The organism is Bacillus sp. 5w2 (assembly GCF_054353775.1).
On sequence record NZ_JBTIWT010000015.1, the window covers coordinates 57,672 to 115,342 of the forward strand.

Below are 57,671 nucleotides of genomic sequence, written 5' to 3' on the forward strand. Positions count from 1 at the left end.
TTATCGTTTCTTTAGAAATGATCATGATCCTATTAATTGTAGAGGATGGAATTAGTATTGTGAAAACAATTGCGATACCGATGATCCTTGTAAATAGTTTCGGGAGTTTTATTTTACTTTCTATGATACAAGCTATTTTGCGTCAGGAAGAAAACGCGAAAGCTCTGCAAACACATAAAGTATTACGAATTGCTGATAAGACATTGCCATATTTTCGCCAAGGATTAACAGAAGAGTCTTGTAAACATGTGGCACAAATTATTCACCGTTTTACGGGAACGGATGCGGTATCCTTAACAGATACAGAGAAAATATTAGCTCACGTTGGATTAGCATCAGATCATCATATTCCTTCACACAGTTTAATAACAGGTTTATCGAAAGAGGTTTTACATACAGGGAAAATAATGAAAGCGAAATCACGTGAGATTATTAATTGCCAACATGAAGGCTGCCCTCTGCAAGCAGCTATTGTTATTCCATTAACTTCACATGAAAATACGATAGGGACATTAAAACTGTATTTCAAGAACTCTAACCAGTTAAGTCGTGTTGAAGAGCAACTAGCAGAAGGATTAGCAAAAATATTTTCCACGCAGCTTGAATTAGGTGAAGCTGAGTTGCAAAGCAAATTATTACAAGATGCAGAGATAAAGGCATTACAAGCACAAATTAACCCGCACTTTTTATTTAATGCGATTAATACAGTATCAGCTTTATGCCGAACAGATGTAGAAAAAGCAAGGAAGTTATTATTACAGCTTAGCGTGTATTTTCGTTGTAATTTGCAAGGGGCACGTCAGTTGTTAATTCCGCTAGAACAGGAATTAAACCATGTACATGCATATTTATCATTAGAACAAGCGCGTTTCCCAAATAAGTATGAGGTGAAGATGTACATTGAGGAAGAGTTAAAGACGACTTTAGTTCCACCATTTGTACTTCAGCTATTAGTTGAAAATGCATTGCGCCATGCTTTTCCGAAGAAACAACCAGTATGCGAAGTGGAAGTGCATGTTTTTGAAAAAGAGGGCATGGTTCACTTTGAAGTAAAAGACAATGGACAAGGAATTGAGGAAGAACGTTTAGAACAATTAGGAAAGATGGTAGTTCCGTCAAAGAAAGGGACTGGAACCGCTTTATATAATATTAATGAACGTCTAATCGGGTTATTTGGGAAAGAAACGATGCTTCATATCGAAAGTGAATTAAATGAGGGGACAGAGATTACTTTTGTTATTCCAAAAAAGGTAGGGGAGGAAGAGCGGATTGTTAAAGGTATTAGTAGTTGACGACGAAATGTTAGCACGTGACGAACTAAAGTATTTATTAGAGAGAACGAAAGAAGTTGAGATAATTGGTGAGGCGGATTGCGTAGAGGACGCATTAGAAGAGCTAATGAAAAACAAACCAGATATTGTTTTTTTAGACATTCAGTTATCGGATGATAACGGATTTGAAATCGCAAATATATTAAAGAAGATGAAAAATCCACCTGCAATTGTGTTTGCTACTGCCTATGATCAATATGCATTGCAAGCATTTGAAGTAGATGCGTTAGACTACATTTTAAAGCCATTTGATGAAGAACGTATTGTACAGACATTAAAGAAATATAAAAAGCAAAAACAAATAAAATTAGAAACGAAACAAGAAGTAAAGAGTGTAGATGTAACGACCGAGATGCATAAATTAGCATTACCAATTGAAGAATCGATTGTACTTGTGAATATTGAAGACATTATATACGTAGGACTTGTGGACGGAAAAGTGACAGTAAAAACGACGAGAGAAACATATGTGACACATGATACACTTGTAATTTTGGAAAAGAAGTTGCCGCAAGCAAGTTTTATGCGTGTCCATCGCAGTTTTGTTGCAAATATTAATCATATTACAGAAATACAACCATGGTTCAATTCTACTTATAATTTAATTATGAAAGAAGGATCAAAAGTACCTGTTAGCCGTACATATGCAAAAGAACTCAAAAAGCTGCTTCGTATTTAAGAAGTAGCTTTTTGTATTTCATATGCCTATTTTTGTAACTAATTTTGTATATTTGACGTTCTGTTGTGTAAACGCTTACAGTTTTGTTTGTATCTTATACAATAAAGGTACCAAATCGAAAGAGGTGGCCAAAATGAGTACGAAAAAAGTATATAGTTTCTTATCACAAGCATTCATATTTTCAGCTATTATGTTAGTTTCTAATATTATTGCAACACATTTACCAATTCCGATGCCCTCATCGGTAATCGGATTAGTCATTTTATTTAGCTTATTATGTTTAAAAGTTATTAAATTGGAGCAAGTTGAATCACTCGGAACAGCTTTAACAGGTATTATCGGATTCCTTTTCGTTCCATCAGGTATTTCAGTTATTAATTCTCTTGGTGTGATGGGACAATATTTTGTACAAATTTTAACTGTAATTGTTGTCGCAACAATTATTTTACTAGCTGTAACAGGGTTATTTGCACAATTCATTTTAGGAAAAGATGACAAAGAAACAAAAGATACGAAAGAATTGAAAGTAGTAAATAAAGGACGCAAGCACGGAAAAGTTGCGTAACCAATTTAGTATATATTGTTAGGAGGTAATGAACATGGCAAGCACAATGACTCCATACTTCGGAATCGTCGTTTCATTAATCGCATACGGAATCGGAACATTATTATTTAAGCATTCAAAAGGATTTTTCTTATTCACACCATTATTCGTAGCGATGGTATTAGGGATTGTCTTTCTAAAAGTAGGTAACTTTACTTTTGAAGAATATAATACTGGCGGCAAAATGATTAGCTTCTTCTTAGAACCAGCAACAATCGCCTTTGCTATTCCATTATATAAACAAGTTGATAAGTTGAAAAAATATTGGTGGCAAATTTTATCGGCTATCGTAGTTGGATCTATTTGTTCAGTAATTGTCGTGTTCATTGTTGCAAAAGCAATTGGTTTAGATACAGCAGTAATGAATTCAATGTTACCACAAGCAGCAACAACAGCAATTGCGTTACCAATCTCTGAAAGTATTGGTGGCATTCCAGCAATTACATCGTTTGCAGTTATTTTTAACGCAGTTATCGTATACGCATTAGGAGCATTATTCTTAAAAACATTTAGAGTGAAGCATCCGATTGCGAAAGGTCTGGCACTTGGAACAGCAGGTCACGCATTAGGAGTGGCAGTAGGAATTGAAATGGGTGAGGTAGAGGCAGCTATGGCAAGTATTGCTGTAACAGTAGTTGGGGTTGTAACCGTAGTTGTCATACCGATGTTTATGCCATTTATTGGATAGTAAAACTTACTTAAAAAATGAGAAAAGCAAGCTATTTGTAGGACAGATTTCTACTGATAGCTTGCTTTTTATGTTACAGTAGTGGTAAGACCTATTTAAACAAAATGTAAGTTTCCTTAAATCTTCATTAATACTGTGTAGAATACATTTTGAATTAGGTCATTGTATTGTAAAATAAGAAGTAAGCTACTATAGACCTGCTAATGTAGGCGTATAATGAGCTTATAAAAATCTTAATATGAATGAATAATTAAAAGTAGAAAAGAGAGAAAAATCTACTTATTAACGTTTTACTTTATAGGACAGGAGAGAGTACTCGTCGATTATGCAAATAAAAAACCTGTTTCAAAGCAAAGGATTTCAGAGGTTACTCGTATTAGTAATACTTGCTCTCGTGTTATACGGGCTACAAAGTATGTTGAATTTAATATTAATTACGTTTATTCTCACGTATTTAATGGATCGATTCCAAAAGTTTATTTCCCGCAAATTAGACCACTTTATGCCCATTAATCGAAAGCTCATCATAGCATTTCTATATGTCATGTTAATTGGTGGAATTGCTATTACGCTATTTAAATATTTACCAGTATTAACGATACAAATTTCACAATTGATTTATCAATTTAACGTATTTTTAAGAAACCCACCAGATAGTGAATTAATTAAGTATGCAGTTAATGCTGTCAATCATATGGAACTTTCGAAGTATGTAGGACAAGGCGTTGACATTCTGTATAAATCGATTACGAATGTTGGGAAATTTGGCCTTCAAGTGTTACTTTCTTTAATTTTAAGTTTATTTTTCTTATTGGAAAAAGCTCGTATCGTTGCTTTTACTGCAAAATTTAAAGAAAGCCGACTTGCAATTTTCTATACTGAAATTGAGTACTTCGGTAAGAAATTTGCACGTTCATTCGGAAAAGTAATCGAAGCACAATTTTTAATCGCAGTTGTTAACTGTGTTTTATCCGTTATTGCACTATGGATATTAGGATTCCCACAATTACTAGGTTTAGCGTTAATGATTTTCTTACTTGGTTTAATTCCAGTAGCCGGGGTGATCATTTCGTTATTCCCACTTTGTATGATTGCTTACAATATCGGCGGTATTATGTACGTTGTTTATATTTTAATTATCGTAACAGTGATTCATGCGCTTGAAAGTTACGTATTAAATCCAAAGTTTATGTCGCAAAAAACAAATTTACCGATTTTCTATACGTTTATGGTATTAATTTTCTCAGAACACTTCTTAGGTGTATGGGGACTGATTATCGGTATTCCAATCTTCATCTTCTTATTAGATGTCTTAGATGTGACAAGTGATGAAATGGAGAAGGATGTTGGAACAAAATAAAGTGAAGTAAAGAAAAAGCATCGGTGTTCGATGCTTTTTCTTTTATAACATTATGTTTCTTATGCCATACTGTAAGGAGAATATAGAATAGGGGTGAAAGAATGGCTGTAAATGAAAAGGTAGAATTAGCTACATTTGCTGGAGGGTGCTTCTGGTGTATGGTTTCGCCATTTGAAGAGATGGAAGGGATTATAAAGGTTGTTTCTGGCTATACAGGTGGTCATAAAGAGAATCCAACGTATAAAGAAGTATGTTCGGAAACGACGGGACATTATGAGGTAGTACAAATTACATTTGACGCAAATAAAATGCCGTATGAAGAGTTATTAAATATATATTGGAGACAAATTGATCCGACTGATATAGGAGGACAATTCCACGACCGTGGACAGTCTTACGAAACGGTGATTTTCTATCATAATGAAGAACAACATAAGAAGGCAGAGGCTTCAAAAGAAGAGCTTGCAAAGAGTGGCCGCTTTTCAAAGCCAATTGCGACAAAAATATTGCCAGCTGCTACATTTTATCCAGCTGAAGAATATCATCAAGGATATCATAAGAAAAATACATTCCGCTATGAGTTATATCGTAAAGGTTCGGGACGAGATGTTTTTATCAAACAACATTGGCCGAAAGATAATGCTCATTTAAAAGAAAAACTAAATGAGATGCAATTTTATGTAACACAGGAAAATGGCACAGAACCACCATTTCGAAATGAGTATTGGAACCATCAACAGGAAGGTCTTTATGTAGACATCGTTTCAGGTGAACCGTTGTTTACTTCTATAGATAAATTTGATAGTGGATGTGGATGGCCTAGTTTTACAAAACCAGTTATGGCAGCAAGTTTGAAAGAAAAAATGGATGTGAGTCATAATATGACTCGTACAGAAGTGAGAAGTAAGGAAGGGGATTCACATCTTGGGCATGTATTTCCGGATGGTCCAGGACCAAATGGCCTTCGTTACTGTATTAATTCTGCAGCTCTTCGATTTATTCCAAAAGAGGAATTAGAAAAAGAAGGCTATGGTGATTTCCTAATCTTGTTTGGAAATAAAAAATAACCTCGCAGTTAGCGAGGTTATTTTTTTGTTATTTTGCTTTTTTCTTTTTAAATTTGCTTAATGCTTCATAAACGATTGGAACAATAAGAAGTGTTAATAACGTTGAACTTGTTAATCCACCGATTACTGTTACACCAAGTCCTTTAGAAATTAAGCCGCTACCTTCAAATCCTAATGCAAGCGGGATAAGGGCCCCGATTGTTGCGATTGCGGTCATTAAGATAGGACGCAGGCGTGTTGCACCAGCTTCTAATAAAGCTTCACGTGTTGATAGACCTTCATTTTCTTTATGAATAACGCGGTCGATAAGCACGATTGCGTTTGTTACAACGATACCGATTAACATAAGCGCACCAATCATTGCAGAGACACTTAACGTTTCGCCAGAGATTAGTAAGGCAACAAGAGCTCCGATAATTGTAAATGGTAGCGAGAATAAAATTGCGAATGGTGCAAGAGCACCGCCAAATGTAACGACAAGAACGAAGTATACAATGGCAATCGCAGCTAACATCGCTAAGCCAAGTTGCTTGAATGATTCTTCAATATCTTTTGAAACGCCGCCCATAGAAACATCCACGCCAGAAGGAAGATCCATTTTATCTACTTCTTTTTGGACTGCAGCAGATGCTTTTGAAACATCATCAGATGTTAGTTTTGCACTTACTTCCACATAAACACGGCCATCGCGGTGTTTCACTGTATTCGAAGTTTCTCCTTCTTTTACAGTCATCACATCTTTCACAGCCACTTCATTACCAAGTGGTGTTGTAATCTTTCGGTTTGTTAAGTCGTCGATTGTTTCATAATTTTGTTTTTCAGCTTCTACATATACATTGACATCTTTACCGTCTTTTTTAATTGTTGTTAGAACAGGGCGATCATGTTGATTAGAAAGTCCCATTCCAATTTGTGCAGCCGTTAGACCCATCTTACTTAGTTTTTCTTGATCTGCAACTAAAGTGTACTCTGCATACGTTTTTGCAATACTAGAGTCTACATCCTTTAAGTCTTTATTTTTCTTCATGATATTTTGAATATCTTTTACGACAGGCTTAATGTCTTCCGAGCTATCTCCGTAAACGTATAGTTTAATTTCGTTACTACCGCCACTCGCTCCGAAATCTTGGTTTTTCCATTCGCCTTTTCCAGACATCTTTTGTAAATCTTTTACGACTTGTTCTTTCTCTTTTTCGAAGTCTTTCGTGTCGTTATCATATTGCACGAAGAACATTGCTTGGTTTGATTGACCAGGACTCATTGGGTTTTCGCCACCTAATGAGAATTGAATTGTTTTGACATTTTTATTATCTTGGAAGTGCTTTTCAGCCTTCGTTGCAATTTTTTCAACGTCTTCTAACGTTTGACCTGGTTCAGGGTTGTACGTTGTAATAATCATTTTTTCTTCTTCAGATGGTAAGAAACTTACACCGATAATTGGTACAAGTGCAAGACTACCTACTAATAGAAGGACAGCGACACTGGATGTAATGATTTTATGATTTAAAGCCCATGCAAGTATGCGTTTATAAATGTTTGCTAATTTACTTGGTTTTTCTTCATGATGTACTTCTTTTTCCCTCATGCTTTCTCTCTTAAATAAGGAATGAGCTAGCATTGGTACAATTGTAACCGCTACTAGTAACGATGCTAATAAAGCAAAGACGATAGTTAAGGCGAATGGTAAGAACATTTCACCAATCATACCTTTTACTAGTCCAAGAGGTAAGAATACAGCAATTGTTACAATGGTAGAAGACATAATTGGGATAAACATTTCTTTCGTCGCTTCACGAATTAAATCTTTCCCGCGCAGTTTCTCTTCTGATAACGACATACGTCGGTAAATATTTTCAATAACAACAATGGAGTCATCGACGACGCGTCCAATAGCGACTGTCATTGCTCCGAGTGTCATAATGTTAAGCGTAATATCCATTTGTTTTATGACTAGTACAGCAATTAATAAAGAAAGAGGTATAGAAACGACAGAGATTAATGTTGTTCGGATATTTCGTAGGAACAGCATAATAATAACAATCGCAAAGATAGCACCAAAAATTGCTTTGCTCAGCATTGTTTCGACTGATTTCTCAATAGGTGCACCTTGGTCGAATGTTGAAATGATCTCTAAGTCTTTATATTTTTTCTCAAGGTCTTTTACTTTATCTTTCACTGCATTTACAACATCAACTGTATTCGCATCAGCAGCTTTCACAATTTGAATTCCAATTGCTTCTTTTCCATTTGTTCGAGAAATAGATTCTGCTTTTCCGACTTCTTTAATGTCAGCAATTTCTTCTAATGTAACTGTCGGAATCCCGTTCATAGCAGCTGGATTCATTTGTGGTGTTTGTGCACCAGCTCCAGCATTTTGACTACCTTGACCGCTCGGTGATGAAGGAATAGCTGGGATTTTTAGTTCTTTTAATGCTTTCATTGTTGTAATATTTCCATCTACAACAACTGATTTTTCCGTGTCTTTAAATGTATATAAGCCAAGTGGTAAAGATACGTCCGATCCTTTAATTACATTTTTTACAGTATCTTCACTTAAACCTAATTCTTTCATCTTATCTTTCTTGAAGACAAGTTGTACTTCATCTACTTGTTGACCTGAAATTTGGACAGATGCGACCCCATCAAGTCCTTTTAATCCTGGAACAACATTTTTTTCTACATTTTCAGTTAAGGCAGCTAAAGATTCATTTTTACTTGCTACGCTTAACGAAATAACTGGGAAGGCATTGAAGTTTACACGTGAAACTTTTGGATCCTTTACGCCTTCAGGCAGTTTCACATTTGCGAGAGCTTCTTTAATTTCTGTTTCAGCCTTTTCCATATTTTTATCAAAATCATATTCTACCTGAATAGAAGATGCGTTTTGAAAAGAGGATGAACTAACAACGTTTACACCACTTAAATTTTGCAGTTGCTCCTCCATCGGTTTGGAAACTTTGTCAGCTACTTCTTCTGGTGTAGCACCAGGGTAAACCGTAGTTACTGTTACAACCGGTGTTGTAATATCAGGAATTGTTTCCAGCTTCATATTCAGCCCAGAATAAATACCTGCAATGGTAACAATAATGGTTAGTAGCCAAACTGCGAACTTATTTTTTAATGAGAAATTAATGATTTTGTTCATGTTTGCGCTCCCTTTTTATCATATTGACCAACTGGTCAGTCTAATACATAATATAACTGACTGATTGGTCAGTCGTCAATGAAAAGAGATGGTATAATAAAGTGGAACTTTAATCAGTGGGGGTTATGTTCATCACCCACTGATTATTAGCCTTCACCAATCGGGCTTTTACGGGCAGTTAAGTTATCTCCCACCTATCTTTCTTGCATTTGCTGAATTTTGAGGTGGGAGTCTTACTGCCTAGCGAATAGTGGGATAAATTCATAATAAGATGCGAGATTGAATTTAGGAGAGACGATATGAAAGAAAAAGAGCGCTTAATTATAGAGATGGCTATGAAGTTATTTGCGACTAAGGGTGTAAATGCGACATCAGTGCAGGAAATTGTGACAGCATGTGGCATATCTAAGGGAGCTTTCTATTTATATTTTAAATCGAAAGATGAGCTTTTATTAGCAACACTTCGATATTACTATGACAAGATTCAAAATAAAATGATGGATATTGATAAAGAATCATTATTACCACGTGAAAAATTTGCAAAACAATTGTATTGCCAGTTTAACGATATACAAAAGCATAAGGAATTTATTATTATGCATGCGAGAGAAAATGCTATTCCTTTTAATAAAGAAGTGGAAGAGTTTATGATGCGGATGAAGTTAGAGTCTCACGCATTTTATAGGAATAGTTTACTGTCTATTTATGGTGATAAGGTTATGCCATATTTATTAGATTTTGTAATTATGGTAGAAGGCATATGCCGTGGATATTTAGAATTGATCATTTTACAAGCTCCAGAAATTGACTTATCTTATGTCTCTGCTTTTATTTTGAAAAGAGTGGACGATTTAGTAGACGGATTGGTAAAATCTTCGGAAGAACCCGTGTTACATGAAGAAAAGCTTGGAGAATTTCTTTGCAAATCAGAGCTTATTAAGGAGCAGGTTAAGGAACATTTTTTAAAAGAAATTATTGTGTTTAAGCGTACATTAGCTGATCAATTAGAAGATGAGGAATTGCTTGTTACATTAGATGTTTTGGAGGCAGAAATGAGATTGCAAAATCCAAGGATCCCGGTCATTCAAGGGATGCTATCTAATTTAGATATATATCCAAATTTAAAAGAATTTCGTTTGAGGCTTATGGGGTATTACAATATAAAAAGGTAACAATGATAGCTTTCATTGTTACCTTTTTTATTATGCATTCACTTTTTCTTTTGTTTGTGTAGTCTCTTCTTGCTCAATATTGATTGTCTCTTTTACGATATAAATTGGACGGTTTTTACTCTCGTCATAAATACGAGCAATATATTGGCCAACGATGCCAAGACCAAGTAACTGAATACCGCTAAAGAATGTAATAGCAACCATAATAGATGCCCAACCTGTTTGCGTACCAGTGCCAATGATTTTTACAGTAATTGTATATAGTAAGACAATTATTGAAACGAGAACTGATAATAATCCTAAAGTCATAACGATACGTAACGGTTTTGTTGAAAATGCAATAATGCCATCTGATGCAAATTTAATCATTTTCTTTAATGGATATTTTGTTTCACCAGCAAAGCGCTCATCACGTTCATATTCAACATACGTTTGGCGGAAGCCAACCCAAGACATCATACCACGGATGAAGCGATTTCGCTCAGTCATTTGATTGAAAACATCAGCTACTTTGCGATCGATGATTCGGAAATCACCAGTATCTTTTGGGATATCGATATCAGACATGTAGTTTAAGAATTTATAGAAATATTTAGCTGTTAAAAGTTTAAACCAAGTTTCACCTTTACGTTGTTTACGTTTTGCATAAACAACCTCATATCCTTCTTCCCATTTTGCAATAAGTTCAGGAATAACTTCAGGTGGATCTTGTAAGTCTGCATCTATAATTACAATAGCGTCACCTTTTGCAGCAGCAATACCAGCTGTAACTGCTACTTGGTGTCCAAAGTTACGTGCGAAATTAACGATTTTTGTACGGTAATCATTTGCTGCAATCTCAGATAAGATTTCCATTGTACGGTCTGTACTACCGTCGTTCACAAAGACAAATTCGTAATTAATATCATTTTGAAGCATAACGGACTTTAAACGGTTATAACATTCCTGTGCTACTTCTTCCTCGAAGTACATAGGAACTACAACCGAAATTAATTTTTGCATGTTGTATCCTCCGTAGTTTTAATAAGTTGTTCAAGTTTAATTAGTAGTCTTTTCAGTTTGGTTGAATGTCCAAATTTTATTAAGGACAAAATTTATAACCATTCCGACACCAATTGCGAAGATTTGTGCAATTAATGCATTAAAGGTAAGTTTATCTACTAATATAAATAAACATAATGTATTAAAAGCCAATACAATTAAATTTACAGTTAGAAATTTAAAGAACATTGACGTACTTTTATTATTAGGTTTAAACACCCAATTTTTGTTCCAATAGTAGCTATTGGCAACACCAATTAAATAGGCAATTGTATTCGCAATAAGGTAGTTCATCCCGAATTTTAATAATATCCAAAAGCTAATAATTGTAATGAGCGTATTAAAGATTCCTACTAAACCAAACTTTAAGAGTTTCTCCATAATAGTATCCTCATCTTTATAAAATATATAAACAAAATAGGAAATGTAGAAAGGTTATTCATACATAACAACTATCAATTATAGCATAGTTTATGCTAAGATGTTATATGTTTTGAGTGGATATCATTTTAGGATATAGAATAAATCTGTCAATAATAAAAAAGGTTACTTTAAATTGGTATAATGGGCAATATGAAAGCAAACATGGAAATCATGGTAATATTAATGTATAGTAGCTGGGAGTGTATTTTTTTTAGGAAATATAATGTTTTCCCGTATAAAGATTTTAAGGAGTGAGTTTTTTGGAACGTTTTTCTGGATTGTTTTCAACCTTTTCTACACGTGCCATATACGGCATTTATAGCTTTTTCGTTGCGATATTAATTTTTGATTATTTTTCGGATACTCAAAAATACAATTATGTAATGATAGTAGTTGGATTCTTACTTTTATGTACAATTGGAAACTTTATACTTAGTAGCGGATCGCTATATCTTGAAAGATTAAATGAAAAAATGTGCTTTTTTGCACTGTTAATTATTTGTCTAGCAGTGAAAACAGCGTGGATTCTTACATATAAGATTGATCCAATTGGTGATTATGAAGCCTTTTTTAATACAGCAAAAGCATTAGGTGACAACTTTGTTATTCATGATAGATACGTTGCATTATTTCCACATATTTTTGGTTATGCTTCATTCTTAAGTATCTTCCTAAAAATATTTGGGGCAAACTTTATGATTCCACCAATTATTAATGTTGTTTTAACTACAATTTCGATGGGATTAATATATTTTATAGCTAGAAGAATTGGTGGAGTGAGAACAGCGATAACAGCAAGTGTTTTATGGATTCTCTTGCCATCACAAACGATGTATAACATGTTTGCACTTTCAGAACCGTTGTATTGTACAATACTATTATTAGCCTGGGCAATTATGATAATTGTTTATGATAAACTTGAAAATATAACGATTGCAAAGGTTCTGATGTATTCAATTCTATTAGCTGCATTACTTGTATTAATAAATATGGCAAGACCAATTGCAGCAGTGCCAATTATAGCCTTAGCGATATGGATGTTTATCATAGATACAAAGCATATCGGAAATAAAAAGCTACTTATTAATAAGGTGGCATATGTAGGGGTTATCATTATTGGATATTTAATGATGTCTTCGGCGGTAAATCATTATGTAACATTACGTTTAGGTGAAGAGATAGCAACAGTGCCGGGATACAATATTCATGTAGGATTTAATAAGGGAGCCTCAGGAACATGGAATCCAGGAGATTCAGCATTACTATATCATTATAGTGGTCAACCAGGATGGAGTGCTCAGGACGTTCAAAAGCAAATGCTTGAAGAGGCGAAAAAGAGAATCAAAAATGATGATATAGATTTCGGGAAACTAATGTATGATAAATTTATTATCTTTTTAGGGAATGATGATCAAGCTGTTAAATATGCAGATCCAATTATGGACCATAAAGTACGCTATACTATAATTTCTAATGTTTTCTATTACTTTTTACTAGTTACTTCACTGTTCGGAGCGTTAGTAGCTATAAAAAATAAAAATAAATCTTCACTTTTAATTATTTGTTTATATGTGATTGGGCTAACAATGGCACAAATGATAGTAGAAGTAGCACCGAGATATCATTATTCGGCTACAATACCTATGATCTTTTTAGCTGCTTTTGGTATTAGTCACATTTACAATAGAAAAAGAGTATAAATAAAAAGGCATGAGCTCAGTATTGCACTGAGCTCATGCCTTTTTTATTTGGCCTTTCTTTTAGACACGAGACGATAAACTACATATAGTCCAGCACTTTGAATGATTGTAAAGCTAGGGATGATAAAGTATCGATATCTTGTTTGATATTCAATTAAGAAGTGAATCGTTATATAACCAATTATTAATAATAAAAATAGTGTGTAATGTGTGTTATTTTGCTTAGTTAATAAGAGATAAAAAGTTGCTAACGTACCAAATAACATAGTTGTAATATATATATATTTATCGTATATCTTAAGGTCTTCTTGTAAGGTAATCATATCATTCTCTGTGTTACTTAGTGTTGCCAGACTCCATACTGGAGCGGAATCATAATCTGCCCACATAATTGTGAATTTATCACCAAATAAAGATAAAACCTTTTGTGGATCAGCTAGTCGTTCTTGAATTAATTTCTTCTCAACGGCTTCTCGTTCTTTTCCAAGTTTAAAGGACATAACATAGTCTACATCTGCTGAAGAATATCCACCTCTTGTTTCGTGATTAAGTCCTACTGTGAATTTCCAGAGAGGATCCCTGTTAGATAGCGGATATTGGGTAATTCCGGCAGATATAAATGAAGAACTTATAATGTAATGAACAAGGTAAAAAATGATGAAAATCCCAGACAATTTTTTTATAGAAGTTAAAATATCCTGTTTTGATTTTCCTAATATACCTTGTAAAAAGACATAAAGGGCTACTGCAATCAAAACTAAAGCGCCAAGTGGACGCATAATATCTCCTAAAGCTAGGCAGATCCCTATAAAAATCCACATATATTTATGGGTTAGGCCTTTTGTAATTAATAAATAAAACCCAAGATAAAATAGAAATGTGGCAATGTGTTGATTCGTTAGTAATGAGCTTAATACAATGCTTGGGATATATAATGCATATAGCAATCCAGCCATTCTTCCAGACCACTCATTAAAAACATATGAAGTTATTTTGTAAATTAGCCATGTTGTTCCTGTGCAATACATTATATTTAAAAGTTTTAGAAGGAAAGGGCCTTCACCGAATAACTTAATAATGAGTGCTTGGTACATTGTAAATCCAAGTTGATAAACCCATGAAGTATAATAGTCATCTTGTGCAAAACTAAAATCGCCTTTAGTGGCTTGAATAGCACTATTGTACATCACTGAAAAATCTGATTCGATAGGAGTAGGAACGTTGAGAACCCAAATTAATCGAACAGAAAAAGCTAAAATAATAAGTGAAACGGTAAATGTAAATGTAGACATATACGTATTAAAAATATACCCAATAAGTAAAAATAGAAGACCTATTATAATAATAATTGGGATTATAATAAAGGACTGTGTGTCGGTTTTTTCTTGGATTACCACTATCGATTGCCACGTTATAGCAGCAGAAATAATTAGACATAGTACTAATAAGCACTTTACAAAAAATGTATTAAGTTTTAGGGGGATTGTGCGTTGCATCACTAAAAACTCCTTATCAAATTGCATGGTTATTTTAAAACGAAATCCCTTTACACATTAAATATTAGTGTAAAGGGATGTTGTTAGGGGATTAAGAATTTTCTTGGGCCCATTTTTCTACATCCCAAGTTTTTGTTATCCAATCTTCATAAAAGTCTGGTTCGTGGCATACAAGAAGAATTGTCCCTTTGTATGCTTTCATCGCTTTCTTCAACTCTTCTTTTGCTGTAACATCAAGGTGGTTTGTTGGCTCATCAAAGAGTAGCCAGTTACTTTCTTCACCCATTAGTTTACATAAACGAACTTTTGCTTGTTCGCCACCGCTTAATTGATTCAGTGGACGAGAGATATGTTCGTTTTTTAAACCGCATTTTGCTAACATTGCACGTACTTGATGTTGGTCTAAGCTAGGGAATGTATTCCAAACATCATCAATTGGTGTTATATTATCAGCTTTTACTTCTTGCTCGAAGTATGATGGGTTTAAGAAGTCACCAAGACTTGTTTTTCCGCTTAATGGTTTAATTTTACCTAAAATCGTTTTTAATAGCGTTGATTTACCGACACCATTACATCCAACAATTGCAATTTTTTCACCACGTTCAATTGTCATTGTTAATTTCGGTAATAATGGATGTGTATATCCGATCTCTACATTTTCCCCTTCGAAGACAAAGCGACTACTTGCACGGCTTTCTTTAAAGGAGAACTCAGGCTTAATAGCTGTTTCAGGACGATCGATACGCTCCATGCGATCAAGTTGTTTTTGACGGCTCTTTGCACGGCCTGTCGTTGAGTAACGGGCTTTATTTTTTGCAATAAAATCTTCTTGCTTTTTAATAAACTCACGTTGCTTTTCATAAGCGTTAATATGTTGGTTTTTATTGATTTCTGCCAGCTCTAGGAATTTCTCATATGTTGCTGTATAACGCGTCATTTTTGTGAATTCTAGATGGAAAATAACATCGACACATTTATTCATAAATTCCGTATCATGGGAAATTAATAGGAATGCATGTGGATATTCTTTTAAATAATTTGTTAACCAATGAATATGTTCAACGTCTAAATAGTTGGTAGGCTCATCTAATAGTAATACTTCTGGTTGCTCAAGTAGTAACTTTGCAAGTAATACTTTTGTACGTTGTCCACCACTTAATGCCGCAACATCACGATCTAGACCAATTGCATCAATTCCAAGGCCGCGTGCTGCTTCTTCAATTTTAATATCTAATAAATAGAACCCACCTGCTTCAAGGGCATCTTGAATTTCTGCCATTTGTTCAAGAAGTTCCTCTAATTCTTCCGGTGTAGCGGTTCCCATTTTTTCTGCAACTTCATTTAAAGCTTTTTCTTTTTCAAATAAAGGTAAAAACGCATCTGCTAATACGTCACGAATCGTGCGACCAGGTGTTAAAATGGTATGTTGGTCTAAGTAACCATAATTTGTACCAGGTGTCCATTCTACACGGCCTTCGTCATGGATAAGCTGACCAGTAATTATATTCATAAATGTTGATTTACCAACACCGTTTGCTCCAACTAATCCAACATGTTCTCCTGCGAGTAAGCGCATGGATACATCTCTAAATAATGTACGATCACCAAATGTATGGCCTAATTTTTCAACAGTTAATAAGCTCATAATATCCTCCGTTCGTTTCTAAATAGTGTCTTGAATCATGATACTAAATTCTTGGATATAATGCTATCATTTCAAAAATATATAATGTAATTGATCAGCAGGGGGGATGCGATTATAAAAGAATGATGGGTTACTTTGTAAGAAATAAGCGATGCAGGAGAAATAAAAAACAAGGTGTAACCATTTAATAAAAGTAGTTACACCTTGCTTTTTATTTTAAATATCCACGAACAATTCCGCGTAAGCGATTTGCGTGGAATTTGCGCTTATCATTAGAAATATTTTGTGTCATACGGAATGTTGCCGCAGCGACAGCACGTAAGAAATAAGGGAATCCATAGTGTAAGCGAATAACTCTACCAAAACCACCAGCATAAGAAACGGCACGTTTTAATGATTGCTCATTAATAATTTCTTCTTTTACAGGATGGTATACGAACAGATCTTTTCTAAATAAACCAGTATAATTTTGTTTCATACCACGTAGTACAAAGTCAGTTTCTTCACCAGCTCCATAAATCGTGCCAGAACCAACACCTAAATCTTCATCAAATGTACCTACATCTTGTACAAATTGTTTTGTGAAGAATAGTGTGAAAGAAGGTCCCATGAATCCATATTTATTATTTAAAATAATGTCTGAATTCGGTGCGTGTATTAAAGAACCTGTGCCTTCCACATTTGTAGTGTTTGTTGAGATGAAATGAACATCTTTATTAGAGTTGAAAGTTTCTAATATACTCTCTAAAACATTTGTTTCATAAATACAATCATCATCTGGAAAAGCGATGAAATCACCATCTGCTACTTTTAAGCCTGCATTTCGAGCTCTCGATAGTCCTTTAATAGGTGTATAAATGTAATGAATAGAAAATTTTTCTTTATATTCATCAAATAAATCAGAGATTGGCGTATCATTTTGATCTACTACGATAAGTTCAAAGTTTTTGTAAGTTTGTTGTTCAAGTGATTTTAGTAAGTCAAGAATATCATCACGTCTGCCACAAGTAGCCATGATTAAAGAAAATTTCAAGTTTAACAGCTCCTTTTAGAGATTGCGTTTAAGCCTTTTTGAATCGTCCTAATATCTTTTCAAGTAGTGAAAAGAGAATTTCATCCTTTGTTATAAAGAGGATAAGGGCATATGTTAATCCACACGTTATTATTACTAGGATAACTTGTAGTATTTGTCCAGATACGAGCATATCAATAACGAATGCTATCGGGACAAATGTTAGTGAATAAAATAGATATTTAAGTTTTTGTATATCGAATAAAGTATAGTTCACTTTTAATTTCTTTTTCACATAAATATATTCAAATGTGATTAAGAAACAATTCGCAATTGTTGTTGTGAAAATTGCGGTTGTTGGTGTAAGTACATGGAAGTATATTAGTGCAATATTGGATGCTAAGTTGATAAATCCGCAAATGAATAAAAATCGCACTAAAATGCTTTCTTTCTTTTTCACATAAATAATTTGATTCGATAAAATGGACTCAATACCGACTGTAATCATATAGAAAGCGAAAACAATTAATGTATTACCAGCCTCAGCAAATTGTTGTCCACCGTAAATAACAACAGCTCCATGAGCAATGAGCATTAAACCAATTGAGGCAGGGAATAGGGTAATGAAATATACTTTTGAAATTTTGTTTAATAATGATTCGTATTCCATTTCAGATGCGTTCCCTGATAAGTAAGACAGTCTTGGAACGGTTACTTGTACAACACTTAACATAAGTGTATTAATAATCATCATAATTTGAAAAGCCATTACGTAATATGCAACTTCTTCTTTTCCAACATATACTCCTAAAACCAGACGATCTAATTGAGTATATAAAATATTAGCATTTGAAAAAATCAAGACTAATAGTAACGGTTTTAAATGAGGAATAATCGTTAAGTCGGAAAAATCAAATTTCACTTGGCGTTTCACATATATAAAGCTAATAGAGTGGTTTAAAAATGTCGATAAGACTAATAAACCAGCAAATGTTTTGTAATCGTCGACCCCATGAATGAAAGAGAAAAGAAGTACGACATAGATTAATCGAACGATAACTGTTTTTTTAGTGATGAAGTCATAATTTTCATATGCTTCATTGAACCATTCCACATAAAACATATTAGATATAAAGTTAAAACCGAAAATAAGAAGAACAGGAAATAGACTTTCATGTCCGAATCCAATATAACTAAAGAGCACAAAGGCTGATAAAGCTAAAATACTAGTTGTGAAGTTAATTACATAGAGACTTGTAAATAACTTAGAAACTTTCTTTTTATCGTTTTTAATTAAGCTAATTTCACGTAAACCATATTGATATACACCAAATACGGCGAACACGAAGAAGTAATTGAAAAAAGTTTCAGCAAGGTTAACGGTTCCAATTGAATTTGCTCCTAATGTTCGATATGCGTAAGGACCAACTAAAATTGGAAGTATAATATTAAACGTGTTGAGCAGTATTTTATAAAAAATATTTGAAGCAATTGATTTCTGCATAATTTCACCTTTCCATTAAAATAATCCAGTTTCATTAAAATACTTGCTATGTCATAGTAAGTTTTTTTGCTAGAGTTAATTTTCTCAATATAATGAAGTGTAAGGTGTTTTCTACACTGTTTACAAATCCTTAAATTGTTTTGTTGACCACCCGTATAAGTGTACCCTACATAAACTTTGTAAAGCAACTGTTGATGGGATAGAAGCGTATTATAAAGTGAAACTTTAATCAGTGGGGTTTTGTTCATCCCGCGTTGATTATCAGCCCTCACCAATCGGGCATTTACGGGCAGCGGGGCTCCTGCCTAACGTCTTTGCTCCAGCCGAATTTTAAGATGGGAGTTTACAGCCCGAAAATAGCGGGATAAATGAGATTTTATCAATTAGAAAAAGTTAATAGCGAGCGGGTATGTATAAAAATATTACATAATATGTGTGAAAAGGAGTAATGGTTGTATGAAGGTATGGAATTGTTTATAAAAAATGAGCGAATATGTGATAGCTATTCGCTCAGAAGATGTTTTAATGGTGGAGGTCTATATACTCCAAGGTTTACTTAAAGTTAAAACTTCAGCCATTTCCTTGCTTTTTACACGCCCTTTTTTTCTACTTTCTGCACGCTCAGAACCAGTTGTGTGTAGCCAATGTTCTTCTTCAGTTTCCGGTAGTACTTGTGGAACAGATGAAGGTTTTCCATCTTTTAATGCAACGAATGTAATGAAACATGTTGCAGCTATTCTACGTTCGCCTGCTAATAAATTCTCCGCAATTACTTTTACGAACACTTCCATCGAAGATTTTCCTGTATAACATACGAATGCTTCGTAACAAACAGAATCTGCTTGGTGAATGGGAGTTAAAAAATCAACAGAATCGATAGATGCTGTTACGCAATGTTTACGGCTATGTCTTGCAGCTGCAATTGAAGCAATACTATCAATTTCTGCTAATAATTTTCCTCCGAAAAGTGTTTGATGATTATTTAAATCATTCGGAAAAACACGTGTTGTTTTAATTGCTTTGGATTCTCGCATGAATTTCTTTTCCATATGGTCAGCCCCTATTTTCTGTTTTCAATCAGAATGACATGTATTGTAAGTGGAGTACAAAAATATTAAAAATCAATAGATATTTAATGAAGTAAAGAATTCCAGAAGAGGGTTAGTAAAACTTCTGTATTTGTATTCATGTAACTGAAAGAAAATTTATCACTATATAAAGTGTAGTGTAAAAGAGGATTCGCTTACATTGCAAGTGAAAAAATTCGGACCCTGTATTTGTCATAGAAATTCCCTATCAGCTGTGTACCTATTCATGATAGAATCGTTTTGTTATGAATGGAAATAGAGGTGCAATGGACATATGAATCATATACAAACAAATTTTTCGTCTTTTTTCAGTAAAATAATGATTGGTGCGATGCTCGCATTTTTTGTTTATAGTTGTTGGTCTGCGTTTGAAACAAGTAAACAATTTTTTGGCGACAGTACAACAAGTGTAACAATCGTATTGGTTATTTTTGTTATTCTCATGCTGTTAATGGCATCGATTTTACAGTATCGTTTTACAGATAAACAATTTCTTGTTTTTCTTATTAGTACATCTATAGTTGTGAGACTTAGTATGGTTTTATTTGTAGATGTTCCGATTATCGGTGATATGAACGCGATGTTTGAGTCTGCAAAGCAGATTGCAATTGGTAATAGCGTAGAGAATGTAGCGCAGTTACCTTTTATTATTTATGAATCAATTATTATTCGTGTATTTGGCGATACAGTATTCGCATTGCAGTTATTTAATGTTTTATTTTGCACAGGGACTGCATTTTTCATTTATCGTATTGCAGCAATGGTTTTTGGAGAAGAGTGCGGGCGTATTGCGTCTGTATTTTACGCTTTATATATTCCAAATATATTTATGAGTTCCTTATTAACATCAGAATCGCTCGCAATATTTTTATTTTATTTGGCTTGTTACATACTTTTATATAAAGGTTTAGATCATCCTTATATGTGGGTGCTTTCAGCAATTTTATTTGCATGTAGTAATATGATGTTTCCAATGGGGGTATTTCTTCCTATTTTTATTGCTGTATATGTGTTGTTAATTGAACTCTTTCAATCAGCAATGAAGAAAAAAGTACTATTAAAGATGATAGGGATACTGATTTTATTTTATAGTGCTCATTTTGGTGTGAGTTATGGAATTCAGACAATGGGAATGTCACAATATACGATTTCAAATGAGACGTATGTTCAATCTGTTTTAATTGGAAAAGAGAAAAATGAGGAAAAAACAACTAAGAATCAAAGCGTAACAGAGCATATTGATCAAAAGCTAAAAGAGATTGAAGAAGAAAGATTTAAACTTTTAAAGCCAGTAATTAATCAATTCTCAGATGAGGGAATACATTCTATTCTATTTAAATGTGAAAAACTTATATATATAGCGGTAACATTGTTTATGTCTATTGCTTTATTACACTTTCTTATTAAACAACAACAAAATGAAGGGTATATGTTGTTCTTATTGTTAATTAGCGGATACGTATTGTTAAGACTCTTCCAAGTAAATATGGCATATTACAATCTTATTGTGCCAGCATTGTTTATTTTGCAAAGCTTTGGTGTTTATATGAGCTATGTGTATTGTCAAAAAATATTCTTCAGAAAATAAAAAGAATCCACTTTGGATTCTTTTTTTATTGATGGATGGTGAGGATTAGCCGTCAGCAGAGATAAAGAATCTCTACTGACATAAGCTTCACTCTATCGGTTCAGTTCCAGTTGTAAACTATCAGCTGTTAGAGCCATTTTTGAGGAATCGTCTTGAATTCCTTTCATTACTTGTGAAATGGTTTCTAACTCATTCTCAATTTTTTTATTCTGTTCTTTCGAGTTAGACATGTCTTTCACAATTTCTTGGAAGTATTGATCTGTTGCAGACATACTATCCGTTCCTTCAGATACGAGGGAGCTAATTTGTTTCACAGAAGAAGAGACACGAATAATTTGTTCATTTGTTTTTTCAACGAGCTTTGTAACGTTGAATATAGATTCTTTCGTTTGCTCGGATAACTTTCGAATTTCTCCAGCTACAACAGAAAAGCCTTTGCCAAATTCCCCAGCACGTGCAGATTCAATCGCAGCATTTAGTGCGAGTAAATTTGTTTGCTCTGCAATGGATTTTACAATATCTATAATTTCGTTAATTTTGTTAGAAATATCGAGAAGTTCATGAGTATCTGTAATGATCGTTTCCATGTTCGTTTGAATGTATTCCATTCGTTTATTTTGCTGATTTAATTGTTCTTTCCCTTTATTCGCTTTTTCTTCTGATGTTGTAGCTAATGATGTACCTGTTTTGGCAATTTCTACAATAGTTTCAGATTTAGCGGTTAATTGTTGAATAGAAGAACTCGTTTTTTCAGATACAGATGCTAGTTCTGTTGCAATATGCGTAATGGTCATAGCTGTTATTTCTTTTTCTTTTTCAAGTTCTTTTTGCATTCTTTCATATTCAGATTCATAAGCTGCAAGAACGAGTTCTTGCTCAAGAGTGAATAATTTGTTTATAACATTTATGGAATAAGAAAAATCATCAATTGTTGTAATTTTCGTTTTTAAAATCTTCATGATAGAGCGGAATAATTCTTGATAAGCAGCTGTATACCACTTTCTATGTAACCCAATTTGTACATGCCTTTTTGCAATTCTAACGCGTTGGTCAATAAAATCTTCATGCATATCTCCGCTGAATAATTCTTTTATATGCGTTTTTAAAGTTTGCTTTAGTTTTGGAATAGAGCTATAACGTTCAATAACAGTAATTAAATTAGGCTGTTTTGTAATATTGGCATAGAATTTTTCCGTAATCCAATCAATTTCTTCATAAATAAAGGGCTGCAGTACCTTTACGGTTTGTAAATCTTCTTTTGAAATATGTAGCATGTCCATTTGAATTTTCAGTTCAGAATTAGTAGGCACGTTAAAAGTGATTTGTTGCTCCTTACTTAATTCAAGTATACTGGCGTTTGTTTTATTTGTATGTTTTTTAAAAACCCCGAGCATCGTTCTTCCCCCTGTGTATAAAGCGTTTTCATTTTTGTTTCTTATATAATTATATATTTTTATATACAATTACTCTACATTAGTGTGTAGAATAGTATATAAATTAAGAGAATTCTATGTAGAATTCTCTTAATGGCCTTTATTAATTTTAGCATGTGTTTTAAAGAAAACTGGGAAATGTACATTATATATTACAGTGACAACACGAATAATGAATGTTACTAATAAACAAACATAGAAAGCTAATACGTGTGCCCCCATTGCATATGTGATTAGGAAACTAATTGCTCCTAAGATAGAAGCGATTGCGTAAATCTCTTTTCGGAATACGTAGGGGATATCTTGAGCGCAAATGTCACGCAAAATACCGCCTCCAATACCTGTAATGACTCCCATTGAAACAACTAAAAATGAGGCGTCAACATGATGTGACATTGCCGCATTTGCACCAATAGCCGTAAAAACACCTAAGCCAACAGCATCAGAAAGCATGATAACGACTTGTAGTTTATTGATACGCTCAAAAAACATACAAGTAAATAATGCTGATAATACACTTACGAAAAAGTAAATGGGTTTAACAAATGCGACAGGAGGCAGGTTACCGATCATAATATCACGAATAATACCGCCGCCGAGAGCTGTAGCTACAGCTAAACAAAGGACACCGAATAAATCTAAATCTTTTTTTAAACCAACTAATGTACCAGAAATAGCAGCGGCGATAATGCCAAGAAACGTAAATATGTCGATTAATAACATTGCTGTAATCCCTTCCTCCTAAAGATGTTCCAGAGAAAAAATATACACTAAAGTTATGTAAATAACAATGCATTTTCGTTACATGTAGAAAAAAAGAAAGAATGAGGAAAGAAAGCGCTTGAAAATGCAAATATGCTTTTTTCTATAAGGTAAGATTGGGGAGAAATGTGAGACGTTTAATTAAAAAATATATGTTATAATAAATATTTGAGATAAGAAAAAAATATTAACTGTATAGATTGAAATTAGGTAATAGTTATGGAGGTTCTAGATGTTAAGCGAAAATAGTAAAAGTAATAAATTTGAAAATTTTCTACTAATCTTTATTTTGTTGCAACCGATTTTAGATTTACTTACAGCGTTCTGTATCATGGTTTTAAAAATTGATACGACCATTGGAGTTATTACACGCTTATTCGTTATGTTCCTAAGCGGGATATATATTTTAATTCAAACGAAGAAACAAGGAAATATAAAATATATATTGTATATAATATTAGTAGGAATAGTCTTCACCATCGGATTGGTAAATAACAAGCTTACAAAAAACCCTATGGTACTTACAGAAGAAATTAAGTTTATAGCAAAAGCTTTATATCCATTTGTTATGCTTACTTGTTATGTGTTTGTGTTTAAGTCTTTAAAAGAAAAAAGCCATTCAAAAATGCGCGACTATATTACGTATGCATCGTTAATTATAGGAGTAGTCATGGTAGCTTCGATTACTACTGGTACAGATTATAATAGTTATGAATGGGTAAAGTTAGGGTCACGCGGTTGGTTTTATGCAGGTAACGAACTAGGATCTATTTTAGCCATCATGTGTCCAATTGTTATTTTGTACTCAATTGAAAAAACAAAAAGTATAGGTAAAGCATACTATTGGATTCCTTCAATTTTAGTTGTTTACTCATTATTTGCAATTGGGACAAAGGTTGGCGTAGGAGCAATCTTTGGATCAATGGCTATAGCAGTTGTTATGTGCTTTATTCAAGCATTTACACAGCGTAAAGACGGGAAGAAACATGCCTATTTATTAAATGGTTTTCTTGCAATAACTGTATTTGTAGGCATATTGGCATATACACCTTTTTCACCATTTATGAAAAATATGGGATTCCATTTCCAATTGATTGAACAAGAACAGAGTGCGAAAAAGGAAGAGAAAAAGAAGGAGGAAGCTAAAGAGCACAAACCTCCTGTGACAGAGCAAGAAAAAGAGAAAGAGAAAGCAAAAGAGAAAGTAGCTGAGAAAAAAGAAGAAACGCAAGCACTTATCTTTAGTGGGCGTCAATTATTTGAACAGATGTATAAAGATTTCTATAATGAAGCCCCAATGTCTCAAAAATTATTAGGAATGGGTTATGCTGGTAACTATAAAGAACAGCCGAAATTAATTGAACGTGACTTCCATGATTGGTTCTATTCTTTCGGAATCATAGGGTTCATTTTACTTGTAATTCCATTCTTATACTTTGGTATTAAATTTATTGCATGTATATTTACTAAATTTAAACAAGTATTCACAGTGAAATATGCAATGGTGATTGCAGCGATACTTCTCGGATTAGGTATCTCATTCATGGCTGGTCATATTTTAATTGCACCAGGAGTGAGTTTCTACTTAGTATTACTCATGGCATATTTAATAGTTGACTTGGAAATTGAATGATAGAAAAATAAAAGCTAGCATATGTTAGCTTTTATTTTGTTATAGTAAATAAAAAGAAAAAATGGGGGATGTAAGAAATGAAAGTGTTGCATATGAATGCTGGTGCAGAAGAAGGTGGGGGGAAAACACATATTATTTCACTTTTATCTCAATTTTCAAAGGAAGAAGTGGAATTAATGGTATTTGAAGAAGGTGCGATTGCTAGAGAGGCGAGAAACCTTGGTATTCAAGTGCATGTTTTTACCCAATCATCTCGGTACGACCTATCAATTCTTTCAAAAATAAAAGCATTTATTAATGAAAATCAATTTGACATTGTGCATACACATGGCGCACGAGCAAATTTCTATCTCTCCCTCTTGAAAAAAGGTATAAAAGCGAAATGGATAATGACTGTCCACAGTGATCCAACTTTGGATTTTATGAAGAGGGGATTAAAAGGATGGGTATTTACGAAGTTAAATTTACGTTCTTTCAGGAAGGTAGATTTGTTCTTTGCAATTACGGAGAACTTTAAGAGAAACATAATAAAACTAGGTGTACCAGAAGAGAAAATCTGTACGGTTTATAATGGAATTGAGTATGATAATACTCCGGCAAAACCGTATGATAAGAGTGAATTTGGCATCGATGAAGGAGTATTTACAGCCATTCAAGTAGCGCGTCTTCATCCTGTTAAAGGTCATGATATTTTATTTGAAGCGTTACAAAAAATTAAAATTCCAAATATAAAGGTGCTCTTGCTTGGTGATGGGCCCATAGAAGCAGAATTAAAAGAGATGGTAAAACAAAAGGGCTTAGAGGATAAGGTGATGTTTCTAGGTTTTCGTACAGATTCCAAAGAATTATATGCATCTGCACACATTAATTTGTTAACCTCTTATAGCGAAAGTTTCCCTCTCGTTTTATTGGAAGCGGCTAATCAACGCTTAACATCTATTGCAACAAATGTAGGTGATATGAAAAAGTTAATAGTTGATGATACGTATGGATGGATTGTACCAATTGGTGATGCAGACTCGTTAGCAAGCGCATTAGAGAATGCTTACGAAAAATGGTTGAATGGTGAATTAGAAGCGATGGGAAATCGTTTATATAATCATGCATCTACTCAGTTCTCGCTAAAAAATTTGTATGAAGATACTTATAATGCATATAAAAAACTTTTACTGAAATAGAGAGGATAGTTAATCATGGAAGTAAAAACGGTTGATATTCTAGGTGTTCCTTTTTCTACAATGACAATGGATGAAACAGTCCAATATTTGAAGGGGCAACTAGAATTGGAGCGAACGCATACTTTTCAGGTAGTAACAGCGAATCCTGAAATTGTTATGTGTGCAAAAAAGGATGAAGCATTCCATCAAACATTATTAAATACAGATTTAATTACACCTGATGGTATTGGAGTTGTAAAAGCAAGTGGTATGTTAGGTACACCTGTAAAGGAACGTGTAGCAGGTTTTGATTTAATGTGTAATTTATTTGCGAAGCTATCACAAGAGAATAAACCGGTATCTGTTTTCTTACTTGGTGCAAAACCACATGTTGTACAAGCTGCAGCAGATCATTTAACGAAGACGTATTCAGCGGTATCTATTGTGGGTATACAAGATGGGTATTTTAAACAAGAGGACGAAGAAAATATCATTTCTCGTATTCAAGAAGCAAAACCAGATCTATTACTTGTCGCACTTGGTTTCCCGAGACAAGAGAACTTTATCCAAACTAATAAGCATCGTTTAGAAACGAAAATGGCTGTTGGAGTAGGTGGAAGTTTAGACGTATGGGCTGGAGAGGTAAAACGTGCACCAAAATGGATTCAATCGATTCATTTAGAGTGGTTTTATAGATTGTGTAGCAATCCAACGCGCTGGCGTCGTCAGTTAGTATTAGCGGAATTTTTAAAAGAAGTTATGCGTTCGAAAAAGTAGCGGAATATCGCTACTTTTTTATTTGGCCATTTTTGATAAAATGCAACTTTAATCAGTGAGGTTTTGTTCATCTCCTACTGATTGTTAGTCTTCACCAATCGGACATTTACTGGCAGTTGATCTTCAATCTAACTCTTTTGCTCCAGGTGAATTTTGAGGCGGGATAAGTATTTTATTTTTTGGGAATGATGAAGGAGAATTTTTTAAACAAAAGTATTTTACTTATGCAATTCACACATGTAAAATGATGTGTAAAGACAGCTGTGTAAGGAGGACTTCTTGTGGGCAAGGTGAAGGGAATTTCGAAGCGAAAGCTACTTGGTATAGCAGGGCTTGGGTGGCTATTTGATGCAATGGATGTTGGTATGCTTTCATTTGTAATGGTAGCACTGCAAAAAGATTGGGGATTAAGTACGCAAGAAATGGGCTGGATAGGCAGCATTAATTCAATTGGTATGGCAGTCGGAGCGCTCGTTTTTGGAATACTATCAGATAAAATAGGGCGGAAATCAGTCTTTATTATTACATTATTACTATTTTCTATCGGTAGTGGTTTAACTGCTTTAACGACGACACTTGCGATGTTCCTTGTTTTACGATTTTTAATTGGTATGGGACTTGGCGGAGAGCTTCCAGTTGCTTCTACATTAGTATCAGAGAGCGTTGAAGCACATGAACGTGGCAAAATAGTTGTGCTATTAGAAAGTTTTTGGGCAGGTGGATGGCTAATTGCAGCTCTTATCTCGTATTTTGTTATTCCGAAATATGGTTGGGAAGTTGCAATGGTATTGAGTGCGGTTCCAGCACTATATGCTTTATATTTAAGATGGAATTTACCGGATTCTCCGAGATTCCAAAAGGTTGAAAAAAGACCGTCCGTTATCGAAAATATAAAGTCAGTTTGGTCTGGGGAATATCGTAAGGCAACAATTATGTTATGGATTCTATGGTTTTGTGTTGTCTTTTCCTATTATGGGATGTTCCTTTGGTTACCTAGCGTAATGGTATTAAAAGGATTTAGTTTAATAAAAAGTTTCCAATACGTACTTATTATGACGTTAGCTCAATTGCCAGGGTATTTCACAGCTGCTTGGTTTATTGAACGTCTTGGTCGTAAGTTTGTTTTAGTTACGTATTTAATCGGTACAGCGTGCAGCGCTTACTTGTTTGGAGTGGCGGAGTCGTTAACAGTATTAATCGTAGCAGGCATGTTACTATCCTTCTTTAATTTAGGGGCTTGGGGTGCATTATACGCCTATACACCTGAACAGTATCCAACAGTTATTCGTGGTACAGGTGCAGGTATGGCAGCGGCATTCGGTCGTATTGGTGGTATTCTTGGGCCGCTATTAGTAGGATATTTAGTTGCTTCACAGGCTTCACTATCATTAATATTTACGATTTTCTGTGGATCAATTTTAATTGGCGTGGTTGCTGTAATTGTACTTGGGCAAGAAACGAAGCAACGAGAATTAGTATAAGGTGAAACTTTAATCAGTGAGGGATCTATCCATTGCTAATTATTGGCCCGTACCAATTGTATTTTTGGGGGAACCGTGGTGGTTCCCTTTTTTCTGTTTTTTTAGATAAATAATGGTATAGTAAGAAAAAGGGAATGTTCCTTATAAAAGCGAATGTATACAACAGGACATACGGACAAAAGAATTAGGTGGTTGAAGAAATGAAAATTTTACTGATCATGGAAGAAGCAGAAGAGCGAAGAAGTTTAGCTGAAAAATTTACTGAAAATATAAGGAATGTAGAATGTTTTGAAGCGAATACGGGAACAGAATCATTATTTATTATGAAAAAGCATACTCCAGATTTTGTTTTTTTAAATTCAAAATTACTAGATGGAACTGGCTTTGAATATGCGAGTTTATTACGGGAAGTAAATTGTTATACGAAATTTATTTTTATGGGTGAAGATATAGAAGAGTCCATTACGGCATTTCGTTTTCAAGCATTATATTATTTACTACGCCCATTTCGCGAAGAAGATTTGCAATTCCTTTTATATAGAATGGGTAAAGAGCAAGGCGAGAAAGCAAAGAGCTATTTGCGAAAACTACCGATAGAAGGTCAAGAGGGGATTAGATATATTTTTCCTGAAGATATTGTATATGTAAGCAAAAATAAGGAAAACAAAACGGTTTCCATTTATACAACGAATAATCAGTATATTTCAACATATACACTTCAGGAGCTAGAGAATAAGCTAAATATATATGATTTTTTACGCGTGCATAAAAGTTATTTAATTAATATGTCATATGTACAAGAACTAAAACCTTATTATAATGGCACATATAATCTGTATTTAGATAAATATGATGAGCAACCGATTCCAGTTAGTCGTAATTATGTGAAACGACTTCGAAATAAAATTGAATTATAGCAGATAATGCGAATTTTTTAACATGATAAACTAAAAATCCTTCATGATAAGGAGGATTCAAATTAAATATTCAGAAAATTTAGTACAATCCCACTAAGCAATAGTATTGGGGGGATTGTATGTGAAAACATTGAAGTCGATTTTACTATGGGGAGTTATTGCAGCAGTAGGAGCAGGTGCTTTTGGTGTAATAGCTTTATCACAAGGTGAAACTATTAATGCCGTGTGGCTCCTAGTAGCTGCGGTATGTGTGTATGCAGTGGCTTATCGCTTTTATAGTAGATTTATAGCGAGAAAGGTATTCGGTTTAGATAATAATCGGCAAACGCCAGCCCATACATTAAACGATGGAAAAGATTATGTTCCGACAAATAAGTGGGTATTATTTGGGCACCATTTTGCAGCAATTGCTGGGGCAGGGCCTTTAGTAGGACCAATTTTGGCGGCACAAATGGGATATTTACCAGGGACAATATGGATTATTGTTGGGGTAGTTGTCGCTGGAGCTGTGCAAGATTTTGTCATTTTATTTGCTTCGATGAGACGGAATGGTAAATCTTTAGGAGAAATGATTAAAGATGAGATTGGTCCTGTTACAGGGCTTATTGCAATGATAGGTATTTTAGGCATTATGATTATTTTATTAGCGGTATTAGCATTAGTAGTAGTAAAGGCACTTGTCGGAAGTCCGTGGGGAATGTTTACGATAGCAGCAACGATTCCTATTGCTATTTTAATGGGAGTGTACATGCGCTACATTAGGCCTGGACGGGTTGGGGAAGGGTCAGTAATCGGAATTGTTCTACTTATACTGTCTCTTATTGGAGGACAGTATGTGGCGGAAAATCCAACGCTTGCAAATATGTTCACGTTTAGCGGTGAAACGATTGCTATTATGCTGATTGTATATGGATTTATCGCATCGGCATTACCAGTTTGGATGCTTTTAGCACCACGTGATTATTTAAGTACATTTTTAAAAGTCGGAACAATTGTTGGATTAGCAATCGGTATTTTAATTGTAGCACCAGATTTACAAATGCCAGCAGTTTCGAAATTTATCGATGGAACAGGTCCTGTTTTCTCTGGAAACTTATTCCCGTTCTTATTTATTACAATTGCTTGTGGTGCGGTGTCTGGCTTCCATGCTCTCGTTTCATCAGGTACGACGCCAAAAATGATTGAACAAGAGGGACACGCACAGCCGATCGGTTATGGAGCAATGTTAATGGAGTCATTTGTAGCGGCGATGGCGATGATTGCAGCTTGTGTATTAACGCCGGGAACTTATTTTGCGATTAATAGTCCCGCAGCACTTATTGGTACGGATGTCTCGCAGGCAGCTCAAGTTATTTCTTCATGGGGATTTGCTATTACACCAAATGAACTAAAAGATCTTGCTGTAAACGTTGGGGAGCAAACAATTTTATCACGTACAGGTGGTGCGCCAACGTTAGCGATAGGTATGGCATATATTTTCTCACAAGTAATAGGTGGAACGGCCATGATGGCATTTTGGTATCATTTTGCGATTCTCTTTGAAGCGCTATTCATCTTAACAACGATTGATGCTGGAACGCGTGTAGGCCGATTTATGATTCAAGATATTTTAGGGCATGTATATAAGCCATTTGCGAAAACGGATTCTACATTAGCGAATGTAATAGCTACAACGTTATGTGTATTAGGATGGGGTTATTTCTTATATCAAGGGGTAGTAGATCCGCTTGGTGGAATTAATACATTATGGCCACTGTTCGGTATTGCAAATCAAATGTTAGCAGGTATTGCATTATTACTTGGAACAACAATTTTGTTCAAAATGGGGAAAAAGGCATATGTTTGGGTGACGCTTATTCCAACTGTCGGATTGCTTATTGTAACGATGACGGCGGGTTATCAAAAGCTATTTCATGAAAATCCTAAAATAGGATTTCTATCCCACGCAAAGGTGTTTCAGGGAGCACTAGATGAGGGGAAAGTGTTAGCGCCAGCTAAAAATGTCGCTCAAATGAAACAAATTATTTTCAATGATTATATTGATGCGGCACTTTGCGGGATTTTTATGATAGTTGTAATCGCTGTATTAATTTCTGCAATTCGAATTTGGATTCAAGTATTAAGAAATAAGCCGATGCCGCTAAAAGAGGCACCATATATCCCTAGAGATGAAAGTGAGTCGAGGAACTATGCTTAAAAAATTGCGGCAAGTATGGGGACAAAGGAAACACTTTATTAGTTTACTTGTTGGGGTACCAAGCTATGAAACATATGTAGAGCACATGAAAAAGCATCATCCAGAAGAAGAAGTTGTATGTCAAAAACAATTTTTTGCAGAAGCGCAAGAAGCTAGATTTAATGCAAAGGGCGGAAAAATATCACGTTGTTGTTAATAAAAAAGGGACGAAATTTCGTCCCTTTTTTATTTTTTCTGTTTCACGTGGAACAGAAAAAATAAAAAGCTTTGGGAATTATAGGGATTTCGTATACAATAAAATAAGGAAAGGTATAGACGAAAAAGTAGGGAGATTATTTTATGTTAAGGGATTTATTTGTAAACACAACAATTATTCTTTCCTTTATTTTTATGGGAGGTCAGCTTTTAAGAGATAAGCCGTTAAAAGAAGGATTCTCTTTTTGGAGGAAATGTGTAATAGGTGTTTTTACTGGAATATTAGGTATATTACTAATGTATTTCGGTGTTCATATTGGTAATATCCTATTGGATTTACGCTACTTAGCTGTCATTCTAGCCGTTATAATTGGAGGACCAATAGCCAGTACTATAACAGTAGGTATGATTTTAGTAACTAGGCTATTATTTATGGATTATTCCTTAGCTTCTCAAGTGGCTTTTTATACACTCATTGCGATAGGGATAGGTAGTATCTTTATTTCACACATGAAGATTTCCTTAGGAGAAAAGTGGGTATGGTTACATACATATATTTTATCTATTCTAATCCCCTCGCTATATATATGGTTAATTAAAGATACTCACATAGTGGGATTATATTTATTTTCTAGTATTGTTACAGGCTATATCACATTTTTAAGTGCAAAATATGTATTGCAATCTAATGAATTATTCCAAACGATGAAACAGTATGCAACGATAGATGCTTTAACAGGACTCGGAAATGTAAGACATTTTGATTTAGAGATGAATCGTCATATTGGTAATAAGAACATGAAAAATGATTCACTTTGTTTATTACTTATAGATATTGACTACTTTAAGCATGTAAATGATACGTATGGGCATCCTGCAGGAGATGAAGTGTTAAAACAAGTAGGGCGTATTTTACGGGAAATTTCAACATTTCCAGATTTGGTTTTTCGAAAGGGCGGAGAGGAGTTTGCACTTTTGATACCAAAGAAGGGATTAGCTTATGGAATTCGTATGGGCGAACAAATTCGTACAGCTGTTGAAAAACATTCATTTCAATTGTTAGATGGAACGAAAATAAAGATTACAGTTTCGGTAGGGGTTTCAGAATACGAAGAATCACCGGAGCAATTTATTCAAGCGGCGGATGATGCGTTATATTACTCGAAACGAAATGGTAGAAATCAGGTAAGCTCTGCATCGTAAAGATAAGATGACCGGAAGATATAAAGGTTATTAAAAAACACCCACAGAGGGAATATATTCCCTCTGTGGGTGTTTTCATTTATATGTTAGACAAGTTCTTTCGATGCAACGAATTTATGATATGCACCGTGATGTGTTGGGCCTACGTATTCGTTGATCTTGAATGAATAACGGATAGCAGCTGTGATAAATTCTTTAGCTGTTTTTACTGCTTCTTTCACAGATTTTCCTTTTGCAAGTTCTGCTGTGATTGCAGCAGAATATGTACAACCTGCGCCATGTGTATTTGTCGTATCGATTTTTTCTGATTCTAGAAGATCAAATGTTTCTCCATCATATAGGACGTCGATTGCAGTTTCCGTACCAAGTTTGCTACCACCTTTAATTAGGACGTATTTCGCACCTAAAGCGTGGATTTTCTTCGCTGCTTCTTTCATGTCCTCAAGAGAATTAATCTTTACGCCACTTAATTGGTAAGCTTCAAATAAGTTTGGTGTTACAACTAATGCTTTTGGAACAAGAACGTCACGTAAGCAATCATTCGTTTCAGGATGTAATGCTTCATCTGCACCTTTACATACCATAACAGGGTCAACCACTACATTTTTGAAATTATGTTTTTCGATTGTTTCTGCAACCATTTCAATAATTTCTACTGATCCAAGCATGCCTGTTTTTAAAGCATCTACTCCAACACCTTCAATTGTTGTTTCTAATTGTGGTTTTAATGTAGAAGCTGGGATTGGGAATACGTTATGTGCCCAACCTTTATGTGGATCCATCGTTACAATTGTCGTAAGAGATGTCATTCCGTATACACCAAGTTCTTGGAATGTTTTTAAATCTGCTTGTATACCAGCACCGCCACTTGTATCAGAACCAGCGATAGTAAGTGCTTTATTTAATGTCATTATGAAAGCCCCCTCAAGTGATATAATGAAAACTATGTTTTCACCATTATATCAATGTTACGAATAAGTACAAAGTGAAAAGTAGATGATTTACTTGAGAGGCGATTTAAAATCTTGTATGTGGGAGACTGAGGATGTTTCGAGATAACCGTACAAATGAATTAGTTATATTAAAAGAAATTGCAGAAACGCTAAATACATCAAATGATACATATCATGTATTGCAAGCAGTGTTAGAAAAATTGCTCAATGTAACAGGTTTAACGACAGGATGGATTTTTCTTGCGGATGAAAACGGGAAGTATACAAAGTTGATTGATTACCAGTTACCAGAGGCACTTACATATGAAAACAAACGCCCGATGTGTGAAGGTGAATGTTGGTGTTTACGTGGTTTTGTAGATGGAAAATTAGAGCGAGCAGTTAATATTATTGAATGTAAAAGAATTAATAATGCAATTGAATACAATTGGGGAGATACAGAGGGGATTCTTCATCATGCTACGGTACCTTTAAAAGCTGGAGGAGAAAAATTTGGTGTTTTAAATGTAGCAAGCCCAGGTAAAACACATTTTTCAGAAGAAGAATTAGTATTGCTCCAATCGGTTGCCTTCCAAATTGGGACGGCTTTAAAGCGAACAAAATTATATGAAAACGAAAAGCGAAGAGCACATTATTATGTGAAATTGGAGCGTTTTATTCAAGCTTTAAAAACGATTCATAAGTTTAATGTATTACCTGAAAAGGTGGTAAATTACGTAGGTGAAGTATTTCAATGGAATCAAGTGGCATTTTTTATTAGGGAAGAAAAAGAATTATCTTTGCGAGCTTCTTATGGTCAGGGAGAGTTACAAGAGGGTGTAAAAGAAGCGGCAAAGAAGGCGTTAGAACAAGATGAGCCAGTTCTAGTAAAACATCTAAATGGAGCTGTTATTACTACGCCAATACATATTCAAAATCATATGTTTGGTGTTTTATGTGTTAGTTTAAATAATGGAGAATTTGATGTTAATACAATAGATGTAATTCAAGCATTATCGAACCACGTTTCATTAATAATAGAGAATTTAAGGTTAAACGAACAGCGCCGTGAACTCGTACGAATGGAAGAAAGAAACCGATTAGCGAGAGATTTACATGATTCTGTTTCGCAAAAATTATTTTCATTAACCTTTATGACAAAAGGTGCTGAAGCAGTTTTAAAAGGTCAAAATGAAAAGGTAGATCAATCTTTGCATGAGATGCGTGAACTAGCGCAAGGAGCTTTAAAGGAAATGAGAACATTAATTTGGCAGCTTCGTCCGGCAGGATTAGAAAAAGGCTTATTACCAGCTTTAAAGCAGTACGGTGAAAACTTGGGACTGAAAATTAGGGAACAAGTTACGGGTGTTCGTGATTTACCACGTGTAGTAGAAGAATCATTATGGCGCATTGGACAAGAAGCGCTAAACAATGTAAGTAAGCATGCGGGTGTAAAAGAAGCGACAGTTTACGTTAAAATAACTGAGAAAAATGTATCATTAGAAATAGTAGATCACGGTAATGGGTTTATAGAAAAGGACATACAAAAGAAGAAATCACTCGGCATGACTACGATGCGGGAAAGAGTAGAATTAGTTGGTGGAACAATTAAAATTGTAAGTGATAAGAAAAGAACAAGTGTAAAAGTAAACGTACCATTATGATGTGAAAATGAGGGAAGTTTGTGAAAATAAAAGTATTGTTAGTTGATGATCATACAGTCGTTTTAAAAGGATTAGCATTTTTCTTAAGTACACAGGAAGATTTAGAATTAGTTGGAGAAGCAAATAATGGGAAAGAAGCATTAGTGAAAGTAGGGGAGACAAATCCTGATGTTGTACTAATGGATTTATATATGCCCGAAATGGATGGTGTTGAGGCGACAGCGTGTATCAAAAAAGAATATCCGGATGTGAAAGTAATTGTATTAACTAGTTTTTCTGATCAGGCGCATGTTTTACCAGCGTTAAGGGCGGGAGCGAGCGGCTATATTTTAAAAGATGTAGAACCGGATCAGCTTGTTGAAGCTATTCGAAGCGCATATAAAGGTAATATTCAATTACATCCGGATATAGCAAATGCCCTTCTCTCTCAAACATTACCTGTGGAAGAAAAAGAAGAAGAACCTTCTATTCAAGTGGATGTGCTAACAGCGAGAGAAAATGAAGTGTTGCAGCTATTAGCGAAAGGAATGAGTAATAAAGAAATAGCTTCTGTTTTAGTTATTACAGAAAAAACGGTAAAAGCGCATGTAAGTAGTATTTTGAGTAAATTAAACTTATCCGATCGCACGCAAGCAGCATTATATGCAGTGAGAAATGGGGTTGTATAAGACGAAAGTCGTAAGACCTAGTTCGCCTTTAGAAGGTGGACTTTTTTTATGGAAAAATACGTCTATGTGAGGACGAAATCGTCTTGATATAAAGATAAAATATGTTTGTAAGCAACAAAACAACAATTACAAGGGATACCTTTTTGAAAGCATATAACAACAAAAGAGTGAGTACTAGGAGGAAAAACAATGGCAACAGTTTTATTTGTAAAAGCAAACAACCGCCCAGCGGAACAAGCAGTTAGTGTGAAATTATATGAGGCATTTTTAGCAAATTACAAAGAAGCACATCCAAATGATACAGTAGTAGAACTTGATTTATATAAAGAAGAATTACCATACGTAGGCGTAGACATGATTAATGGTACATTCAAAGCAGGTAAAGGATTTGATTTAACAGAAGAAGAAGCAAAAGCAGTAGCAGTTGCTGATAAGTACTTAAATCAATTCCTAGAAGCTGATAAAGTTGTTTTCGGTTTCCCATTATGGAACTTAACGATTCCAGCAGTACTACACACATATATCGATTATTTAAACCGTGCTGGTAAAACGTTTAAATATACGCCAGAAGGTCCAGTTGGTCTAATTGGAGATAAGAAGATTGCATTATTAAACGCGCGCGGTGGTGTATATTCTGAAGGCCCAGCAGCTGCAGTAGAAATGGCTGTTAAATATGTAGCAAGCATGATGGGCTTCTTCGGTGCAACAAATATGGAAACAGTAGTTATTGAAGGGCATAATCAATTCCCGGATAAAGCAGAAGAGATTATTACAGCTGGTCTTGAAGAAGCAGCTAAAGTAGCAAGCAAATTTTAATTAAAAATAGAATCGTCACTCGAAAAAAGTAGCATTAACATGTAAACGTTAATGCTACTTTTTTTATATTTTAAGTTCGTCAGCCAGTGTTTCTAATTGAATTCGATCTTGTATGTAATAGATTCTTCCATCCTTTTTTAAATAATTTTGCTGGCAAAACTGGTTTAACACATATAAAAGATGACGGTAGCTGACATTTAAGTATTCTGAAGCCTCGGTATGTTTTTCGGTATAACTGTTACTTTGTTCTGTTAATAGAATAAAGGCTGCTAACCGGTTTTCGAACGGATAACTATTGTTTTTGGCGTAACTTTCTGTTCGGGTAATTGTTTTTTCGCCGATAAATTTGCATAGTTTCTGTAGAAAGATAGCATCTTGCAATAAAAGATGCTGGCAATCTTTAAGAGGAAGCGCTAAGCATATACAATCTTCAATTACTTCTACCGTTTTCGTAACGGATTCTACGCCAATTAGCCCTAATTCTCCAATGAACGAAGGTGCTTGAATAAAGTTAATTAAGGAGACCCTTCCGTTTTTGTGACTCATATATATTTTTGCCTTCCCGGAAATTAAGTAATAAAGATAAGGAACATCAACCCCTTCAGTACATATCTTTTCTTTCTTTTGAAAGGAATGTAGTTCAGCATACGGTAAGACATCAAAAGAAAAAAGAGTGTGGAAGTTGTAATTTTGTATGGAATGAGAGATTTCTTTGCTATTTTTGCTGACTTTCATATTTTCACCTCATGTTTAGTATGAGATATCTCCTATTATTTTTACAAGAAAGAATGATACGATTTATGTAAATTTGTTTTTGTAGAAAAGAGAGTGTGAGGGGCCTATGAAAAAATATAAAACACTATTATTTGATGTAGATGATACATTGTTAGATTTTCAGAAGGCAGAGAAAATGGCGTTACGTATGCTTTTTGAAGAGAAAGGGATTCCTCTAACTAGCGAGGTTGAAGTGCAGTATAAAACAATTAATAAAAGTCTTTGGGATGCTTTTGAAGAAGGTAAAATGAACCGTGATGAAGTTGTAAATACACGGTTTTCGATTTTGTTTAAAGAATACGGGGAAGAAGTAGATGGGATATTATTCGAAAATAATTATCGCAGTTACTTAGAAGAAGGGAATCAACTTATACAAGGCGCGTTTGAATTTATAAGTCAAATTCAAAGTGAGTACGATTTATATATAGTGACAAATGGTATTTCTAAGACGCAAGATAAACGTTTACGTAATGCAGGATTACATACCTTGTTTCAAGATGTTTTCGTTTCCGAAGATACAGGATTCCAAAAGCCGATGAAAGAGTATTTTGATTATGTTTTTGAACGAATTCCTAATTTTGCTCCTGAAGAAGGGCTCATTATTGGGGATTCGTTAAGCGCTGATATTAAAGGTGGATATGTAGCGGGAATTGACACTTGTTGGTTTAATCCAGAAAAGAAATCAAATAATAGCGAGATTGTGCCAACATATGAAGTACAAAATTTTGAAGAGTTATATGCAATATTGAAGCAGCGTGTGTAATGAAAATAGGCAGTGGAACTTTTGTCCCTACTGCCTATTTGTATTAGCTTGTAGTTTCGTTGTTTTTAGGAAGTGGAAATGCATTACCAATCGCTGCCGCTCCAAGCATCGGGAATAGTAAGTTGAGCGGGAAAAACATGAGCAATAGTAATGTTATAGCAATTGGTTTTCTTAATGCATAGCTTGAAATTGCTGTTGTTACGATGGCTACCGAAGCGATTGGATCTATAGGGATAATGGAAGCTATAGCATATCCGATACTAGATCCAGCAAATATAATCGGGAAAATATGCCCGCCACGCCAACCTGTATTTAAACAAACAGCAGTAATACATAATTTTAAAATCCCTGAAAGAAGTAGTACCCAGAAGGATAAATGGCTCCATTCAACGACTAAATCTTTTAATTGATGTTCTCCGGAGAATAACGTGTACGGGAGAAAAGTTCCTGTAATTCCTAATAAAATACCACCGATAATTCCAAGTGATAGTTTATATTCTTTTAAGGGATGGATTAATTTCTCTAATGTGAATTCTAATTTGAAATAAAAGAATCCAACTATAGCACCAATACTAGCAAGTGGTAGAAAGGCAATCCATTCATTAAGAGATAGGGAACCCTCCCCAAAATCAACGATAAAGGATCCACGATTATCAAATTTACTAAGTAATAAATAAACGGAAAAACCAGCGAAAGTGGTAGCTAAATATACAATTGCTTTTTTTCCTTTAGAAAATTCGTTAATTTGCTCACCCTCATTTTCATTTGGAGCTAAATAACCGAATAATGGCGCGTTAAAAATTACACTTAAAGTAGCACCGATTCCAACCTCTGTTAGTTCATTCATTCCTTTTAAGGCGAATGTAAAGCGATCGCCTACCCATGTACAAAGTCCACCGATAATTCCAACAAGTGCTGCTTCGGGACCTAAGCTAGCTCCAAATATTAAAACGATAATCGCAGTTAAAGTAGCTTTATGTACAAAACGGTATTCAATTCTACCTGTTTTTTTATATTCACCCATTACTTCCGGCATAAGACGTGGATATGTGCCGAAGTATTTTTGGGTTAAACCAACGAGAATCCCACCGATAGTTGTTACACAAATAGTGTAATAAGCGGGAGAAGAGAAAATAGTAGGTAAGTATCCCCAAATAAAGTGAATGCCGATATTTATTGTAACTAAAAATAACCAGACTGTTGCTCCTACTATAGAGCCTAAAAGAATGCCGTATAGGACGAGCATATAGTGCATGTCTTTTGTATTTGTCATGTGATACCTCCGTTATGTAAGTTTTAATGTCGAAAGGATTAAATATACTACTGCGAAATGAGATGAATATGTATAGTATCTTTTTGAGAGGTTGGCTTATTCAATATATTGAGGTCTCGTGAGAATTTGGAATGTATACAGTTAAACTACGTATTTAATTCTATATATTAATCGGGGGTTTTAAAAGGTCTTTTTCAAATGAATATGGAATATATTTCTTTTGTTATGCATGTAAACTTATTTGTAATTAATTTTGAACATTCAGAAAAACCAATTGACATTAGGAAATTATTGCTATAAAATCAACGGTAATTGCATAGTCTTATCAAGAAAAGGTGGAGGGACAGGCCCGATGAAACCTTGGCAACAGCCGTATAACGGAATTGTGCCAAATCCTGCAGGTAATAATCCTGAAAGATAAGAAAGAGCCTTTAGAGCGTGTTTTCAAACTGCTCCTTTCTTGTTTTCAGGAAAGGAGCAGTTTTTTTATTTTGTATAAAAGAAAGGAGAATGAGAGATGGGAGAATCATGGGGAAAAGGAACAATTTGTGTGCAAGGTGGCTATACACCAAAGAATGGTGAACCGCGTGTTTTACCGCTTTATCAAAGTACAACGTATAAATACGATACTTCGGATGATTTAGCGGCGCTATTTAATTTAGAGGCAGAAGGATATATCTACACGCGTATTGGAAATCCTACTTTAGCTGCATTTGAGCAAAAGTTAGCGGATTTAGAGGGTGGTGTAGGAGCTGTTGCAACGGCTTCTGGGCAGGCTGCTATTATGCTTGCCGTTTTAAATATTTGTAGTAGCGGAGACCACTTGCTTTGTTCTTCAACAGTTTATGGCGGAACGTTTAATTTATTTGGAGTGAGTTTGCGTAAGCTTGGTATTGATGTTACGTTCTTTAATCCGAATTTAACTGCTGATGAAATTGTGGCCCTTGCTAATGATAAGACGAAACTTGTTTATGCAGAATCGTTAGGAAATCCAGCGATGAATGTTCTAAATTTCAAAGAATTTTCAGATGCAGCGAAAGAGTTGGAAGTACCTTTTATCGTGGATAATACATTAGCAACTCCTTATTTATGCCAAGCATTTGAACATGGAGCAAATATTATCGTTCATTCTACGACGAAATATATTGATGGTCATGCAAGTTCTTTAGGTGGCATTGTTATTGACGGAGGGAACTTCGATTGGACAAATGGGAAATATCCTGAACTTGTTGAACCGGATCCAAGTTATCACGGCGTAAGTTACGTTCAAAATTTTGGTGCAGCAGCTTATATTGTGAAGGCACGTGTTCAATTATTAAGAGACTACGGAAACTGTATGAGCCCATTCAATGCGTATATTAGCAATATCGGCTTAGAAACGCTGCATTTAAGAATGGAGCGTCATAGTGAAAATGCTCTCGCAGTTGCTAAGTGGCTTGCTAACCATGAACGTATTGAATGGGTGAATTATCCGGGATTAGATAGTAATGAAAATTACTCGTTAGCACAAACGTATTTGAAGAAAGGTGCTAGTGGTGTTTTAACATTCGGCATTAAAGGGGGATTAGAAGCAGCGAAAGAATTTATCGCAAATGTAAAACTAGCAACTCTCGTAACGCATGTAGCTGATGCGCGAACTTGCGTCATACATCCTGCTAGCACAACGCATAGACAATTAAGTGCTGAGGATCAGCGTTTAGCTGGCGTCACATCAGATTTAATTCGTTTATCGGTCGGTATAGAAGATGTTTCTGATATTATTGCAGATTTAGAAGCAGCGCTAGTCGGAGGCAAAGAACATGCCGATCATAATTGATAAAGATTTACCAGCTCGCAAAGTGTTGCAGAAGGAAAATATTTTTGTAATGACGAAGGAGCGAGCAGAAACACAAGATATCCGGGCATTGAAAATTGCTATATTAAATTTAATGCCTACAAAGCAAGAAACAGAGGCGCAATTACTTCGTTTAATTGGCAACACACCGTTGCAATTAGATGTTCATTTGCTTCATATGGAATCGCATTTGTCCCGTAATGTAGCACAGGAACATTTAACGAGTTTCTATAAAACATTTCGTGATATTGAGAATGAGAAATTTGATGGACTTATTATTACGGGAGCACCAGTTGAAACTCTTTCTTTTGAAGAAGTAGATTATTGGGAAGAGCTTAAACGTATTATGGAGTATTCAAAAGAGAATGTAACATCTACGCTTCATATTTGCTGGGGGGCACAGGCTGGTTTATATCATCATTACGGCGTTCCAAAGTATCCTCTTAAGGAAAAAATGTTCGGTGTATTTGAACATGAAGTCCGTGAGCAACATGTGAAATTGTTACAAGGGTTTGATGAATTGTTTTTCGCCCCGCATTCTCGTCATACAGAAGTACGAGAGAGTGATATTAGAGAGGTGAAAGAATTAACATTATTAGCAAACTCTGAGGAAGCGGGTGTGCACCTTGTTATTGGGCAAGAAGGAAGACAAGTGTTTGCGCTCGGGCATAGTGAATATAGTTGTGATACGTTAAAGCAAGAATATGAACGGGACCGCCAAAAAGGGTTAAATATTGATGTGCCGAAAAATTATTTTAAGCATAATAATCCAAATGAGAAACCACTTGTAAGGTGGAGGAGCCATGGGAATCTATTATTCTCTAATTGGCTGAATTATTACGTGTATCAAGAAACCCCTTATGTACTATAAAAAGATTGTGTAACACGTGGTAACGTTTTCTTTGTAAAGATCAGCTTATATTTTTCCGAATGTTCAAAAAACATTGTTTTTCAGATTTTTTACTCATATAATTTCATCTAAACACAATTTTTGAGGGGTGGACAGTATTATGAAAGAAATTCAAGTTGGTTTATTAGGTCTTGGGACAGTTGGTAGTGGTGTAGTTCGTATCATTACAGATCATCAAGAGCGACTTATACACCAAGTAGGTTGTCCTGTAAAAGTAACGAAAGTACTAGTACAAAATATTGAAAAAGAGAGAGAGGTAGAGGTACCTTCTACTCTATTAACACAAGATGCAAATGAAATTTTAGATAATCCAAATATTGACGTTGTCATTGAAGTGATGGGTGGCATTGATGATGCAAAAGTATATATTTTGCAAGCTTTACAAAGTGGGAAGCATGTTGTGACTGCCAATAAAGATTTAATGGCGTTACATGGTGCGGAACTCTTAGCGGTAGCAAAAGATAATAAAGCTGATTTGTTTTATGAAGCAAGTGTAGCTGGAGGGATTCCGATTTTACGAAGTATCGTAGAAGGACTTTCTTCCGATCTTATTACGAAAGTAATGGGAATTGTAAATGGAACGACAAATTTTATTTTGACGAAAATGTCAGATGAAGGGAGAGCATATAACGACGTGTTAAAAGAAGCTCAGCAACTTGGATTTGCAGAAGCAGATCCAACATCAGATGTGGAAGGTTTAGATGCGGCAAGAAAAATGACAATTTTGGCTACCCTTGGTTTCTCTACAAATGTAGAGCTTGGAGATGTGAAGGTAAAAGGGATTACTTCTATTACAGAGGAAGATATTGAATACAGTAAGAGTTTAGGATACACGATTAAATTAATCGGTCTTGCGAAGCGGGATGGTGAAAAATTAGAGGTTACAGTTGAACCGACGCTACTTCCAAATACACATCCTCTTGCGGCCGTGCAAAATGAATATAACGCTGTATATGTGTACGGTGAAGCGGTCGGGGAAACGATGTTTTATGGACCAGGTGCAGGAAGTTTACCAACAGCAACAGCTGTTGTTTCAGATTTAGTAGCTGTAATGCAAAATATTCGATTAGGTGTAAACGGAAATAGTGCGGTATCCCCGCAGTATAAAAAGGTATTAAAAGAGCCAGACGAAATTGTTGTGAAGAAGTTTTTAAGACTTCATGTAAAAGATGAAATTGGTGTATTTGCAAAAATTACTTCATTGTTCTCTGAGCGTGGTGTTAGTTTTGAAAAGATAATTCAAATGCCGCTTGAAGAGAAAGGAAAAGCTGAAATTGTAATTGTAACGCATCGTGCGTCTCTTGCTGATTACGAGTACATTCTACATACATTGCAAGGGTATGAAGAAATAGATTGTTTGAAAGCAAACTATCGAATTGAAGGGGATGCTAAGTAGTATCTCCTCTAATAAAAAACCTATTAAGCAGCTTGCTTAATAGGTTTTTTTCTATTTAAAATCTGCGTGCCAATTTGAATAAATGCTTGGATAATCCAGCCTGTTGTAAAGGATAAGATGATTGTTCCAAAATAGATAGGTCCATCCAATAAAAAGCTTAATGTTAAAAATAAAAACGCTAATGAAATTTCTGTTCTTCTAAACGTCCACTTCTTTTTCTCAGCAACGGTTAAAACGAAAGCTTCTTGAGGCGCCGCGCAAAGGTTTGTAGAGACGTAAAGACCGATTCCAGCTCCAACAAATAGATTTCCACAAATAAGTGTTATATATTTTGGAAGAGAGCGGATAGCGTCCATAATAGTTGTAATGGAACCAATCCAATCAACAAAAAGCGAAATAAGAACCATCGTCACAATTGTACCAATTGTTATTTGTTTTTTATTCCAAAAGAGTACGATAAGTGTAAATGCAAAATTAATCATGAAAATCCAAAAACCGATACTTATCCCAAAATTTTGATATAGTGCAATAAAGAAGGAATCATAAGGGCTAAGTCCAAAGGAAGTAATTGTCGTCATCATATTAATACCGATGGCGAGAATAAGTAGACCACCAATGAAAAATATATATTCTAATTTGAATCGAAGCATAGTTGTATATCCTTTCAAAATGTATTTGCTAGGAAAGGATATATTGTGGAAAGCTTACCAGGTCAAGGGAGAATTTTTGCGAGAAGGGGAAAATGAGATGACGAATATAAGAAAGATTGCTGAACTTGCTGGGGTATCTGTTTCAACTGTTTCACGTGTACTGAATAATCATCCATATGTGAATGAACAGAAACGAAAAGAAATTTTAGCAATTATAGAAGAATTAAATTATACGCAAAATGTGAATGCAATTCATTTAGTGAAAGGAAAAACGAATGTCATTGGCGTTTTATTACCGCACGTAAATGATCAATATTATAGCGCTATTATCGAGGGAATATCAAAGGAAACAGCAAAAAATAATTATAATATGATGCTTTGTCAGACGAATTATAGTGAGGAAAGAGAATTAGAAATTTTGAATATGTTAAAAATGAAAAAGCTTGATGGGGTTATTATATGTTCCCGGGCAAATAGTAAGGAAAAGCTTGAAGAATATACGAAATTTGGTCCAATTGTTATGTGTGAAGAAATAGAATCGAATTTCATTTCGAGTGTGCATATTGATTACTATAAAGTCTTTTCGCGCGGGATGAAGAGCTTAATAGATGCTGGCCATACAAGTATTGGGTATTGTATTGGAAGAAATAATAGTATTAATAGTCAGAGAAGAAAACAAGCATATGAGGATTCGCTTCAACAGGTTGCTATAACACCGATAGAGGCCTGGAAGTTTAAGGGCTGTTTTACGGTGGAAGATGGGCGTAATGTAGTCAGAGAATGGGCTCGTATGTCTGTAAAACCGACGGCGTTTCTTGTATCTTGCAACCATATTGCAGCGGGTATGGTAACAGAGGCGAAAAAACAAGGAATTCGTATTCCAGAAGATATTACGATTATCGGCTGTGATGATCAAGATGTGGCAGATATTTTAGGCATTACGACGATTTCACATTCTAGTAAAAATGTAGGCGTGAAGGCATTTGAATTATTATATGAAAAGATTAATGATGAGAAAATAGATGTAAAGCACGTAGAGTTATTGCCAGAATTAGTACATAGGGAAACAACATAATAGATAAGGTGTGAAAATCGCTTTTCAAAATTGCGTTTGGTATAATTATGGACAATCTATAAGGGCTAAAAGGGGTTTTGATATGAGATCAAAAGTAGTAAAAGTAATTCTATTCATTACAATTGCATCTTTCTGTTTATTTGCATATGGCTTTGTTTCAGGTGTAAATGATGTATTAAATCCGAAAGCTTCAAATTTAATTAAAAAGACCGATGTAGTGGCAAAAGAGAAAAAGAAAACGGGAACGTTACAAATCGTTAGTTTAGGTGATTCATTAACACGTGGTGTTGGTGATAAAGAAGGAATTGGCTATATTGGACGGGTGAAAGAAGATTTACAAAAAGATTATAAGCAAAAGGTTGCCTTAACGAACTTAGCTGTTAGTGGTGCGAAAATGCCTGATTTATTAAAACAAATGGAGAGTAGTGGCGCTCAATATTCAATTAAGCAAGCAGATGTAATCGTTTTAACGATTGGAGGAAATGATTTATTTCCAGGTTGGGAATCGCTTGGAAAGATAGATTTAGAAACATACCGTCCTGATACAGAAACATTCCAGAATGAAGCGAAGAAAATTATAGAAGAAATTCGTAAGTTAAATACAGATAGCTCTATTTTTTGGCTAGGTTTATATAATCCTTTTGAAGATGTAGAAGATTTAAAAGGGTCTTCAAACATTGTTGTAGATTGGAATGCATCTTTAGAAAAATTGGCGATAAATAATAAAAATGTGTATATTACACCGACATTTGATTTATTCCAAAACCGAGGGAAAGATTTATTATACTCCGATCATTTCCATCCGAATGAAGTAGGGTATACATATATGGCGGACCGATTAGTTCAAAATGTTACGAGTAAATTAAAACTAGAACAAGGAGGGGTAAAATGACGACGATACTTTCCGTACGAGACGTGAAGAAGGTAATTGGAAAGAAGACAATTGTAGAGAATATTTCCTTCGATGTAAAACAAGGAGAAGTGTTTGGCTTCCTAGGACCGAATGGCGCAGGGAAAACGACTACCATTCGAATGTTAGTTGGATTGATTAAAGAAACAGAAGGTACGATTTCTATCGGTGGTTATTCTATTAAGGAAAATTTCAGAGAAGCGATGCGTCAAATTGGGAGTATCGTTGAAAACCCAGAACTGTATACATATTTAACGGGATGGGAAAATTTAAAACAATTTGCCCGTATGCTGGGTGATATATCAGATGAACGTATTATTGAAATTGCTCAAATGGTTCATTTGGATGAAAGAATTCACGATAAGGTAAAAACATACTCACTTGGTATGAAACAGCGCCTTGGCATTGCGCAAGCGCTTCTTGGAAACCCAAAATTGCTCATATTAGATGAGCCAACAAATGGTTTAGACCCAGCTGGAATTAGAGAACTTAGGGAATTTATACATAAGCTTGTGAAAGAAGAAAATATGAGTGTGTTTATTTCAAGTCACTTGCTAAGTGAAGTACAAATGATATGCGATCGGGTTGCGATTATTCATAAAGGAAAAATGATAACAGTTGCCAAGGTTGAAGAGTTAATTAAAACAGCAAGTGATCGTGTAGAATGGATTGTTACACCGATTTCTAAGGCAAAAGATATGCTAGAAGATGCTGAAGAAGTAAGAGAAGTGAGTATAGAAGGTGACCGATTACTATGCCGCATGGATATCTCATCTATAAGTAGTTGGAATAGACACTTTGTAGAAAATGGGATAGATGTGCATAGTGTTAAGGAGCTTGTATTTACGCTAGAAGATTTATTTATTGAACTCACAAGGGGTGAGCAGCATGCGTGAATTTGCGAATCTAGTCTTAAATGAATCGGAAAAAATTTATCGTAAGAAACGTATTTTTGTTGTCATGCTTATTTTAGCAATCTTGATTCCACTTTTCGTGTATGCGCAGTATCGTGAAGTAGAAACGACACAGAAAAGACTAGGTACAACGGATTGGAAAGTTTCATTACAACAACAAATTGTTGATTCTCAAAACCGCTTGAACAACTCTAGATTACCAGAAGAATGGCGTGATTGGCTAAAGGTAAGAGTGGAGCAGCAACAATATTATTTAGATCATGATATTAACCCGATGGCACCGGGCGCACCAACTTTTGTAAGGGCGTTTATTGAGCAAGGAATTACATTGTTTATTCCGCTTCTTGTCATGATTGTCGCTATTGACATTGTTTCAGGAGAAAGAAGTGATGGAACGATGAAAATGTTGCTCACGCGGCCGATTCGGCGCTGGAAAATACTCCTTAGTAAGTACGTGACGATGTTATTTTTTATTTCACTCATACTGCTTCTGGTAGGTGTATTTGCTTACGGATTATCCGGGCTTGTATTTGGATACTCGGGATGGAATTTACCGGTTTTAACAGGGTTTGTTATTGATAAAGAGAACCTAAATACAAACTTCGTACATCTTATTCCGCAGTGGCAATACATCTTGATGGCGTATGGATTAGCTTGGTTTGTTGCTATCGTTGTCGGAACTATATCATTTATGGTTTCCGTTTTAATTCGCAATACGCCGGCTGGAATGGGTGTTATGTTAGCCGCGTTAATTGCAGGAGGCATTTTAAGTTCATTCGCAACATCTTGGGAAGGTGCGAAATATATTTTTAGTGTGAACTTATCGTTAACAGATTATTTATCAGGGAAATTGCCTGCATTACAAGGTTTATCGATGGGATTTTCTTTAATGAATTTAACGGTTTGGGCGGTCGTATCTCTTATTATTTCATTTGTAGTATTTACAAAGCAGGATATGGTGAATTAATTGGACAGGAAGTGAAGTCATGGAAAATGTTTTGAAGAATGATTGGGGACCATTATTGGCGTCAGAATTTGAGAAAGAATATTATCGTACGCTAGCTGTTTTTTTGAAAGAGGAGTACAGTACGCATGTTATTTATCCGAAGGTAGAAGATATATTTAATGCTCTTCAGTATACAAGTTATGAAAATACAAAGGTCGTTATTTTAGGGCAAGATCCATATCATGGACCGAATCAAGCGCATGGTTTAAGCTTTTCTGTACAACCTGGTATTAAAACACCACCATCATTGTTAAATATGTATAAAGAGCTTCGAGATGAATATGGATGTGAAATCCCAAATAACGGTTATTTAGTAAAGTGGGCAGAGCAAGGAGTGCTACTATTAAATACTGTATTAACAGTTCGACAAGGTGAAGCAAATTCTCATAAAGGAAAAGGATGGGAGCACTTCACAGATCGCGTAATTGAGCTATTAAATGAACGTGAAAAACCGGTTATTTTCATATTGTGGGGACGTCATGCACAGGCGAAGAAAAAGTTAATTACGAATACGAAGCACCACATTATTGAATCTGTACATCCAAGCCCATTGTCAGCAAGACGCGGTTTCTTTGGTAGTAAGCCATACTCTAAAGTGAATACGATTTTAGCAAATATGGGCGAGAGAGAAATTGATTGGGAAATTCCAAATTTGTAAAGTGAAACTTTAATCAGTGGGAGTTTTACTGCCCGTTAATGCGGGGTAAATAAAAAAGGTAGTTAACAGTCGTTAACTACCTTTTTACTATTGTTGCTCGTTCTTTAATTTTGCATCTAGTACAAACGTACCGAATGGGATAATTGATGAAACAAATGCCCCAAGTGCCCATAAAATTGATTTACGGTGTACGATTGTTACTTGAATTACTGCAAAGATGAATAGAATAAATAAAACGCCATGAGCCATGCCTGTGATTTTAACAGCTGTTGCAAATCCTGCGAAATATTTTAATGGCATTGCTACAAATAATAGTAGTAGGAAAGAAATCCCCTCAATGAGTCCGATTGCTCTTAATCGTCCGATTGGTGTAGATAACATGTAAAGTAGCCTCCTTAAACGTATGCTTGTTTATAGTAAATTTGTATTCTTTTTCAAAATAAAATAGTCTAGTTTGTTTCATTATATACAAAAAGAAACTTTACACTACGAGAATAGTGCAAAGTTCAAAATATATTCACAAAAGCAGGACAATTTAAATAAAAACCTATTTGAAGTGTTTGACTTCAAATAGGTTTTATGAGTGAAAATATTAAACAAGCGCTTCTCTTTTTAATACGAACTTCTCTACAACCTTTGCAACGCCATCATTCATATTTGTATCTGTTACGTAGTTTGCAATTTCTTTAATATCATCTGGTGCATTGCCCATTGCAACACCAAGACCAGCGAATTCGATCATCGCCTGATCATTATAGCTATCGCCCATTGCGATAACTTCTTCACGCTTAATGCCTAGCTTTTGGATTAGTTGGTTTAAGCTTGTTCCTTTTGTAACACCAGCTTCAGTAAATTCTAAGAAGAATGGTTTTGAACGCATCACGCTTAATTGGCCTTCTAGTTGCTGTTGTAGTTTCTTTTCTACTACAACAAGGCGTTCAGCTTCTTTATTCATTAATACTTTTACTACAGGCTCTTTAACAGCAGCTTTAAAGTCATCTACTACAACAATTGGCATACCAGTAATATCGCCCTCAATTTCAGTATAAGGATTATTTTCTTCTGTTACGATATCATCGCCAATGTAAGTATGAATCCATACATCTTCAGTTTTACTAATTTCAAATAGGTTGTGAACGATTTCAGGAGATAGCGTACTACTAAAGATTTCTTCGTTTGTTTTACAGTTAATAATTTTTGCACCATTAAAAGATAGAATGAAACTGCCGTATTCTTCTAAACGAAGTTCTTTCGCTACATTGCGCATACCAAATGTTGGACGTCCAGAAGCAAGTACAACCTTTACACCTTGCTCTTGTGCAGTCATTAGAGCCTCTTTCGTACGAGGTGAAATGGTATGGTCGTCACGTAATAAAGTATCATCTAAATCTAAAACAATCATTTTATAAGTCATATTGAAAATTCCCTTCTTTATTTAAATAGAAATACATGTTCATGAAGATATTAAGAAATAATAGTAAGACATCGAACTTCTTCGGAAAGAAATAGATAAATTACCATGAGCGTATTGCCCATGATAATTTATCGTAACAACTCTAAAGGTAGAGTGCAATAATGGAAGTTTTCCAATTTACGATAGTTGTTTTTCTGTAGAACGAGAAAATAGTATTTCGAGCAAAATTGCCATTACAGATCCAAGAACGAGACCGTTACTTAAAAATGATGCTAGAAATGGTGGGAGCGTAGAAAATGCTCCAGCTGGAACGAACATAACTCCGACTCCTGTAAAGATGGAAAGACCCGCTACTTTAAATAATCGTTCTTTATCTTGTACTGTGTCGTATTCACGGAAAGCTAGACCAATCATACTTGCAAATACAGGATAGATAGCAGCATATCCGACTGCAACAGGGATTGCTGCAAAGAATGAAGTAATCTTTGGGAATATACTAACAGCAATAATAAAGCTTGATCCTAACATAAATGGGAGTCGCTTATAAATATTAGTCGTTGCAATAAACCCTGCTGATCCAGAAATGGCGACAGGTCCAATAGCTGAGAATAGACCACCTAGTAATTGATTGATTCCTGTTATAATGCCGGCTTGTTTGAAACGATCTGGTGCGGCACCTTCTTCATACTTAGAGACAATCTTTTGCACAACGCGAATACTTGCTAACATATTTGTTAGAAGTAATAGTGTAACGAAAACTACCGTAATTGCCATGTTCCATTCAATGCGAGGCATTCCGAAAACAAATAGGGATGGAAAACGGATTACATCTGTCACAGGCGTTACTGGATTAGATAATCCGAAGCATGCAAATAATATCCAGCCGCAGACAATACTGAAAAGAACGGAATATTGTCCAATAATAGGTAGCTTCATAATGAAAAAGGATAGTAAAATAACAATGAGTGAAAGAATAAATACGTCAGCTTGTACTTCTGTATGTTGTCCGTCAAGGCCAAACATTCCCTTTAAGAAGGAACCACTAAGTTGTGCGACAAGAAGAAATAAATATGTTCCAATGACTGTCGGTGTAAAATAGCGAACTAGCTTATCGATGAGTCCGAAAACACTAAGAATAATACAAATGATACCACTTAATAGGAAGGCGTATTGAAGGACTTTAAGCGTTTCATTGCTTGATCCAAATAATACGACACCTAAACTTGCATAAAGGGAGAAAATCCCCCACCAAAGGCCTGCAGGACCTTCTTGAATAGGAAGTTTATGTCCAAAAATAGCTTGCAGTAGACCAGCAAAGCCAAGAACAAATAATGTTCTTTGTACGAATGCAATAGCTTCAGCTCCATCGAGGCCATAACTAGTTGCGACGCTAATTGGTACAATAAGGCTCCCAGCTAAAATAAATAGCGCCCATTGTAAGGCGGAAAGAAATGTTTTCATTATATCAACCTCTTTCATAGATTCCGTATCTAGTATATATGTATTTCATTTCCACTGGCAAAGATTGTAGATAGAGAAAAGAGTTGAAACACGATATGAATGCACGTAAGCAATTATGGATAGCAGTTATATGCATGACTTTTGTTGTAATTCTAGGAACATTAGGATTTATGACAATTGAAGAGATTAGTTTGTTTCAAGCATTTTGGATGACGATGATTACCGTATTAACTGTTGGATATGGAGATGCCGTTCCTGTAACACATGCAGGAAAAGTTTTTGCGCTTCTTATTATACCGGTTGGCGTCGGTATCGTTACGTATGCAATTGGTGTAGTGGCAGCTATGATTATTGAAGGGAATTTATTTCATGCAGTACGGAGGAAGAAGATGGATAAACAAATAGCACAGTTACAAAATCATATTATCGTATGTGGTTGCGGTAGAGTGGGGCATCAAGTTGTACATGAATTGCAAGAAAAGAAAATTCCATTTGTCGTCGTGGATAAAGATGAAAGTATATTGGAGAAGGAAAAACTTTTGTATGTACATGGGGATGCAACGGAAGACCAAGTGTTACATCATGCTGGAATTTCAAAGGCAGCCGGTCTAGTTGCCATTGTAGCCAATGACGCCGAAAATGTATTTATTACATTAACGGCAAGAGGAATAAACGATGCAATTAAAATTGTGGCAAGAGCGGAAAAACCTGAAACCGAAGACAAATTACGGCGTGCTGGGGCAAATAAGGTGATTAATCCATCTAGCATGGCAGGAATTCATATTGCAAAAGGTATTGCGAATCCGCTAACAGTTCATTATATTGATACAGTATTGTATGGCGTGGATCAGTCATTTGTAATTGAAGAAATTGCAGTCGGAAAAGGCTCTATGTTAGCTAGTAAATCGTTACTAGAGAGTGATGTGAGAAATCAATTTGATGTAACAATTTTAGCGATTTTGAGAAATGGGAATGTTATACATAATCCGACGGGGCAGGAAAAATTGCAAGAACATGATATGATAATAGTATTTGGTTCAGTAGAGAAGCTGGGGCAATTTGAGAAAGAACTACAAAGTACGAGGTGATAAGGAATGCAAATATCGAGCGATAAGATTTTAAATAAAATGGCGAATGAAATTGCAAAGGCAAAAAGTAGTGAAGGGCAAAAATCAAAAGATCATTTATTAGTTGTGCGTGCTTTATGTGATTTACTATTAGATGAACAGGCTGAATCTCCTACGTATAGAGAGCCGCAAATTCAATCGCAAGTAATTGGAACGCAGCCTATAACGACAGTTCAACCGGTTATGCCAGTTTCTGGAGAACCTGTGTATATAAAAGAAGAAGGTGCAAATGGTAATTCATTATTTGATTTTTAATGATTAAATCGTTTGGCTTATATGAAAAAATTGCTTATGATAAAGGTAAAAAAGGGGAATTAAGATGAAAATTTTCTTTTTACTAGGTTGTATTGCAGCGGGATTATCTGTTGCGTTAGGGGCTTTTGGAGCACACGGTTTAGAAAATAAAGTTTCTGCAAAAATGTTAGAAGTTTGGAAAACTGGTGTTACATATCAAATGTTTCATGCAGGTGGACTATTCGTAGTTGCTTTATTAATGGATAAGATTCAATCATCACTTTTAACTACTGCTGGCTGGCTTATGGTAGCTGGGATTATTATGTTTTCAGGTAGTTTGTATGCATTAAGTACGACAGGTATTAAGTTCTTTGGCCCAATTACACCTCTTGGTGGTGTAGCGTTTATCGTGGCATGGATCTTAGTCGGAACTGCAGTTGTAAAAGGGTTATAAAAAACAAAAGCTGGCATACGCCAGCTTTTTTTTATGGTCTTGGAGCATAAGTTGCTTGTTGACTAGGTAAATACATAATTTCTTCTGGGAATTCTACATAATCTAAGTAAATCATTAGTAGTAAATAACGTTTTCCTGATTGTGGCTCACTAATTACGATATGATCACGACCAGCTGCTTCGATAATACCTGTATACGATTGTGTACCGAGTGAGCTACCACGCTCATAAGTCATTACAACTGTGGCTTGCTTGCCCTTGTTCAAACGAAGAATATTTTCAATATACGACTGTTCTAATGGTAACATGCCTTGAGAAACAGCATATTGAGCTTGCGCAGCTTGTTGTTGCATCGCTTGCTGTTGTTGCTGTTGCTGTGGGGTCATTTGTTGCGGTTGTACGTAAGTTCCAGATGGTTGATAGAAACCTGTTCCGTAATACGGGTTTTGTTGCTGTGCCATTCAAAAATCCCTCCTCATTATCAATCCTTAATATACGCCAGGACAATCCTCGCCAGATGGCTGGAAGAAGCAGTGCTTTTTGAAGCGACCAGAGTTTTGTTGATTATACCAAGTTGGTGGACAAGGGCCTTCAGGTCTAAAAAACCACAAGGAAAAGTTAGCAGGCCAAAAACGTTGTCCTTGAATCGTTCGCCTTGCTAATGCGATATCTTGTTCTCTTGCACGCTGATAAAAATACCCTTTTTGCGTTGCCTCAAAACCGCCAGGATTTTGATAAACCATTTGACGTAAATTACGTATTTTTTTAAAATCTAAACAATTTCCGCGGACACGATTTACACCTACGTTTCCGACCATTAACATTCCTTGTTGCCCTTCTCCTTCGGCTTCAGCACGCATCAGTCTAGCTAATAACTTTACATCTTCTTCGTTATAAGCAATAACACCCATTATGTGTCACCTCTCTTTTTGGAATACCTTTTGGAAAGAGGTTATTTCTAGATGAAGTGTGGAACAATTACTAGTTCATACGTATGAGGAAAAGGACTCAGATATGACAACCAAACGAAGTTTTACATTGAGAGAGGAAAATAAAAAAAGCTAGCATGAGCTAGCTTTTCATCATTAAAATACTTTAGACCATAAGTTTGAGAAGAAATCACCGATAGAGCGCATTGTTAATACGAACCAATTTGCTTTTTCAACATCTTCTGTCGTTTTTGCAGTAACTTTCATACTTTTACTACCGTCTAAGAAACCATATTTATCAGTTGATTCTAAAGTAATTGAGCCTACTTTGGCATCTTTCTTAATAGGAGCAACTAAATGGCCATCTTCAGCAAGTGATTTACTTGCTTCCGTCCCAATTTTGTAAGTGGGTTTGCTCCCTTTTTTCGTAATCACCGTTATTTCTTTCTCGGGTGCAACTGTTACTTGATCTTCTTTCCCCTGTACTACAGGGATTGTATTGTTTTTATCAATTTTTAATTTTTGTTTTTCAAAGTTATTAAATCCATATTCAATTAATGCACGAGATTCAGTGAAACGCTCGTCCATTGATTTTGTTTTAATAATAACTGAAATAAGGCGTAATTCACCACGTTTTGCTGTAATAGTGAATCCGTATCCAGCAGTATCAGAACTACCAGTTTTTAAACCGTCTGTTCCTTCATAAGAGAAAGCGGCACCTGGTAACATCCAGTTCCAGTTTTCCATACGAATTGGTTTCGGATGATTATCTGGGAAGTTTCTAAATCTTTGTTTTGTATCCTCTAGCATTTCTGGATACTTTGTAATCATTGCTTTTGAAAGCATACCCATATCGCGAGCTGACATGGAATTTTCTCCATTCGGATCAGTTCCTTCAGGATGTTTTCCCTTTAAGTCAGCGTTGTTTAACCCAGTAGCGTTTACAAATTTATATTTCTTTAACCCTAGTTTTTTTGCATGTTCATTTGCAAGATTTAAGAAGTTTTTCTCACTTCCTGCAAGAAGTTCTGCTAAGGCAATACTAGATCCGTTTGCAGAGAAGATAACGATAGAATGATATAATTCTCTTACAGTATATTGACGTCCCTTTTCGAATGGAACGTTAGAGAATTCATTATTACGTGAAACTTCATAAGCGTAATCAGAAATGTTTACCTTTGTATCCCAAGTGATTTTACCCTCTTTAATTGCTTCTAATACGGCATAAACAATAATTAATTTTGACATACTAGCGATAGCTAGTAATTCATCTGGATTTTGTTCATGCAGTATTTTTCCTGTATCTGCATCAAATAGAAGTGCAGCTGCTGCCTCAATATGTATTTTTTCTTCCGCATGGGATGTTGTTACTCCTAAGGAAGAAATTGACAATAAAAGTGCTAGTAAAATAGACAAGATTTTCTTCATATAGATTATCACCTTCGCATCGTTATTAGCATGTAGCTTGTCCCATTTTAGCATAAATTTGGATATGAAAAGGTTACAATTTCACACGAAATTTGAAAAGAATTTGTCGATTTTTGTTCAAAATTGCAGGGAAAAGGAGGTTTTTGGGGATAAATATAGAGAAGAATAAAAAAAGGAACGAATTTCGTTCCTTTTCACCATTTATATGTGTAAAAATTTCTCTACTTTTTCATCTGGTAAAATGTTTCCAACGAAGAATGTTCCAAATTCACCATAACGAGCACTTACTTCATCGAAGCGCATTTCATATATAAGTTTTTTAAATTGAAGAACATCGTCAGCAAATAATGTTACGCCCCATTCGAAATCGTCGAATCCAACAGATCCTGAAATGACTTGACGTACCTTACCTGCGTATTGACGACCAATTTTGCTATGACTGTACATCATTTTTTTACGCTCTTCCATAGGAAGCATGTACCAGTTGTCATCACCTTGGCGACGCTTGTCCATTGGGTAGAAGCAAATGTGATTTGCTTTTGGTAGTTCTGGATATAAGCGAGCTAAGATTTGTGGATTTTGGTATGGATCTTCATCAGCTGGAAGGTAGTTGCTTAGTTCAACAACAGATACGTAAGAGTATGCAGGAACCATATATTCAGCTAATGTTGTTTTATTCAATTCTGTCTCAATTTCATTTAACTCTTCCATTGTTGGACGTAAAATCATAAGCATAATATCAGCTTTTTGGCCAACAACTGTATACATTGCATGACTGCCTTTTTTTGCAGCAGCTACTTCGTTCCATTTTTCAACGACATTTAAAAATTCAGACACTGCCTGTCCGCGTTCGTCGCTAGATAATGTTTTCCATGCAGCCCAATCAATAGAACGTAAATCATGTAAACAATACCAGCCATCTAACGTTGTTGTTGCTTCACTCATTCTATTCACCTCAGTTAATGATAGTTTTACACGTTAACTATAGCATATATAGTTTTAAAATCATCTATATAAAACCTTGGCGCATAAAATTGTCACATTTAAATTTATGTGAAAATAGGAGAAGATAAGGATTAAAGGG

The 57,671-nt window shown here is 35.1% G+C and carries 53 protein-coding genes, 1 pseudogene and 1 riboswitch (1 of these 55 only partly in view); of the genes and pseudogenes, 32 read left to right on the forward strand and 22 right to left on the reverse strand.

Annotated elements, in window-relative coordinates:
- The 6 genes from lytS to msrB all read left to right on the forward strand — a co-directional run.
- Positions 1 to 1,292, forward strand: the 3' portion of a protein-coding gene (lytS, locus tag ACXY7N_RS21670) for a two-component system sensor histidine kinase LytS (RefSeq protein WP_088084639.1). It extends 478 nt beyond the left edge of the window; 1,292 of the gene's 1,770 nt are visible here — the last part of the coding sequence; the start codon falls outside the window, past its left edge; its stop codon occupies positions 1,290 to 1,292.
- Positions 1,270 to 2,010: a LytR/AlgR family response regulator transcription factor gene (locus ACXY7N_RS21675; RefSeq protein WP_016085372.1), complete on the forward strand. Its 741-nt coding sequence runs from the start codon at positions 1,270 to 1,272 to the stop codon at positions 2,008 to 2,010. Before lytS ends, ACXY7N_RS21675 begins: the two co-directional genes overlap by 23 nt.
- Positions 2,011 to 2,143: 133 nt before the next feature.
- On the forward strand, positions 2,144 to 2,575 hold the full coding sequence (gene lrgA / locus ACXY7N_RS21680) for an antiholin-like murein hydrolase modulator LrgA (protein ID WP_016085373.1): 432 nt from the start codon (positions 2,144 to 2,146) through the stop codon (positions 2,573 to 2,575).
- Between the two features lie 34 nt (positions 2,576 to 2,609).
- Positions 2,610 to 3,302 (forward strand): antiholin-like protein LrgB, encoded by a 693-nt coding sequence (gene lrgB, locus ACXY7N_RS21685; RefSeq protein ID WP_000168869.1) that lies wholly within the window; start codon positions 2,610 to 2,612, stop codon positions 3,300 to 3,302.
- A gap of 325 nt (positions 3,303 to 3,627) precedes the next feature.
- Complete coding sequence (locus tag ACXY7N_RS21690; RefSeq protein ID WP_016085374.1) at positions 3,628 to 4,662, forward strand: AI-2E family transporter; 1,035 nt, start codon at positions 3,628 to 3,630, stop codon at positions 4,660 to 4,662.
- A gap of 101 nt (positions 4,663 to 4,763) precedes the next feature.
- A complete protein-coding gene (gene msrB / locus ACXY7N_RS21695; RefSeq protein ID WP_016085375.1) occupies positions 4,764 to 5,729 on the forward strand; it encodes a peptide-methionine (R)-S-oxide reductase MsrB in 966 nt (321 codons plus the stop codon).
- Positions 5,730 to 5,757: 28 nt separating this feature from the next.
- Here msrB and ACXY7N_RS21700 read toward each other — a convergent pair whose 3' ends face one another.
- Positions 5,758 to 8,874 (reverse strand): efflux RND transporter permease subunit, encoded by a 3,117-nt coding sequence (locus ACXY7N_RS21700; RefSeq protein WP_016085376.1) that lies wholly within the window; start codon positions 8,872 to 8,874, stop codon positions 5,758 to 5,760.
- A gap of 299 nt (positions 8,875 to 9,173) precedes the next feature.
- Between ACXY7N_RS21700 and ACXY7N_RS21705 the strand changes: the two genes are divergently transcribed.
- Positions 9,174 to 10,046: a TetR/AcrR family transcriptional regulator gene (locus tag ACXY7N_RS21705; protein ID WP_098985810.1), complete on the forward strand. Its 873-nt coding sequence runs from the start codon at positions 9,174 to 9,176 to the stop codon at positions 10,044 to 10,046.
- A 30-nt stretch (positions 10,047 to 10,076) separates the two neighbouring features.
- On the opposite strand, the gene ACXY7N_RS21710 is transcribed toward ACXY7N_RS21705, so the two are convergent.
- Both ACXY7N_RS21710 and ACXY7N_RS21715 read right to left on the reverse strand, forming a co-directional pair.
- Positions 10,077 to 11,048 (reverse strand): glycosyltransferase family 2 protein, encoded by a 972-nt coding sequence (locus ACXY7N_RS21710; RefSeq protein ID WP_016085378.1) that lies wholly within the window; start codon positions 11,046 to 11,048, stop codon positions 10,077 to 10,079.
- A gap of 36 nt (positions 11,049 to 11,084) precedes the next feature.
- On the reverse strand, positions 11,085 to 11,468 hold the full coding sequence (locus ACXY7N_RS21715) for a GtrA family protein (protein ID WP_016085379.1): 384 nt from the start codon (positions 11,466 to 11,468) through the stop codon (positions 11,085 to 11,087).
- A gap of 302 nt (positions 11,469 to 11,770) precedes the next feature.
- Here ACXY7N_RS21715 and ACXY7N_RS21720 point away from each other — a divergent pair, with 302 nt between their 5' ends.
- The gene (locus tag ACXY7N_RS21720) at positions 11,771 to 13,210 is read left to right on the forward strand and encodes a glycosyltransferase family protein (protein WP_098985811.1); all 1,440 of its coding nucleotides are present in this window, start codon (positions 11,771 to 11,773) and stop codon (positions 13,208 to 13,210) included.
- Between the two features lie 44 nt (positions 13,211 to 13,254).
- Here the strand turns inward: ACXY7N_RS21720 and ACXY7N_RS21725 are convergent, their stop codons facing one another.
- From ACXY7N_RS21725 to ACXY7N_RS21745, 5 genes are all read right to left on the reverse strand, one after another.
- Positions 13,255 to 14,706: an ArnT family glycosyltransferase gene (locus ACXY7N_RS21725; protein WP_016085381.1), complete on the reverse strand. Its 1,452-nt coding sequence runs from the start codon at positions 14,704 to 14,706 to the stop codon at positions 13,255 to 13,257.
- Between the two features lie 91 nt (positions 14,707 to 14,797).
- The gene (locus ACXY7N_RS21730) at positions 14,798 to 16,351 is read right to left on the reverse strand and encodes an ABC-F family ATP-binding cassette domain-containing protein (RefSeq protein ID WP_016085382.1); all 1,554 of its coding nucleotides are present in this window, start codon (positions 16,349 to 16,351) and stop codon (positions 14,798 to 14,800) included.
- 211 nt (positions 16,352 to 16,562) lie between these two features.
- On the reverse strand, positions 16,563 to 17,384 hold the full coding sequence (locus ACXY7N_RS21735; protein WP_016085383.1) for a glycosyltransferase family 2 protein: 822 nt from the start codon (positions 17,382 to 17,384) through the stop codon (positions 16,563 to 16,565).
- Between the two features lie 28 nt (positions 17,385 to 17,412).
- On the reverse strand, positions 17,413 to 18,867 hold the full coding sequence (locus ACXY7N_RS21740; RefSeq protein WP_016085384.1) for an oligosaccharide flippase family protein: 1,455 nt from the start codon (positions 18,865 to 18,867) through the stop codon (positions 17,413 to 17,415).
- A gap of 536 nt (positions 18,868 to 19,403) precedes the next feature.
- Entirely contained in the window at positions 19,404 to 19,916 is a 513-nt protein-coding gene (locus ACXY7N_RS21745) for an acyl-CoA thioesterase (protein WP_000412135.1), read from the reverse strand.
- Between the two features lie 313 nt (positions 19,917 to 20,229).
- Between ACXY7N_RS21745 and ACXY7N_RS21750 the strand changes: the two genes are divergently transcribed.
- Positions 20,230 to 21,543, forward strand: a complete 1,314-nt coding sequence (locus tag ACXY7N_RS21750) for an ArnT family glycosyltransferase (RefSeq protein WP_098985812.1) — start codon at positions 20,230 to 20,232, stop codon at positions 21,541 to 21,543.
- A gap of 92 nt (positions 21,544 to 21,635) precedes the next feature.
- On the opposite strand, the gene ACXY7N_RS21755 is transcribed toward ACXY7N_RS21750, so the two are convergent.
- From ACXY7N_RS21755 to ACXY7N_RS21765, 3 genes and pseudogenes are all read right to left on the reverse strand, one after another.
- Positions 21,636 to 22,376 (reverse strand): methyl-accepting chemotaxis protein, encoded by a 741-nt coding sequence (locus ACXY7N_RS21755; protein ID WP_431154533.1) that lies wholly within the window; start codon positions 22,374 to 22,376, stop codon positions 21,636 to 21,638.
- Between the two features lie 63 nt (positions 22,377 to 22,439).
- Positions 22,440 to 22,937 (reverse strand): annotated as a pseudogene (locus ACXY7N_RS21760) (protoglobin family protein); the annotation flags it as partial.
- A gap of 129 nt (positions 22,938 to 23,066) precedes the next feature.
- A complete protein-coding gene (locus ACXY7N_RS21765) occupies positions 23,067 to 23,699 on the reverse strand; it encodes a trimeric intracellular cation channel family protein (RefSeq protein WP_000924376.1) in 633 nt (210 codons plus the stop codon).
- Between the two features lie 271 nt (positions 23,700 to 23,970).
- Between ACXY7N_RS21765 and ACXY7N_RS21770 the strand changes: the two genes are divergently transcribed.
- The 8 genes from ACXY7N_RS21770 (at position 23,971) to ACXY7N_RS21805 (ending at position 33,298) form a co-directional block, all read left to right on the forward strand.
- A complete protein-coding gene (locus ACXY7N_RS21770; RefSeq protein ID WP_016136133.1) occupies positions 23,971 to 25,371 on the forward strand; it encodes an O-antigen ligase family protein in 1,401 nt (466 codons plus the stop codon).
- A 77-nt stretch (positions 25,372 to 25,448) separates the two neighbouring features.
- Positions 25,449 to 26,549, forward strand: coding sequence for a glycosyltransferase family 4 protein (locus tag ACXY7N_RS21775; RefSeq protein WP_016085388.1), 1,101 nt, complete (start codon positions 25,449 to 25,451; stop codon positions 26,547 to 26,549).
- Between the two features lie 15 nt (positions 26,550 to 26,564).
- On the forward strand, positions 26,565 to 27,305 hold the full coding sequence (locus ACXY7N_RS21780) for a WecB/TagA/CpsF family glycosyltransferase (protein ID WP_016085389.1): 741 nt from the start codon (positions 26,565 to 26,567) through the stop codon (positions 27,303 to 27,305).
- A gap of 281 nt (positions 27,306 to 27,586) precedes the next feature.
- Positions 27,587 to 28,786: an MFS transporter gene (locus ACXY7N_RS21785; protein ID WP_016136132.1), complete on the forward strand. Its 1,200-nt coding sequence runs from the start codon at positions 27,587 to 27,589 to the stop codon at positions 28,784 to 28,786.
- Between the two features lie 200 nt (positions 28,787 to 28,986).
- Positions 28,987 to 29,703 (forward strand): LytR/AlgR family response regulator transcription factor, encoded by a 717-nt coding sequence (locus ACXY7N_RS21790; protein WP_016085391.1) that lies wholly within the window; start codon positions 28,987 to 28,989, stop codon positions 29,701 to 29,703.
- Positions 29,704 to 29,824: 121 nt separating this feature from the next.
- The gene (gene cstA, locus ACXY7N_RS21795) at positions 29,825 to 31,900 is read left to right on the forward strand and encodes a carbon starvation protein CstA (protein WP_016136131.1); all 2,076 of its coding nucleotides are present in this window, start codon (positions 29,825 to 29,827) and stop codon (positions 31,898 to 31,900) included.
- On the forward strand, positions 31,893 to 32,096 hold the full coding sequence (locus ACXY7N_RS21800; protein ID WP_016085393.1) for a YbdD/YjiX family protein: 204 nt from the start codon (positions 31,893 to 31,895) through the stop codon (positions 32,094 to 32,096). The genes cstA and ACXY7N_RS21800 overlap by 8 nt, the downstream gene beginning before the upstream one ends.
- A gap of 143 nt (positions 32,097 to 32,239) precedes the next feature.
- Positions 32,240 to 33,298 carry a GGDEF domain-containing protein gene (locus tag ACXY7N_RS21805; RefSeq protein ID WP_098405307.1) on the forward strand — a complete coding sequence of 353 codons (1,059 nt, stop codon included), beginning with the start codon at positions 32,240 to 32,242 and terminating at the stop codon, positions 33,296 to 33,298.
- An 86-nt stretch (positions 33,299 to 33,384) separates the two neighbouring features.
- On the opposite strand, the gene pdxK is transcribed toward ACXY7N_RS21805, so the two are convergent.
- Positions 33,385 to 34,209, reverse strand: coding sequence for a pyridoxine/pyridoxal/pyridoxamine kinase (gene pdxK / locus ACXY7N_RS21810; RefSeq protein WP_098985813.1), 825 nt, complete (start codon positions 34,207 to 34,209; stop codon positions 33,385 to 33,387).
- 134 nt (positions 34,210 to 34,343) lie between these two features.
- On the opposite strand from pdxK, the gene ACXY7N_RS21815 reads away from it, so the two are divergent.
- From ACXY7N_RS21815 to ACXY7N_RS21825, 3 genes are all read left to right on the forward strand, one after another.
- The gene (locus ACXY7N_RS21815) at positions 34,344 to 35,894 is read left to right on the forward strand and encodes a GAF domain-containing sensor histidine kinase (protein WP_016085395.1); all 1,551 of its coding nucleotides are present in this window, start codon (positions 34,344 to 34,346) and stop codon (positions 35,892 to 35,894) included.
- A 20-nt stretch (positions 35,895 to 35,914) separates the two neighbouring features.
- Positions 35,915 to 36,562 (forward strand): response regulator, encoded by a 648-nt coding sequence (locus tag ACXY7N_RS21820; protein WP_016085396.1) that lies wholly within the window; start codon positions 35,915 to 35,917, stop codon positions 36,560 to 36,562.
- Between the two features lie 189 nt (positions 36,563 to 36,751).
- The gene (locus ACXY7N_RS21825) at positions 36,752 to 37,378 is read left to right on the forward strand and encodes an FMN-dependent NADH-azoreductase (protein ID WP_016085397.1); all 627 of its coding nucleotides are present in this window, start codon (positions 36,752 to 36,754) and stop codon (positions 37,376 to 37,378) included.
- Between the two features lie 63 nt (positions 37,379 to 37,441).
- Here the strand turns inward: ACXY7N_RS21825 and ACXY7N_RS21830 are convergent, their stop codons facing one another.
- A complete protein-coding gene (locus ACXY7N_RS21830; RefSeq protein ID WP_016085398.1) occupies positions 37,442 to 38,113 on the reverse strand; it encodes a transcriptional regulator YeiL in 672 nt (223 codons plus the stop codon).
- A gap of 106 nt (positions 38,114 to 38,219) precedes the next feature.
- Between ACXY7N_RS21830 and ACXY7N_RS21835 the strand changes: the two genes are divergently transcribed.
- On the forward strand, positions 38,220 to 38,915 hold the full coding sequence (locus tag ACXY7N_RS21835; protein WP_016085399.1) for a YjjG family noncanonical pyrimidine nucleotidase: 696 nt from the start codon (positions 38,220 to 38,222) through the stop codon (positions 38,913 to 38,915).
- A gap of 43 nt (positions 38,916 to 38,958) precedes the next feature.
- On the opposite strand, the gene ACXY7N_RS21840 is transcribed toward ACXY7N_RS21835, so the two are convergent.
- Entirely contained in the window at positions 38,959 to 40,188 is a 1,230-nt protein-coding gene (locus tag ACXY7N_RS21840) for a chloride channel protein (RefSeq protein ID WP_016136127.1), read from the reverse strand.
- Between the two features lie 319 nt (positions 40,189 to 40,507).
- Positions 40,508 to 40,612: riboswitch (SAM riboswitch) on the forward strand.
- 93 nt (positions 40,613 to 40,705) lie between these two features.
- Here ACXY7N_RS21840 and ACXY7N_RS21845 point away from each other — a divergent pair.
- The 3 genes from ACXY7N_RS21845 (at position 40,706) to ACXY7N_RS21855 (ending at position 44,328) form a co-directional block, all read left to right on the forward strand.
- Positions 40,706 to 42,004, forward strand: coding sequence for a bifunctional O-acetylhomoserine aminocarboxypropyltransferase/cysteine synthase (locus ACXY7N_RS21845; protein WP_016085402.1), 1,299 nt, complete (start codon positions 40,706 to 40,708; stop codon positions 42,002 to 42,004).
- Positions 41,988 to 42,893, forward strand: a complete 906-nt coding sequence (gene metA / locus ACXY7N_RS21850) for a homoserine O-acetyltransferase MetA (protein WP_016085403.1) — start codon at positions 41,988 to 41,990, stop codon at positions 42,891 to 42,893. Before ACXY7N_RS21845 ends, metA begins: the two co-directional genes overlap by 17 nt.
- 139 nt (positions 42,894 to 43,032) lie before the next feature.
- Positions 43,033 to 44,328 carry a homoserine dehydrogenase gene (locus ACXY7N_RS21855; protein ID WP_016085404.1) on the forward strand — a complete coding sequence of 432 codons (1,296 nt, stop codon included), beginning with the start codon at positions 43,033 to 43,035 and terminating at the stop codon, positions 44,326 to 44,328.
- 23 nt (positions 44,329 to 44,351) lie between these two features.
- Here ACXY7N_RS21855 and ACXY7N_RS21860 read toward each other — a convergent pair whose 3' ends face one another.
- Entirely contained in the window at positions 44,352 to 44,978 is a 627-nt protein-coding gene (locus ACXY7N_RS21860) for a YczE/YyaS/YitT family protein (RefSeq protein WP_016085405.1), read from the reverse strand.
- 97 nt (positions 44,979 to 45,075) lie between these two features.
- Between ACXY7N_RS21860 and ACXY7N_RS21865 the strand changes: the two genes are divergently transcribed.
- The 5 genes from ACXY7N_RS21865 to ACXY7N_RS21885 are packed head-to-tail and all read left to right on the forward strand — an operon-like array spanning position 45,076 to position 49,541.
- Positions 45,076 to 46,053 carry a LacI family DNA-binding transcriptional regulator gene (locus ACXY7N_RS21865; protein ID WP_098985814.1) on the forward strand — a complete coding sequence of 326 codons (978 nt, stop codon included), beginning with the start codon at positions 45,076 to 45,078 and terminating at the stop codon, positions 46,051 to 46,053.
- A gap of 10 nt (positions 46,054 to 46,063) precedes the next feature.
- On the forward strand, positions 46,064 to 46,945 hold the full coding sequence (locus tag ACXY7N_RS21870; protein WP_116349204.1) for an SGNH/GDSL hydrolase family protein: 882 nt from the start codon (positions 46,064 to 46,066) through the stop codon (positions 46,943 to 46,945).
- Positions 46,942 to 47,859, forward strand: a complete 918-nt coding sequence (locus ACXY7N_RS21875; RefSeq protein ID WP_000207734.1) for an ABC transporter ATP-binding protein — start codon at positions 46,942 to 46,944, stop codon at positions 47,857 to 47,859. The genes ACXY7N_RS21870 and ACXY7N_RS21875 overlap by 4 nt, the downstream gene beginning before the upstream one ends.
- On the forward strand, positions 47,852 to 48,844 hold the full coding sequence (locus tag ACXY7N_RS21880) for a DUF2705 family protein (protein ID WP_016085408.1): 993 nt from the start codon (positions 47,852 to 47,854) through the stop codon (positions 48,842 to 48,844). Before ACXY7N_RS21875 ends, ACXY7N_RS21880 begins: the two co-directional genes overlap by 8 nt.
- 19 nt (positions 48,845 to 48,863) lie before the next feature.
- Positions 48,864 to 49,541, forward strand: a complete 678-nt coding sequence (locus ACXY7N_RS21885) for a uracil-DNA glycosylase (protein WP_016136123.1) — start codon at positions 48,864 to 48,866, stop codon at positions 49,539 to 49,541.
- 87 nt (positions 49,542 to 49,628) lie between these two features.
- Here ACXY7N_RS21885 and ACXY7N_RS21890 read toward each other — a convergent pair whose 3' ends face one another.
- From ACXY7N_RS21890 to ACXY7N_RS21900, 3 genes are all read right to left on the reverse strand, one after another.
- Positions 49,629 to 49,922, reverse strand: coding sequence for a DUF3817 domain-containing protein (locus tag ACXY7N_RS21890; protein ID WP_016085410.1), 294 nt, complete (start codon positions 49,920 to 49,922; stop codon positions 49,629 to 49,631).
- 211 nt (positions 49,923 to 50,133) lie between these two features.
- Positions 50,134 to 50,955, reverse strand: a complete 822-nt coding sequence (locus tag ACXY7N_RS21895; protein ID WP_016085411.1) for a Cof-type HAD-IIB family hydrolase — start codon at positions 50,953 to 50,955, stop codon at positions 50,134 to 50,136.
- A gap of 177 nt (positions 50,956 to 51,132) precedes the next feature.
- On the reverse strand, positions 51,133 to 52,416 hold the full coding sequence (locus tag ACXY7N_RS21900; RefSeq protein WP_016085412.1) for a purine/pyrimidine permease: 1,284 nt from the start codon (positions 52,414 to 52,416) through the stop codon (positions 51,133 to 51,135).
- A gap of 95 nt (positions 52,417 to 52,511) precedes the next feature.
- On the opposite strand from ACXY7N_RS21900, the gene ACXY7N_RS21905 reads away from it, so the two are divergent.
- The 3 genes from ACXY7N_RS21905 (at position 52,512) to ACXY7N_RS21915 (ending at position 54,231) form a co-directional block, all read left to right on the forward strand.
- Complete coding sequence (locus tag ACXY7N_RS21905; protein ID WP_016136122.1) at positions 52,512 to 53,504, forward strand: potassium channel family protein; 993 nt, start codon at positions 52,512 to 52,514, stop codon at positions 53,502 to 53,504.
- 6 nt (positions 53,505 to 53,510) lie between these two features.
- Positions 53,511 to 53,798, forward strand: coding sequence for a YwdI family protein (locus ACXY7N_RS21910; protein WP_016085414.1), 288 nt, complete (start codon positions 53,511 to 53,513; stop codon positions 53,796 to 53,798).
- Between the two features lie 64 nt (positions 53,799 to 53,862).
- Complete coding sequence (locus tag ACXY7N_RS21915) at positions 53,863 to 54,231, forward strand: DUF423 domain-containing protein (RefSeq protein ID WP_000688322.1); 369 nt, start codon at positions 53,863 to 53,865, stop codon at positions 54,229 to 54,231.
- 31 nt (positions 54,232 to 54,262) lie between these two features.
- On the opposite strand, the gene gerQ is transcribed toward ACXY7N_RS21915, so the two are convergent.
- The 4 genes from gerQ to hemQ form a co-directional block, all read right to left on the reverse strand.
- On the reverse strand, positions 54,263 to 54,691 hold the full coding sequence (gerQ, locus tag ACXY7N_RS21920) for a spore coat protein GerQ (RefSeq protein WP_016085415.1): 429 nt from the start codon (positions 54,689 to 54,691) through the stop codon (positions 54,263 to 54,265).
- A 27-nt stretch (positions 54,692 to 54,718) separates the two neighbouring features.
- On the reverse strand, positions 54,719 to 55,141 hold the full coding sequence (gene cwlJ, locus ACXY7N_RS21925) for a cell wall hydrolase CwlJ (protein ID WP_000538163.1): 423 nt from the start codon (positions 55,139 to 55,141) through the stop codon (positions 54,719 to 54,721).
- Between the two features lie 174 nt (positions 55,142 to 55,315).
- On the reverse strand, positions 55,316 to 56,587 hold the full coding sequence (locus tag ACXY7N_RS21930; RefSeq protein ID WP_016136120.1) for a serine hydrolase: 1,272 nt from the start codon (positions 56,585 to 56,587) through the stop codon (positions 55,316 to 55,318).
- Between the two features lie 201 nt (positions 56,588 to 56,788).
- Positions 56,789 to 57,532: a hydrogen peroxide-dependent heme synthase gene (gene hemQ / locus ACXY7N_RS21935; RefSeq protein ID WP_016085417.1), complete on the reverse strand. Its 744-nt coding sequence runs from the start codon at positions 57,530 to 57,532 to the stop codon at positions 56,789 to 56,791.
- Between the last annotated feature and the right edge of the window lie 139 nt (positions 57,533 to 57,671).

Excerpts from the sequence above, each read along its gene's own strand:
- ACXY7N_RS21830 (WP_016085398.1), bottom strand. The coding sequence starts at position 38,113 with ATGAAAGTCAGCAAAAATAGCAAAGAAATCTCTCATTCCATACAAAAT.
- ACXY7N_RS21885 (WP_016136123.1), top strand. The coding sequence starts at position 48,864 with ATGGAAAATGTTTTGAAGAATGATTGGGGACCATTATTGGCGTCAGAA.
- ACXY7N_RS21805 (WP_098405307.1), top strand. The coding sequence starts at position 32,240 with ATGTTAAGGGATTTATTTGTAAACACAACAATTATTCTTTCCTTTATT.
- ACXY7N_RS21780 (WP_016085389.1), top strand. The coding sequence starts at position 26,565 with ATGGAAGTAAAAACGGTTGATATTCTAGGTGTTCCTTTTTCTACAATG.
- ACXY7N_RS21880 (WP_016085408.1), top strand. The coding sequence starts at position 47,852 with ATGCGTGAATTTGCGAATCTAGTCTTAAATGAATCGGAAAAAATTTAT.
- ACXY7N_RS21815 (WP_016085395.1), top strand. The coding sequence starts at position 34,344 with ATGTTTCGAGATAACCGTACAAATGAATTAGTTATATTAAAAGAAATT.
- lrgB (WP_000168869.1), top strand. The coding sequence starts at position 2,610 with ATGGCAAGCACAATGACTCCATACTTCGGAATCGTCGTTTCATTAATC.
- ACXY7N_RS21745 (WP_000412135.1), bottom strand. The coding sequence starts at position 19,916 with ATGGAAAAGAAATTCATGCGAGAATCCAAAGCAATTAAAACAACACGT.
- ACXY7N_RS21730 (WP_016085382.1), bottom strand. The coding sequence starts at position 16,351 with ATGAGCTTATTAACTGTTGAAAAATTAGGCCATACATTTGGTGATCGT.
- ACXY7N_RS21690 (WP_016085374.1), top strand. The coding sequence starts at position 3,628 with ATGCAAATAAAAAACCTGTTTCAAAGCAAAGGATTTCAGAGGTTACTC.
- ACXY7N_RS21740 (WP_016085384.1), bottom strand. The coding sequence starts at position 18,867 with ATGCAGAAATCAATTGCTTCAAATATTTTTTATAAAATACTGCTCAAC.
- ACXY7N_RS21905 (WP_016136122.1), top strand. The coding sequence starts at position 52,512 with ATGAATGCACGTAAGCAATTATGGATAGCAGTTATATGCATGACTTTT.
- ACXY7N_RS21800 (WP_016085393.1), top strand. The coding sequence starts at position 31,893 with ATGCTTAAAAAATTGCGGCAAGTATGGGGACAAAGGAAACACTTTATT.
- ACXY7N_RS21765 (WP_000924376.1), bottom strand. The coding sequence starts at position 23,699 with ATGTTATTAATCGACATATTTACGTTTCTTGGCATTATCGCCGCTGCT.
- ACXY7N_RS21860 (WP_016085405.1), bottom strand. The coding sequence starts at position 44,978 with ATGCTTCGATTCAAATTAGAATATATATTTTTCATTGGTGGTCTACTT.
- ACXY7N_RS21895 (WP_016085411.1), bottom strand. The coding sequence starts at position 50,955 with ATGACTTATAAAATGATTGTTTTAGATTTAGATGATACTTTATTACGT.
- ACXY7N_RS21835 (WP_016085399.1), top strand. The coding sequence starts at position 38,220 with ATGAAAAAATATAAAACACTATTATTTGATGTAGATGATACATTGTTA.
- pdxK (WP_098985813.1), bottom strand. The coding sequence starts at position 34,209 with ATGACATTAAATAAAGCACTTACTATCGCTGGTTCTGATACAAGTGGC.
- ACXY7N_RS21715 (WP_016085379.1), bottom strand. The coding sequence starts at position 11,468 with ATGGAGAAACTCTTAAAGTTTGGTTTAGTAGGAATCTTTAATACGCTC.
- ACXY7N_RS21775 (WP_016085388.1), top strand. The coding sequence starts at position 25,449 with ATGAAAGTGTTGCATATGAATGCTGGTGCAGAAGAAGGTGGGGGGAAA.
- metA (WP_016085403.1), top strand. The coding sequence starts at position 41,988 with ATGCCGATCATAATTGATAAAGATTTACCAGCTCGCAAAGTGTTGCAG.
- ACXY7N_RS21845 (WP_016085402.1), top strand. The coding sequence starts at position 40,706 with ATGGGAGAATCATGGGGAAAAGGAACAATTTGTGTGCAAGGTGGCTAT.
- cwlJ (WP_000538163.1), bottom strand. The coding sequence starts at position 55,141 with ATGGGTGTTATTGCTTATAACGAAGAAGATGTAAAGTTATTAGCTAGA.
- ACXY7N_RS21865 (WP_098985814.1), top strand. The coding sequence starts at position 45,076 with ATGACGAATATAAGAAAGATTGCTGAACTTGCTGGGGTATCTGTTTCA.
- ACXY7N_RS21930 (WP_016136120.1), bottom strand. The coding sequence starts at position 56,587 with ATGAAGAAAATCTTGTCTATTTTACTAGCACTTTTATTGTCAATTTCT.
- ACXY7N_RS21915 (WP_000688322.1), top strand. The coding sequence starts at position 53,863 with ATGAAAATTTTCTTTTTACTAGGTTGTATTGCAGCGGGATTATCTGTT.
- hemQ (WP_016085417.1), bottom strand. The coding sequence starts at position 57,532 with ATGAGTGAAGCAACAACAACGTTAGATGGCTGGTATTGTTTACATGAT.
- ACXY7N_RS21855 (WP_016085404.1), top strand. The coding sequence starts at position 43,033 with ATGAAAGAAATTCAAGTTGGTTTATTAGGTCTTGGGACAGTTGGTAGT.
- ACXY7N_RS21770 (WP_016136133.1), top strand. The coding sequence starts at position 23,971 with ATGTTAAGCGAAAATAGTAAAAGTAATAAATTTGAAAATTTTCTACTA.
- ACXY7N_RS21875 (WP_000207734.1), top strand. The coding sequence starts at position 46,942 with ATGACGACGATACTTTCCGTACGAGACGTGAAGAAGGTAATTGGAAAG.
- ACXY7N_RS21890 (WP_016085410.1), bottom strand. The coding sequence starts at position 49,922 with ATGTTATCTACACCAATCGGACGATTAAGAGCAATCGGACTCATTGAG.
- ACXY7N_RS21910 (WP_016085414.1), top strand. The coding sequence starts at position 53,511 with ATGCAAATATCGAGCGATAAGATTTTAAATAAAATGGCGAATGAAATT.
- ACXY7N_RS21700 (WP_016085376.1), bottom strand. The coding sequence starts at position 8,874 with ATGAACAAAATCATTAATTTCTCATTAAAAAATAAGTTCGCAGTTTGG.
- ACXY7N_RS21755 (WP_431154533.1), bottom strand. The coding sequence starts at position 22,376 with ATGCAAAAAGAACTTGAAAAAGAAAAAGAAATAACAGCTATGACCATT.
- gerQ (WP_016085415.1), bottom strand. The coding sequence starts at position 54,691 with ATGGCACAGCAACAAAACCCGTATTACGGAACAGGTTTCTATCAACCA.
- msrB (WP_016085375.1), top strand. The coding sequence starts at position 4,764 with ATGGCTGTAAATGAAAAGGTAGAATTAGCTACATTTGCTGGAGGGTGC.
- ACXY7N_RS21825 (WP_016085397.1), top strand. The coding sequence starts at position 36,752 with ATGGCAACAGTTTTATTTGTAAAAGCAAACAACCGCCCAGCGGAACAA.
- ACXY7N_RS21900 (WP_016085412.1), bottom strand. The coding sequence starts at position 52,416 with ATGAAAACATTTCTTTCCGCCTTACAATGGGCGCTATTTATTTTAGCT.
- ACXY7N_RS21790 (WP_016085391.1), top strand. The coding sequence starts at position 28,987 with ATGAAAATTTTACTGATCATGGAAGAAGCAGAAGAGCGAAGAAGTTTA.
- ACXY7N_RS21840 (WP_016136127.1), bottom strand. The coding sequence starts at position 40,188 with ATGACAAATACAAAAGACATGCACTATATGCTCGTCCTATACGGCATT.
- ACXY7N_RS21750 (WP_098985812.1), top strand. The coding sequence starts at position 20,230 with ATGAATCATATACAAACAAATTTTTCGTCTTTTTTCAGTAAAATAATG.
- lrgA (WP_016085373.1), top strand. The coding sequence starts at position 2,144 with ATGAGTACGAAAAAAGTATATAGTTTCTTATCACAAGCATTCATATTT.
- ACXY7N_RS21705 (WP_098985810.1), top strand. The coding sequence starts at position 9,174 with ATGAAAGAAAAAGAGCGCTTAATTATAGAGATGGCTATGAAGTTATTT.
- ACXY7N_RS21725 (WP_016085381.1), bottom strand. The coding sequence starts at position 14,706 with ATGCAACGCACAATCCCCCTAAAACTTAATACATTTTTTGTAAAGTGC.
- ACXY7N_RS21710 (WP_016085378.1), bottom strand. The coding sequence starts at position 11,048 with ATGCAAAAATTAATTTCGGTTGTAGTTCCTATGTACTTCGAGGAAGAA.